At 64.2% G+C, this 56,304-nt stretch carries 59 protein-coding genes (1 of these 59 only partly in view); 39 read left to right on the top strand and 20 right to left on the bottom strand.

The window, feature by feature from the left end:
- On the bottom strand, positions 1–625 hold a 625-nt coding region (aqpZ, locus tag AWB80_RS00005; protein ID WP_061172606.1), incomplete at its 3' end, for an aquaporin Z.
- 266 nt (positions 626–891) lie between these two features.
- Positions 892–1,956 (bottom strand): glycosyltransferase family 4 protein, encoded by a 1,065-nt coding sequence (locus AWB80_RS00010; RefSeq protein WP_061172607.1) that lies wholly within the window; start codon positions 1,954–1,956, stop codon positions 892–894.
- Between the two features lie 646 nt (positions 1,957–2,602).
- Between AWB80_RS00010 and flhD the strand changes: the two genes are divergently transcribed.
- The 15 genes from flhD (at position 2,603) to AWB80_RS00085 (ending at position 17,145) form a co-directional block, all read left to right on the top strand.
- A complete protein-coding gene (gene flhD / locus AWB80_RS00015; RefSeq protein ID WP_061172608.1) occupies positions 2,603–2,926 on the top strand; it encodes a flagellar transcriptional regulator FlhD in 324 nt (107 codons plus the stop codon).
- 13 nt (positions 2,927–2,939) lie between these two features.
- Positions 2,940–3,506, top strand: a complete 567-nt coding sequence (flhC, locus tag AWB80_RS00020; protein ID WP_061172609.1) for a flagellar transcriptional regulator FlhC — start codon at positions 2,940–2,942, stop codon at positions 3,504–3,506.
- Between the two features lie 130 nt (positions 3,507–3,636).
- Entirely contained in the window at positions 3,637–4,497 is an 861-nt protein-coding gene (gene motA, locus AWB80_RS00025; RefSeq protein WP_061158787.1) for a flagellar motor stator protein MotA, read from the top strand.
- 310 nt (positions 4,498–4,807) lie between these two features.
- On the top strand, positions 4,808–5,806 hold the full coding sequence (gene motB, locus AWB80_RS00030) for a flagellar motor protein MotB (RefSeq protein WP_061172610.1): 999 nt from the start codon (positions 4,808–4,810) through the stop codon (positions 5,804–5,806).
- 67 nt (positions 5,807–5,873) lie between these two features.
- Positions 5,874–6,251, top strand: a complete 378-nt coding sequence (locus tag AWB80_RS00035; protein ID WP_061172611.1) for a response regulator — start codon at positions 5,874–5,876, stop codon at positions 6,249–6,251.
- 51 nt (positions 6,252–6,302) lie between these two features.
- Complete coding sequence (gene cheA, locus AWB80_RS00040; RefSeq protein ID WP_061172612.1) at positions 6,303–8,579, top strand: chemotaxis protein CheA; 2,277 nt, start codon at positions 6,303–6,305, stop codon at positions 8,577–8,579.
- A gap of 17 nt (positions 8,580–8,596) precedes the next feature.
- Positions 8,597–9,115, top strand: a complete 519-nt coding sequence (gene cheW, locus AWB80_RS00045; protein WP_061172613.1) for a chemotaxis protein CheW — start codon at positions 8,597–8,599, stop codon at positions 9,113–9,115.
- 22 nt (positions 9,116–9,137) lie between these two features.
- The gene (locus AWB80_RS00050; protein ID WP_061172614.1) at positions 9,138–10,967 is read left to right on the top strand and encodes a methyl-accepting chemotaxis protein; all 1,830 of its coding nucleotides are present in this window, start codon (positions 9,138–9,140) and stop codon (positions 10,965–10,967) included.
- Between the two features lie 157 nt (positions 10,968–11,124).
- Positions 11,125–12,048: a CheR family methyltransferase gene (locus tag AWB80_RS00055; protein WP_061173055.1), complete on the top strand. Its 924-nt coding sequence runs from the start codon at positions 11,125–11,127 to the stop codon at positions 12,046–12,048.
- Positions 12,045–12,779, top strand: coding sequence for a chemoreceptor glutamine deamidase CheD (cheD, locus tag AWB80_RS00060; RefSeq protein ID WP_061172615.1), 735 nt, complete (start codon positions 12,045–12,047; stop codon positions 12,777–12,779). The genes AWB80_RS00055 and cheD overlap by 4 nt, the downstream gene beginning before the upstream one ends.
- Positions 12,776–13,879: a protein-glutamate methylesterase/protein-glutamine glutaminase gene (locus AWB80_RS00065; RefSeq protein WP_061172616.1), complete on the top strand. Its 1,104-nt coding sequence runs from the start codon at positions 12,776–12,778 to the stop codon at positions 13,877–13,879. Before cheD ends, AWB80_RS00065 begins: the two co-directional genes overlap by 4 nt.
- A gap of 49 nt (positions 13,880–13,928) precedes the next feature.
- Entirely contained in the window at positions 13,929–14,324 is a 396-nt protein-coding gene (gene cheY, locus AWB80_RS00070) for a chemotaxis response regulator CheY (protein WP_035497920.1), read from the top strand.
- A 2-nt stretch (positions 14,325–14,326) separates the two neighbouring features.
- Positions 14,327–15,040: a protein phosphatase CheZ gene (cheZ, locus tag AWB80_RS00075; RefSeq protein WP_061172617.1), complete on the top strand. Its 714-nt coding sequence runs from the start codon at positions 14,327–14,329 to the stop codon at positions 15,038–15,040.
- A 251-nt stretch (positions 15,041–15,291) separates the two neighbouring features.
- Positions 15,292–15,816 (top strand): DUF2844 domain-containing protein, encoded by a 525-nt coding sequence (locus AWB80_RS00080; RefSeq protein WP_061172618.1) that lies wholly within the window; start codon positions 15,292–15,294, stop codon positions 15,814–15,816.
- An 18-nt stretch (positions 15,817–15,834) separates the two neighbouring features.
- Complete coding sequence (locus AWB80_RS00085; RefSeq protein WP_061172619.1) at positions 15,835–17,145, top strand: DUF3443 domain-containing protein; 1,311 nt, start codon at positions 15,835–15,837, stop codon at positions 17,143–17,145.
- A gap of 84 nt (positions 17,146–17,229) precedes the next feature.
- Here the strand turns inward: AWB80_RS00085 and AWB80_RS00090 are convergent, their stop codons facing one another.
- From AWB80_RS00090 to argS, 4 genes are all read right to left on the bottom strand, one after another.
- Positions 17,230–18,003: an SDR family oxidoreductase gene (locus AWB80_RS00090; protein ID WP_061172620.1), complete on the bottom strand. Its 774-nt coding sequence runs from the start codon at positions 18,001–18,003 to the stop codon at positions 17,230–17,232.
- Positions 18,004–18,020: 17 nt separating this feature from the next.
- The gene (locus AWB80_RS00095; protein ID WP_061172621.1) at positions 18,021–18,668 is read right to left on the bottom strand and encodes a thiol:disulfide interchange protein DsbA/DsbL; all 648 of its coding nucleotides are present in this window, start codon (positions 18,666–18,668) and stop codon (positions 18,021–18,023) included.
- A 115-nt stretch (positions 18,669–18,783) separates the two neighbouring features.
- Positions 18,784–19,536, bottom strand: a complete 753-nt coding sequence (locus AWB80_RS00100) for an SPOR domain-containing protein (RefSeq protein ID WP_061172622.1) — start codon at positions 19,534–19,536, stop codon at positions 18,784–18,786.
- A 140-nt stretch (positions 19,537–19,676) separates the two neighbouring features.
- The gene (gene argS, locus AWB80_RS00105) at positions 19,677–21,461 is read right to left on the bottom strand and encodes an arginine--tRNA ligase (RefSeq protein ID WP_061172623.1); all 1,785 of its coding nucleotides are present in this window, start codon (positions 21,459–21,461) and stop codon (positions 19,677–19,679) included.
- Between the two features lie 259 nt (positions 21,462–21,720).
- On the opposite strand from argS, the gene AWB80_RS00110 reads away from it, so the two are divergent.
- Positions 21,721–22,047 (top strand): DUF1840 domain-containing protein, encoded by a 327-nt coding sequence (locus AWB80_RS00110; RefSeq protein ID WP_061172624.1) that lies wholly within the window; start codon positions 21,721–21,723, stop codon positions 22,045–22,047.
- A gap of 85 nt (positions 22,048–22,132) precedes the next feature.
- Here AWB80_RS00110 and AWB80_RS00115 read toward each other — a convergent pair whose 3' ends face one another.
- From AWB80_RS00115 to AWB80_RS00145, 7 genes are all read right to left on the bottom strand, one after another.
- Positions 22,133–22,330, bottom strand: a complete 198-nt coding sequence (locus tag AWB80_RS00115; protein WP_143327941.1) for a hypothetical protein — start codon at positions 22,328–22,330, stop codon at positions 22,133–22,135.
- Between the two features lie 176 nt (positions 22,331–22,506).
- A complete protein-coding gene (gene metH, locus AWB80_RS00120) occupies positions 22,507–25,224 on the bottom strand; it encodes a methionine synthase (RefSeq protein WP_061172626.1) in 2,718 nt (905 codons plus the stop codon).
- A 35-nt stretch (positions 25,225–25,259) separates the two neighbouring features.
- Positions 25,260–26,321, bottom strand: a complete 1,062-nt coding sequence (locus AWB80_RS00125) for a homocysteine S-methyltransferase family protein (RefSeq protein WP_061172627.1) — start codon at positions 26,319–26,321, stop codon at positions 25,260–25,262.
- A 221-nt stretch (positions 26,322–26,542) separates the two neighbouring features.
- Positions 26,543–26,800 carry a BTH_I0359 family protein gene (locus AWB80_RS00130; protein ID WP_061172628.1) on the bottom strand — a complete coding sequence of 86 codons (258 nt, stop codon included), beginning with the start codon at positions 26,798–26,800 and terminating at the stop codon, positions 26,543–26,545.
- A 136-nt stretch (positions 26,801–26,936) separates the two neighbouring features.
- Positions 26,937–27,725: an alpha/beta fold hydrolase gene (locus AWB80_RS00135; RefSeq protein ID WP_061173056.1), complete on the bottom strand. Its 789-nt coding sequence runs from the start codon at positions 27,723–27,725 to the stop codon at positions 26,937–26,939.
- 100 nt (positions 27,726–27,825) lie between these two features.
- Positions 27,826–29,046 (bottom strand): DUF3108 domain-containing protein, encoded by a 1,221-nt coding sequence (locus tag AWB80_RS00140; RefSeq protein WP_061172629.1) that lies wholly within the window; start codon positions 29,044–29,046, stop codon positions 27,826–27,828.
- Positions 29,047–29,141: 95 nt separating this feature from the next.
- On the bottom strand, positions 29,142–29,969 hold the full coding sequence (locus AWB80_RS00145) for an IclR family transcriptional regulator (RefSeq protein WP_061172630.1): 828 nt from the start codon (positions 29,967–29,969) through the stop codon (positions 29,142–29,144).
- A 69-nt stretch (positions 29,970–30,038) separates the two neighbouring features.
- On the opposite strand from AWB80_RS00145, the gene AWB80_RS00150 reads away from it, so the two are divergent.
- The 7 genes from AWB80_RS00150 (at position 30,039) to rfaE2 (ending at position 37,121) form a co-directional block, all read left to right on the top strand.
- Positions 30,039–31,025 (top strand): fumarylacetoacetate hydrolase family protein, encoded by a 987-nt coding sequence (locus tag AWB80_RS00150; RefSeq protein WP_061172631.1) that lies wholly within the window; start codon positions 30,039–30,041, stop codon positions 31,023–31,025.
- 96 nt (positions 31,026–31,121) lie between these two features.
- Entirely contained in the window at positions 31,122–32,291 is a 1,170-nt protein-coding gene (locus AWB80_RS00155; protein WP_061172632.1) for an ABC transporter substrate-binding protein, read from the top strand.
- An 18-nt stretch (positions 32,292–32,309) separates the two neighbouring features.
- Complete coding sequence (locus AWB80_RS00160; protein WP_061172633.1) at positions 32,310–33,137, top strand: enoyl-CoA hydratase/isomerase family protein; 828 nt, start codon at positions 32,310–32,312, stop codon at positions 33,135–33,137.
- A gap of 40 nt (positions 33,138–33,177) precedes the next feature.
- Positions 33,178–33,951: a PhaM family polyhydroxyalkanoate granule multifunctional regulatory protein gene (locus AWB80_RS00165; RefSeq protein ID WP_061172634.1), complete on the top strand. Its 774-nt coding sequence runs from the start codon at positions 33,178–33,180 to the stop codon at positions 33,949–33,951.
- Between the two features lie 266 nt (positions 33,952–34,217).
- Positions 34,218–35,219 (top strand): MerR family transcriptional regulator, encoded by a 1,002-nt coding sequence (locus AWB80_RS00170; RefSeq protein ID WP_061172635.1) that lies wholly within the window; start codon positions 34,218–34,220, stop codon positions 35,217–35,219.
- A 403-nt stretch (positions 35,220–35,622) separates the two neighbouring features.
- Complete coding sequence (locus AWB80_RS00175) at positions 35,623–36,498, top strand: ferritin family protein (RefSeq protein ID WP_061172636.1); 876 nt, start codon at positions 35,623–35,625, stop codon at positions 36,496–36,498.
- A gap of 140 nt (positions 36,499–36,638) precedes the next feature.
- Positions 36,639–37,121, top strand: coding sequence for a D-glycero-beta-D-manno-heptose 1-phosphate adenylyltransferase (rfaE2, locus tag AWB80_RS00180; protein WP_061173057.1), 483 nt, complete (start codon positions 36,639–36,641; stop codon positions 37,119–37,121).
- A 15-nt stretch (positions 37,122–37,136) separates the two neighbouring features.
- Here rfaE2 and AWB80_RS00185 read toward each other — a convergent pair whose 3' ends face one another.
- From AWB80_RS00185 to relB, 5 genes are all read right to left on the bottom strand, one after another.
- Complete coding sequence (locus AWB80_RS00185) at positions 37,137–37,376, bottom strand: hypothetical protein (protein ID WP_061172637.1); 240 nt, start codon at positions 37,374–37,376, stop codon at positions 37,137–37,139.
- Between the two features lie 29 nt (positions 37,377–37,405).
- Complete coding sequence (locus AWB80_RS00190; RefSeq protein WP_061172638.1) at positions 37,406–38,227, bottom strand: type III pantothenate kinase; 822 nt, start codon at positions 38,225–38,227, stop codon at positions 37,406–37,408.
- Positions 38,224–39,111, bottom strand: coding sequence for a biotin--[acetyl-CoA-carboxylase] ligase (locus tag AWB80_RS00195; RefSeq protein WP_061172639.1), 888 nt, complete (start codon positions 39,109–39,111; stop codon positions 38,224–38,226). Before AWB80_RS00195 ends, AWB80_RS00190 begins: the two co-directional genes overlap by 4 nt.
- Positions 39,112–39,158: 47 nt before the next feature.
- Positions 39,159–39,425, bottom strand: coding sequence for a helix-turn-helix domain-containing protein (locus tag AWB80_RS00200; protein ID WP_061172640.1), 267 nt, complete (start codon positions 39,423–39,425; stop codon positions 39,159–39,161).
- 93 nt (positions 39,426–39,518) lie between these two features.
- Positions 39,519–39,710 (bottom strand): type II toxin-antitoxin system RelB family antitoxin, encoded by a 192-nt coding sequence (gene relB / locus AWB80_RS00205; protein ID WP_061172641.1) that lies wholly within the window; start codon positions 39,708–39,710, stop codon positions 39,519–39,521.
- Positions 39,711–39,890: 180 nt separating this feature from the next.
- Between relB and AWB80_RS00210 the strand changes: the two genes are divergently transcribed.
- From AWB80_RS00210 to AWB80_RS00240, 7 genes are read left to right on the top strand one after another with little or no spacing between them, the layout of a single operon-like run.
- Entirely contained in the window at positions 39,891–41,018 is a 1,128-nt protein-coding gene (locus tag AWB80_RS00210) for an MlaE family ABC transporter permease (RefSeq protein WP_061172642.1), read from the top strand.
- Positions 41,019–41,023: 5 nt separating this feature from the next.
- Positions 41,024–41,902 (top strand): ABC transporter ATP-binding protein, encoded by an 879-nt coding sequence (locus AWB80_RS00215; RefSeq protein WP_061172643.1) that lies wholly within the window; start codon positions 41,024–41,026, stop codon positions 41,900–41,902.
- 48 nt (positions 41,903–41,950) lie between these two features.
- Complete coding sequence (locus AWB80_RS00220) at positions 41,951–42,910, top strand: MlaD family protein (RefSeq protein WP_061172644.1); 960 nt, start codon at positions 41,951–41,953, stop codon at positions 42,908–42,910.
- An 18-nt stretch (positions 42,911–42,928) separates the two neighbouring features.
- Positions 42,929–43,555, top strand: a complete 627-nt coding sequence (locus AWB80_RS00225) for an ABC-type transport auxiliary lipoprotein family protein (protein WP_061172645.1) — start codon at positions 42,929–42,931, stop codon at positions 43,553–43,555.
- Positions 43,556–43,604: 49 nt separating this feature from the next.
- The gene (locus tag AWB80_RS00230) at positions 43,605–44,777 is read left to right on the top strand and encodes a VanZ family protein (protein ID WP_061172646.1); all 1,173 of its coding nucleotides are present in this window, start codon (positions 43,605–43,607) and stop codon (positions 44,775–44,777) included.
- Between the two features lie 57 nt (positions 44,778–44,834).
- Positions 44,835–45,164, top strand: a complete 330-nt coding sequence (locus AWB80_RS00235; RefSeq protein WP_061172647.1) for a (2Fe-2S) ferredoxin domain-containing protein — start codon at positions 44,835–44,837, stop codon at positions 45,162–45,164.
- Positions 45,161–45,787, top strand: a complete 627-nt coding sequence (locus tag AWB80_RS00240; protein WP_061172648.1) for an alpha/beta hydrolase — start codon at positions 45,161–45,163, stop codon at positions 45,785–45,787. Before AWB80_RS00235 ends, AWB80_RS00240 begins: the two co-directional genes overlap by 4 nt.
- 51 nt (positions 45,788–45,838) lie before the next feature.
- Here AWB80_RS00240 and AWB80_RS43040 read toward each other — a convergent pair whose 3' ends face one another.
- Positions 45,839–46,084, bottom strand: a complete 246-nt coding sequence (locus AWB80_RS43040) for a hypothetical protein (RefSeq protein ID WP_143327942.1) — start codon at positions 46,082–46,084, stop codon at positions 45,839–45,841.
- 70 nt (positions 46,085–46,154) lie between these two features.
- On the opposite strand from AWB80_RS43040, the gene AWB80_RS00245 reads away from it, so the two are divergent.
- From AWB80_RS00245 to AWB80_RS00255, 3 genes are read left to right on the top strand one after another with little or no spacing between them, the layout of a single operon-like run.
- Positions 46,155–47,357 carry a D-alanyl-D-alanine carboxypeptidase family protein gene (locus AWB80_RS00245; RefSeq protein WP_061172649.1) on the top strand — a complete coding sequence of 401 codons (1,203 nt, stop codon included), beginning with the start codon at positions 46,155–46,157 and terminating at the stop codon, positions 47,355–47,357.
- 27 nt (positions 47,358–47,384) lie between these two features.
- Positions 47,385–48,296 carry a D-amino acid aminotransferase gene (locus AWB80_RS00250; protein WP_061172650.1) on the top strand — a complete coding sequence of 304 codons (912 nt, stop codon included), beginning with the start codon at positions 47,385–47,387 and terminating at the stop codon, positions 48,294–48,296.
- A 23-nt stretch (positions 48,297–48,319) separates the two neighbouring features.
- Positions 48,320–48,628, top strand: a complete 309-nt coding sequence (locus AWB80_RS00255; protein ID WP_061173058.1) for a DUF493 family protein — start codon at positions 48,320–48,322, stop codon at positions 48,626–48,628.
- Here AWB80_RS00255 and AWB80_RS00260 read toward each other — a convergent pair.
- Positions 48,612–49,565, bottom strand: a complete 954-nt coding sequence (locus AWB80_RS00260) for a transcriptional regulator GcvA (RefSeq protein WP_061172651.1) — start codon at positions 49,563–49,565, stop codon at positions 48,612–48,614. The genes AWB80_RS00255 and AWB80_RS00260 overlap by 17 nt on opposite strands.
- Before the next feature lie 123 nt (positions 49,566–49,688).
- Between AWB80_RS00260 and AWB80_RS00265 the strand changes: the two genes are divergently transcribed.
- The 6 genes from AWB80_RS00265 to AWB80_RS00290 form a co-directional block, all read left to right on the top strand.
- Positions 49,689–50,015, top strand: a complete 327-nt coding sequence (locus AWB80_RS00265) for a DUF2917 domain-containing protein (protein WP_061173059.1) — start codon at positions 49,689–49,691, stop codon at positions 50,013–50,015.
- Between the two features lie 82 nt (positions 50,016–50,097).
- Positions 50,098–50,880, top strand: coding sequence for a lipoyl(octanoyl) transferase LipB (gene lipB, locus AWB80_RS00270; protein ID WP_061172652.1), 783 nt, complete (start codon positions 50,098–50,100; stop codon positions 50,878–50,880).
- Complete coding sequence (lipA, locus tag AWB80_RS00275; protein WP_061172653.1) at positions 50,877–51,878, top strand: lipoyl synthase; 1,002 nt, start codon at positions 50,877–50,879, stop codon at positions 51,876–51,878. Before lipB ends, lipA begins: the two co-directional genes overlap by 4 nt.
- Before the next feature lie 160 nt (positions 51,879–52,038).
- The gene (locus AWB80_RS00280) at positions 52,039–53,061 is read left to right on the top strand and encodes a virulence RhuM family protein (RefSeq protein ID WP_061172654.1); all 1,023 of its coding nucleotides are present in this window, start codon (positions 52,039–52,041) and stop codon (positions 53,059–53,061) included.
- A 376-nt stretch (positions 53,062–53,437) separates the two neighbouring features.
- Entirely contained in the window at positions 53,438–54,727 is a 1,290-nt protein-coding gene (locus AWB80_RS00285; protein WP_061172655.1) for a dicarboxylate/amino acid:cation symporter, read from the top strand.
- 27 nt (positions 54,728–54,754) lie between these two features.
- On the top strand, positions 54,755–56,304 hold the 5' portion of the coding sequence (locus AWB80_RS00290) for a sensor histidine kinase (RefSeq protein ID WP_425266827.1). The gene runs 451 nt beyond the window's last position; the window shows 1,550 of its 2,001 coding nt (coding positions 1–1,550); it begins with the start codon at positions 54,755–54,757; its stop codon lies beyond the right edge, outside the window.

Below are 56,304 nucleotides of genomic sequence, written 5' to 3' on the forward strand. Positions count from 1 at the left end.
GCCATAGCTGATCGAGCGCCCAGCCGCCGACGAAGAACGCCTGGCTCGACGAGCGCGCCGGATTCACCGACGTATTCGTGACCGGGATCGAGATCAGATGGATCAGCGTCAGGCACAGGCCGATGGCGAGCGGCGCGAAGCCCTTAGGCGCGCGGTCGTCGGTGGCGCCGAGGATCACGAACAGGAAGAAGAACGTCATCGCGACTTCAGAGACCAGCGCCGCCGTCATCGAGAAATGGCCGGGCGAGTGCTCGCCGAAGCCGTTCGCAGCGAACGCGCTGGACGCGAAGTCGAAGCTCGGGTTGCCCGTCGCGATGAGATAGATGACCCACGCGCCGAGCGTTGCACCGATCACTTGCGCGGCGATGTACGGCACGAGATCGCGCACCGGGAAGCGGCCAGCGGTCGCAAGACCGATGCTCACGGCCGGGTTCAGGTGGCAGCCGGACACGTGACCGATGGCATAGGCCATCGTCAGCACAGTGAGACCGAACGCCAGCGAAACGCCAGCGAAACCGATGCCGAGTTGAGGAAAGCCCGCCGCCAGCACGGCGCTTCCGCAGCCGCCCAGCACGAGCCAGAAAGTACCGAAAATTTCCGCGCCGAGACGCTTCGACAAATGCATGATTCTGCCTTCGTGAAAAGAATGAAAAACCGTTGATTTAAAACAAGAACGCGTAATGCGCTTGCGCAGCGGAGTTTAAGCGCGGCGTCTTTTGCGAACTGTCAAAAATGGTCGATCGGCTCTTAATTCACGGGCATTGCATCGAAACTTCGGATTGTTCCGTATTTAAAATGGAAAAGCGCCCGAATATTCGGCGCGCATAAAAAATGCCGCCCGAAAAACGGGCGGCATTCGATGTGGCTTGAATCAGGCGTTCGCGGGCGCTATCAGCCCACCGCGACTTGACGCAGCACCGGGCGCTTCGCGGCCTGAAGCATCGCCGTGTAGCTTTCGACGTAGTTCTGCGCCATCGTCTGCGCGCTGAAGCGGCGCTCGAACTGCGCGCGGATTTCCGTGCGCGACAATTCGTCGAGTCGTTGCAGCGCGCCAACGGCGCCTTGCACGTCCTCGCAGATGAAACCCGTCACGCCGTGGTCGATCACTTCCGGCACCGAGCCACGATTGAACGCGATCACCGGCGTGCCGCAGGCCATCGCTTCGATCATCACGAGGCCGAACGGCTCGTTCCAGTCGATTGGGAAGAGCAGCGCCTTGGCGCCCGACAGAAACTCCGGCTTCTGCGCCTCGGTGATCTCGCCGATGAATTCCACATGCGCCTGCGACAGCAGCGGCTCGATCGTCGACTTGAAGTATTCCTGGTCGACCTTGTCCACCTTGGCGGCGATCTTCAGCGGCAGACCGCTCTGCGCCGCGATCTTGATGGCGAGATCGGCGCGCTTTTCCGGACAGATTCGGCCGAGGAACGCCAGATATTCCGGCTTCTTGTGCGGCTGCGGCGTCAGCAGTTCGTGCGGCAGACCGTGATAAACCGTGTTTAGCCAGTTCGCCTGCGGCAGCGGCCCGCGCTGGTTATCCGAGATCGAGATGACGTTCGCCTTCGTGAAGGTGTCGAAGATCGGCTGCAGTTCGGGCAGATCGAGACGGCCGTGCAACGTCGTCACGAACGGCGTGTCCATCTGCGTGAACAGCGGAAACGGCATGTAGTCGAGGTGGAAGTGCAGCACGTCGAATTCGTGCGCGCGGCGGCGGACGTTTTCGAGCAGCAGCATGTGCGGCGCGAGCGCATCGCGGATGGTCGGATCGAGGCGCAACGCGCGCGGCCACGCCGGTTCCAGCGTCGCCTTGGTTTGCGAATCGCCGCTTGCGAACAAGGTTACATCGTGGCCGAGGTCGACGAGAGCGTCGGTCAGATATGACACGACGCGCTCAGTGCCGCCGTAAAACTTCGGAGGTACTGCTTCGTGCAACGGTGCAATTTGTGCGATTCGCATAACGTGACTCTCCATGTAGGTGAGGCATTGCAGTCACGCTCCGGTCGAGCGCTCAACATGCCATTCGGGCGGGCCGCGTGTCGATGTGACGCCGCCCGAGATCGGCCCGGAGATGAGAAAACATCGCGACCGGGTTATCCCTTACTGCCCATTATCGGGATCGAGAGCGGCATTTCACGTCATTTTTCAATCGCTTATCGTTGTTACAGCGCGAAACATGTGCTGTTACGAAGTCAGAAATTGCATCGAAGCGGACGATGTGGACGAATTTGAAGCGTTGAACAGCCGCGGGTGAGTCTTTAGCAATTCCCGGTCCCGCACTGCGCTGCAACATGTGCGGGCGTTGCGCGGGCCGCCCAGCATCGAGCGTTGCCATTAAGCCGTTAAGTCAGACGAATATTTGCCGATAACTTATCTGCCGTTCGTCAAGGTAAGAACGACGTCATGTAAGAAAATTTCCTACACGAATCTTCGCGAAACTCCGTCGTTGCGTCGGAAGGTTTGTCCGACAGGCGCGGCTGCGGGCATCGGCGACAATCGAATCGACACCAGACAACACGCGCGGGGCCGGATTCGTTGTCCTTTGCGAATCCGAGCAAACGTTCCCGCCGGGCCTGACCAGCCACTTATCGATTCGGGGAAACAGATGACGACCAGCACTACGAGTACGCTCGCGGAAATCCGCGAGGTGAATCTGTCGTACTTGCTCCTCGCGCAGCGGCTTCTTCAGGAAGACCGCGTTTCGGCGATGTACCGCCTCGGGCTGTCCGATCAGGTCGCGCAGGTGCTGACCTCGCTCACGCTCGCACAGGCGGTGAAAGTGGCGTCGTCGAGCCATTTGCTGTGCCGCTTCCGTTTCGACGATCACGCCATCCTCTCCTCGCTCGCCGACAAGGATCGAAGCGCGGCGCTCGCCCACGCGCACGCGGCGATCCTGCTCGCGGACGCGTCCGTCGAACAGATCGGCTAGCCGCGAAACGCCGATGGCGACGAAAAGCGTGGTCGCGGAAGTCCGCGAAATCACTCTGGCGATCGAGCTGATCGAGCTCGGCGCGCGCCTGCAGTTGCTCGAAGCGGAAACGAGCCTGTCGCGCGACCGTCTCATCAAGCTCTACAAGGAGCTGAAGGGCGCGTCGCCACCGAAAGGCATGCTGCCGTTCTCGACCGACTGGTTCATGACCTGGCAGCCGAACATTCATTCGTCGCTGTTTCACGGCATCTACCGCTTCATGGCGGACAACGACAGGAGCCAGCCGGCGATCCAGTCGATCGTCAAGAGCTACCGCCTTTATCTGGAACACGCGGCGCTGCACGGCGACGAACCCGTCCTCTCGCTCACGCGCGCCTGGACACTCGTGCGCTACTTCGAATCCGGCATGCTGCAGACCAACGCCTGCACGCGCTGCGGCGGGCGCTTCGTCGCGCACGCGTATGAGCTGCGCGCGGGCTACGTCTGCGGCCTGTGCCAGCCGCCGTCGCGCGCGGGCAAGACCCGCAAGGCGTCGATGCCGCCGGGCGTCACGGCGCACGCGCCGCGCATCGCGGCCTGATGCCGCAGCCCTTGCTGCGGCGCGGGGTTTACCGTTTGCCGCGCCTCTGGATTTGCCCCAAAGTTTTTCAGTCGAGTGCCGTAAACCACTTAACGGCGGTCTAACCGCACCCACAAGTGAGGACTCGACTGTGCTGATTTTCGTAGGATCGCTCGTGACATTGCTGTCCGTGTTCGGCGGTTACGCGCTCGAAGGCGGCCACCTTGGCGCGCTCATGCAACCTGTAGAGATCTTGATGATCGCGGGCGCGGGCGTCGGAGCGTTCATCCTCGGCAACAACGTCAAGACCATCAAGGCGACCATCCAGGTCCTCCCGACGCTCTTCAAGGGCGCGAAGTACGACAAGAGCATGTACATGGAGCTGATGGGGCTGCTCTACGTGCTGCTCGCGAAGGCGCGCAAGGAAGGCACGCTCGCGCTCGAAGCGGATATCGAAGACCCGTCGAAGAGCCCGGTCTTCAGCCAGTACCCCAAGATTCTCGCGGATCATCACATCGTCGAATTCCTGACGGATTATCTGCGCCTCATGGTCAGCGGCAACATGAACGCGTTCGAGATCGAAAGCCTGATGGACGAGGAGATCGAGACGCATCACGTCGAAGGCGAAGCGCCCGCGCACGCGCTCACCAAGGTCGGCGACGCGATGCCCGCGTTCGGCATCGTCGCGGCGGTGATGGGCGTCGTCCACACGATGGCTTCCGCCGATCAGCCGCCCGCGATTCTCGGCGAGATGATCGCGCAGGCGCTCGTCGGCACCTTCCTCGGCATTCTGCTTTCCTACGGCTTCATCGGCCCGCTCGCGAACGTCGCGGAACAGCGCGTCGCGGAGCAGACCAAGATGTTCCAGTGCATCAAGGTGACGATCCTCGCGAGCCTGAACGGCTACGCGCCCGCGATCGCGGTGGAGTTCGGCCGCAAGGTGCTGTTCTCGACGGAGCGCCCGTCGTTCTCCGAACTGGAAGAACACGTGCGCCGGGTCAAGTCGAAGTGACTTCCTCATCACAGGGTCTGTTCACATATAAAACGGCCATGCGAACGCCCGAAATCGGCTGCAGTGCAAGAAGCGCGTCGCGCCGTTTGGCCGCTCCAAACAAGCGGCGCGCGACGCCGCAATGCGGCCGATTTCGGGCGTTCCCCAAGATTAATTTTTCTAGTCAGGGGTTGCCCCGTAAAGGGCCGCTCGCGGCGTCATGCTCCTCGCGAATACTTCCGGTATTAGCTTCGTCGCATTCCTTGCGATCGGCCCTTTACGGGGCAACGCATGGCCGTTTTATATGTGAACAGACCCTAGAGACACAGCGATGAGCACCGAACGCGAACGTCCGATCTTCATCAAGCGCATCGTCGCCGGCAAGAAGGGCCATCACGGCGGCGCGTGGAAGCTCGCCTACGCGGACTTCATGACCGCGATGATGGCGTTCTTCCTGCTGATGTGGCTGCTTTCTTCGACCTCGCCGGTGCAGCGGCGCGGCATCGCCGAGTACTTCAACATGCCGCTCAAGGCGGCGATGGTCGGCGGCAAGAGCGTTGGCATGGACAACAGCATTCTGATCGGCGGCGGGCGCGACATCTCGAGCACCGAAGCGGGCGCGGCGCGCAAGACCAATGGCAGCACGCAGCTCGCGCAGCGCGCCTCGTCCGACGCCGACGAAGAATTGCTCAAGGCCGCGCAAGGCGAGCTGGAACGACGCGAACAGGTGCGCCTGCACGATCTCCAGGTGAAGCTCATGGCCGCGATCGAGGCCAATCCCACGTTGCGCCAGTTCAGGCAGCAAATCCGCATCGAATCGACGCAGCAGGGCTTGCGCATCGAGATCGTCGATACCCAGAAGCGCCCCATGTTCGCGCTCTCCAGCGACGCCGTGCAGCCCTACATGCGCGACATCCTGCGCGAGATCGGCAGGACCTTGAACGACGTGCCGAATCGCATCGTCGTGCAGGGACACACCGACGCCGTGAAATACGCCGGCGGCGACAAGGGCTACAGCAACTGGGAGCTGTCGGCGGACCGCGCGAACGCGTCGCGGCGCGAGCTGGTCGCGGGCGGCATGGACGAAGCCAAAGTGCTGCGTGTGCTCGGCCTTTCATCGACGCAGAACCTGAACAGGAAAGACCCGCTCGATCCGGAGAACCGGCGCATCAGCGTCATCGTGCTCAACCGGCGGGCGGAAATGTCGATGTTGCGCGACGACGGCTCGCCCGGCGCGACGCTCGACAACGGCACGGACACTGAAGGCGCGCCAACGACTGCGCTCGGCCAGCTTATTCCCGGTGTCGCGGCACGGCCCGCGGCGCATTGAGCAGATTGCTCGAAAAAGACGCTCAAGACTCGACACGTTTTGACCGTCATCCCGGCAAGAGACAAACATGATCAAACACATTCTGGCAATCGACGATTCCGCCGCGATGCGGCAAATCCTCTCGGCGACGCTGTCGACGGCGGGTTACGAAGTGACCGTCGCGTCGGACGGCGAAGAAGGCCTGGAGTGGGCGCTCGCGGAGCGCTTCGATCTCGTTCTGACCGACCAGCACATGCCGGGCAGAAGCGGGCTCGATCTGATCGTGGCGCTGCGCGGCAACCCCGCCTACAAGGCGACGCCGATTCTCGTGCTGACGACCGAAGGCGGCGAGCCGTTCAAGGACGCGGCGCGTTCGGCGGGCGCGACGGGCTGGATCGAGAAGCCGCTCGATCCGGACCTGCTGACCGAACTCGTCGCCGCGCTCTCGGAAGACACGCAGCACTGAAGCCGAAGCACAAGACAACCCGCGCACGCACGCGCCGATGGTGACTCAAGCATGACACTCGACATTACTCAGTTCTACCAGACCTTCTTCGACGAAGCGGACGAACTGCTCGCGCAGATGGAGCAACTGCTGCTCGTTCTGGATATCGCGAATCCGGACCCGGAAGACCTCGCGGCGATCTTTCGCGCGGCGCACTCGATCAAGGGCGGCGCGGCGACCTTCGGCTTCACCGCGCTCACCGAAACGACGCACATTCTCGAATCGCTGCTGGACCGCGCGCGCAACAACGAACTCGTCCTGCGCCGCGACATGATCGACACCTTCCTCGCGACCAAGGACGTGCTCTCGGACCAGCTCGCCGCGTACCGCGCGAGCGCGGAGCCCGATGCGGCCGCTGCCGCCGCGATTTGCGCGAAGCTCGAGCGCCTGAAGAACGAGACCGCCGAAGCCGGCGAGGCGCCGGCGAAGATCGAGCCGCCCGCGCTGCCGGGCACGCAGCACGCCGCGTCGAACGCGAACGTCGCGCCCGCCTACGACGGCCCGAACGCCGCGCCCGCGCACGTGATCGCGCAGGCGATGGACGCGATCGAGGACGACGGCAACTGGGACGGCGCGTTCGAGCTCACCGATGGAAATACGCATGCAGGAACCGCTGCCGATGCAACGCCGGGACACACCGGCGCACCGGTGGCGGAAGTTGGACCCCACCTGAAAATTACGCTACGGGGGGTGGGCGAGAAGGACCTGGCGACGCTGATCGGGGAGCTGGGGAATCTGGGAAGCATCGTCGGAGAAAAGAAGACGGACGCCGAGTACGTGGTATGGCTCGACTCGGACGTCCCGGCTGACGATATCGTCGCCGTGTGCTGCTTCGTGATCGATGAAGCGCAGATCACGATCGGCCGTGGCGACGCGGCGGCGCAAGCCGCCGAAGCAACGCAGGCAGTGGAAGAAGCAAAACGCACGCTACGGGAAGAGCCGAAGCAATCGCAGGCGCAGGCAGCGCCCGCATCCGCGGCCAGCAAGGAAGCAGCAAAAGAAGAAGCGGCGGCGGCGGGTGCACAACACCCGTCCGCCCAGCCGTCCAAAACCGCCGCGAGCGATGCCGACAAGAAGGCGCGCCCGCAGGCCGCCGCATCGGCGGAAGGCAGCTCGATTCGCGTCGGCGTGGAGAAGGTCGATCAGCTCATCAATCTGGTGGGCGAACTCGTCATCACGCAGGCGATGCTCGCGGAAACCACGAGCACGTTCGATCCCGCCCTGCACGACCGTCTTTTCAACGGCATGGCGCAGCTCGAGCGCAACGCGCGCGATCTGCAAGAGGCCGTCATGTCCATCCGCATGATGCCGATGGACTACGTATTCAGCCGCTTCCCGCGCCTCGTGCGCGATATCGCCGGCAAGCTCGGCAAGGAAGTGGAACTCGTCACCTTCGGTCAGGCGACCGAGCTCGACAAGAGCCTGATCGAGCGCATCATCGATCCGCTCACGCACCTCGTGCGCAACTCGCTCGATCACGGCATTGAAACCGTGGAAGCGCGCCGCGCGGCGGGCAAGTCGACCACCGGCCAGCTCGTGCTGTCGGCGGCGCATCACGGCGGCAACATCGTCATCGAAGTGAGCGACGATGGCGCCGGCCTGCGCCGCGACAAGATTCTCGCGAAGGCGCAAAAGCAGGGCATGCAGGTGTCCGACTCGATGAGCGATGAAGAAGTCTGGCAGCTCATCTTCATGCCGGGCTTCTCGACCGCCGAACAGGTGACCGATATCTCGGGCCGCGGTGTGGGCATGGACGTGGTGAAGCGCAACATCCAGTCGATGGGCGGCCACGTCGAAATCATGTCGCGCCAGGGCGCGGGCACGACGACGAAGATCGTGCTGCCGCTCACGCTCGCGATTCTCGACGGCATGTCGGTGAAGGTCGGCAACGAGATCTTCATCTTGCCGCTGAACTTCGTGATGGAGTCGCTGCAGCCGGTCGCCGAAGACATCTACACGGTCGCGAACGGCGAGCGCGTGGTGCGCGTGCGCGGTGAATATCTGCCGCTCGTCGCGCTGCATCGCGTGTTCGATGTCGAAGGCGCGCGCACCGAGCCGACGCAAGGCATCGTCACGATCATGCAGACCGAGGGACGGCGCTTCGCCATGCTGATCGACGAACTCGTCGGCCAGCAGCAGGTCGTCGTGAAGAACCTCGAAACGAATTACCGCAAGGTGCACGGCATCTCCGCCGCGACCATCCTGGGCGATGGCAGCGTCGCGCTGATCGTCGACGTGGCCGCGCTCAACCGCGAATCGCGCGCACAGCACGGCGCGCACTCTCATTGATACCGAAGGAGCCCTTTATGGCAGACGTTCAAACGATTCATACCGCTGCGCCTTCGCGACGTGATGCGGGTCACGCCGAAGCGGCCGGACAGGAATTTCTCGTGTTCACGCTCGGCGCCGAGGAATACGGCATCGACATTCTGAAGGTGCAGGAAATTCGCGGCTACGACAACGTTACGCGCATCGCGAATGCGCCCGCGTTCATCAAGGGCGTGATCAATCTGCGCGGCATCATCGTGCCGATCGTCGATATGCGCATCAAGTTCAATCTGGGCCGCGTCGAGTACGACAACCAGACGGTCGTGATCATCCTGAACGTCGCGCATCGCGTGGTCGGCATGGTGGTCGACGGCGTGTCGGACGTGCTCACGCTCACGCAGGAGCAAGTGATGCCCGCGCCCGAATTCGGCGGCACGCTTGCAACGGAATATCTCACGGGCCTCGGCACGGTCGATGGCCGCATGCTGATCCTGATGGACATCGAAAAGCTCATGACGAGCCGCGAGATGGAGTTGATCGACTCCGTCGCCGCATAACGAGCGAAGCGAGAAATAAGCCATGTTGAAGAAGTTGTCGATCCGCACGACGCTCACGCTCGTCGGCCTGCTGTTCACCGGATGCGCGGCGCTGATCGGCGCGCTCGCGCTCGTCGGACTCAATTCCGCCGGCGCATCGCTTGCGTCGCTCGCGCAGGAAGACATGGTCGCGATGCGCGCGCTGGCCGAAACATCGTCGTATCTGCTGCGTTCGCGCATCACGCTCGACCGCGTGCGCTCGCTCGCCGAAGCGGGCAGCACGGAAGAAGCGAAGAAGGCGATCGATCGCGGCCAGTATCTGCTCGACAAGAGCAACGAAAACTGGAAGCTCTATCTCGATACGCCGAAGCCGATGCTGCCGAAAGAGACGCTCGACGCACTCGTCACGCAACGCGACGCGCTCGTGAAAACCGGCGTGGAGCCGGAGTTCACCGCGATCCGCGCGAACGACATGGCCGCGTATCACGCAATCGCCGACACGAAGATCAGCCCGATGTTCGTCGCGTTCGATCAGGCCGTGACGGCCGCCGTCGCATCGCATCAGGAACACGCGGAACAATCGCGCGCCGGCACGGCATCGCATATCGCGGCGCTCAACCTGACGATCGGCGCGGTGCTGGTGCTCGCGGTGCTGATGCTCATCGGCACGCGCATGGCGCTCTCCAGCCTGATCGTGAAGCCGATCAACGACGCCGTCGATCACTTCGACCGCATTTCGCGCGGCGATCTCACGCAATCCGCGCACACCGACAGGACCAACGAAATCGGGCGGCTCTTCGCGGGTATCGAACGCATGCGCGGCAATCTGACCACGATGGTCGGCTCGGTGCGTCACGGCGCGGAATCGATCGATGTCGGCGCGCATGAAATCGCCAGCGGCAACACGGATTTGTCGCAGCGCACGGAAGAGCAGGCGGCGTCGCTGCAGGAAACCGCATCGAGCATGGAAGAACTGACGAGCACGGTGAAGCAGAACGCCGACAACGCGCGCCAGGCGAGCCAGCTTGCGGTGAACGCGTCGGATATCGCGTCGCGCGGCGGCGTGGTCGTCGAGCAGGTCGTCGAGACGATGCATGCGATCGCGTCGAGTTCGAACAAGGTCGTCGACATCATCGGCGTGATCGAAGGCATCGCGTTCCAGACCAATATTCTCGCGTTGAACGCGGCCGTCGAAGCGGCGCGCGCAGGCGAGGAAGGGCGCGGCTTCGCGGTGGTCGCGGGCGAAGTGCGCTCGCTCGCGCAACGCAGCGCGGCGGCGGCAAAGGAAATCAAGACGCTGATCGGCGATTCGGCCGCGAAGGTCGACAGCGGCACGGAACTCGTCGCGCGCGCCGGCCAGACGATGGGCGAGATCGTGCAGGCGGTGCGCCGCGTGACCGACATCATGGGCGAGATCAGCGCGGCGTCGGAGGAGCAGTCCGACGGCATCGAGCAGGTCAATCGCGCCGTCACGCAGATGGACAGCGTGACGCAACAGAACGCCGCGCTCGTCGAGCAGGCGGCGGCTGCTGCGGCGTCGCTCGAAGAGCAGACGCGCCAACTGAAGGATGTGGTCGCGCAATGGCGTCTGGAGAGCGGGGCGCCGGTGCGCGCGAGCGCATCGACGGCGGCCGCGCGCATCAAGGCGTCGGCGCCGGCTGCGCGTGTCGAGCCTTCATCGAAGAACCTCGTCAAGCACGCGAAGTCTGTCGAGAACGCAAAAGTTGCGCCGGAAGCAGCCGTTATCAAGGAAACAGGCAAGGAAGCGGACAAGGCAACGGCCAAGGCGGCGATCAAGCCGGCCAGCGTCGCGAAACCCGCACCGCGCGCCAAGGCAACCACCGCCGACGACGGCGACTGGGAAACCTTCTAACCGAAACCGAAACGACAACGACCATGCTGGCCTCGCGCGACACGACTGATTACCGGCGTTTCATCGAAACGCACGGACGACGCGAGTCCGCATGGTCACGCGCGACGAACACGCCACATCCGGCGCGGCTGAGCGCGCCAAGGAAGCACGAGACATCATGATGGCAACGCGCAACCCGCGCGTCGACCTGGCCCCGAGTGTGCGCGGCCCGGACGTCGAGCGCGATTTCGAATTCACGGTGGCGGATTTCGCCCGCATTCGCGAGCTGATTCATCGCCGCGCGGGCATCTCGCTGTCCGACCATAAACGCGACATGGCGTACAGCCGCCTCGCGCGCCGTCTGCGCGCATGCGGCATCGACACGTTCAAGCAGTATCTCGATCGCCTGGAAACGAACGAGGACAACGCCGAGTGGGAAGCGTTCGTCAACGCGCTGACCACGAACCTGACGGCGTTTTTCCGTGAGTCGCATCACTTCCCGATTCTCGCGGAGTTCGTGAAGCGCAGGCCGCAGCCGTTCTCGGTGTGGTGCTCGGCGGCGTCGACGGGAGAAGAACCGTATTCCATCGCGATGACGCTCGTCGAAGCGCTCGGCGAGCACGCCGCGCGCCAGTGCACGGTGTTCGCGAGCGACATCGACAGTCAGGTGCTCGCCAAGGCCGAAGCGGGCGTGTATTCGCTCGATCAGGTGAAGGCGTTGTCCGTCGAGCGTCTCAAGCGCTTCTTCCTGAAGGGCACGGGTTCGCACGCGGGCCTCGTGAAAGTGCGCCCCGAATTGCGCGCGATGGTGAACTTCGGCCGCGTGAATCTGACGGACGCACGCTACGACCTGAAAGGCCCGTTCGACGCGATCTTCTGCCGCAACGTGATGATCTACTTCGACAAGCCGACGCAAGGCCAGGTGCTCTCGCGCTTCGAGCCGCTGATGAAGCCGGGCGGCCTGCTGTTCGCGGGACATTCGGAGAATTTCACCTACGTGTCGCAGGCGTTCAGGTTGCGCGGCCAGACCGTGTATGAACTGTCGCGCGATCTCAAGCCGGCGGCGAAGCCGCAGCGCGCGCTCGCGGGAGAGACGGCATGAGCGGGCTGCCCATCGCGTCGAATCTTTACTTCGACAATCATTTCAAGAAGCCGGGCGTGAAGCTCCTGCCTAACGAGTTCTTCATGACGAGCGAAGACATGGTGCTCGTCACCGTGCTCGGCTCGTGCGTGGCGGCGTGCATCAACGATCGCACGGCGGGCATCGGCGGCATGAATCATTTCATGCTGCCCGACGACGGCTCCGACGCCTCGCACGCATCGTCCGATTCGATGCGCTACGGCGCGTACGCGATGGAAGTGCTCATCAACGAGCTCATCAAGCGCGGCGGGCGGCGCGAACGCTTCGAAGCGAAAGTGTTCGGCGGCGGCGCGGTGCTCGCGGGCATGACGACCATCAACATCGGCGATCGCAATTCGGAATTCGTGCGGCGCTATCTCGCGCTGGAGAAGATTCGCATCGTCGCCGAGGACTTGCAGGGCATGCATCCGCGCAAGGTCGCGTTCATGCCGCGCTCGGGCCAGGTGATGGTGAAGAAACTGAAGACCGCGCATGACCCGATCGTGGTCGAACGTGAGCAGGCGCTCGTGCAGCGTACGCCGGAAGAGCGCGCGGAACGGCTCGCGAAGGCGCGTGCGCGGGTCGAGCTGTTCCAGTCGAACGCGACGAGCGCGAAGCCGCGCGCGGAATTGTTCACGACGAATGCGTCGAGCGTGAAGCGCCCGCGCGCGGAACTGTTCACGTCGCGCATGAAGACCGTGGAGGAAGCATGACACTCAGCCACGCGCCGAAAATCAAGGTGCTGTGCGTCGACGACTCGGCGCTCGTGCGCAGCCTGATGACCGAAATCATCAACTCGCAGCCCGACATGCACGTGTGCGCGACCGCACCCGATCCGCTCGTCGCGCGCGAGCTGATCAAGCTGCACAACCCGGACGTGCTGACGCTCGACGTCGAAATGCCGCGCATGGACGGCCTCGACTTTCTGGAGAAGCTGATGCGCCTGCGGCCGATGCCGGTCGTGATGGTGTCCTCGCTGACCGAGCGCGGCAGCGAAATCACGCTGCGCGCGCTGGAACTCGGCGCGGTCGATTTCGTCACGAAGCCGAAAGTCGGCATTCGCGACGGCATGCTCGATTACGCGGAAAAGCTCGCCGACAAGATTCGCGCTGCGTCACGCGCGCGCGTCAAGCAGGCGGCGCACGCCCCGAGCGTTCCCGGCAACGCGAACGCGACCACGCACAAGCCCGCGCCGCATTTCAACAACCCGCTCGTATCGACGGAAAAGCTCGTGATCGTCGGCGCATCGACGGGCGGCACGGAAGCGATCCGCGAAGTGCTCGTGCCGCTGCCGCCCGATGCGCCCGCGGTGCTCATCGCGCAGCACATGCCGCCGGGCTTCACGAAGTCGTTCGCGCAACGTCTGAACGGGCTATGCCGCATCACCGTGAAGGAAGCGGAGCACGGCGAGCGCGTGCTGCCGGGCCACGCGTATATCGCGCCGGGCCACGCCCATCTGGTGCTCGCGAGAAGCGGCGCGAACTATGTCGCGCATCTGTCGGATGCGGCGCCGGTAAACCGGCATCGGCCTTCGGTCGACGTGCTGTTCCGCTCGGCGGCGCAGCACGCGGGCAAGAACGCGATCGGCGTGATCCTGACCGGCATGGGCCGCGACGGCGCCGCCGGTCTTCTGGAGATGCAGCAGGCGGGCGCGTACACGCTCGCGCAGGACGAAGCGAGTTGCGTGGTGTTCGGCATGCCGCGCGAAGCGATTGCAATGGGCGGCGCAAGCGAAATCGCGCCGCTCTCTGAAATGAGCCGGCGCGTGATGGCGCGGCTTGCCTCGATGGGCGAACGCGTGCAGCGCGTCTGAACTTTGGAATTAAGCGGCGCCGCCGCATTGAGAACTCAAGGGAGTAAAGATGGACAAGAACATGAAGATCCTCGTCGTCGACGATTTTCCGACGATGCGCCGTATCGTGCGCAACCTGCTCAAGGAACTGGGCTACGGCAACGTCGACGAAGCCGAAGACGGCGCGGCGGGCCTCGCGCGTCTGCGCGGCGGCGGCTTCGACTTCGTGATCACCGACTGGAACATGCCGAACCTCGACGGCCTCTCGATGCTGCAGCAGATCCGCGCGGACGCGGCGCTCGCGCATCTGCCGGTGCTGATGGTGACGGCGGAATCGAAGAAGGAAAACATCATCGCGGCGGCGCAGGCGGGCGCGAACGGTTACGTGGTGAAGCCCTTCACGGCCGCCACGCTCGACGAGAAGCTCACCAAGATTCTCGAGAAGATGGCCAAAGCCGGGAGCTGATCGTGAACGATCTGACCACTGAACTGGCAGCCGCGGTTGCCGAAGCGGAAGCCGATCCGTCGAGCGACCGCATCCTCGCGCGCATCGGACAGCTCACGCGCACGCTGCGCGACTCGATGCGCGAGCTCGGCCTCGACAAGCAGGTCGAAGCCGCCGCGCAAGCCGTGCCCGACGCGCGCGACCGCCTGAAGTATGTCGCGACCATGACCGAGCAGGCCGCCGAGCGCGCGCTCAACGCGATCGAGCTGGCGAAGCCGGTGCAGGAAGCGATGCAGACCGAAGCGCAGGCGCTCGACGCGCGCTGGGAAAAATGGTACGGCGCACCGCTCGCGCAGGGCGAGGCGGGCGAGTTGCTCGCGCAAACGCGCACGTTCCTGCAAAGCGTGCCGGAACGCACCCAGGCGACCAACGCGCAACTGCTGGAAATCATGCTCGCGCAGGACTTCCAGGATCTGACCGGCCAGGTGATCAAGAAGATCACGGACGTCGTGTATCTGATCGAACAGCAATTGCTGGGCGTGCTGCTCGAGAACATCGCGCCCGAGCGGCGCGAGCAGTTCGCGGCGTCGGCGGCGGCGCTGATGTCGTCGGCGGCGGCGGGGAGCGGCAGCCCGGAAAGCCTGCTCAACGGGCCGCAGATCAATCCCGAAGGCCGCAGCGACGTCGTGCAGGATCAGTCGCAGGTGGACGATCTGCTCGCCAGTCTCGGCTTCTGACGTCTATCGCAACAAAGCGTCATTTCGACGTACTCAGTGTGGCAGAACGACGCGAAGCGCATACCATTGCGCTTCGCGTTTTTTCTTGTGTGCGCTTGCGAACGTTAGGACTATTCCTCGTGGCTGGCATACTAGACGGTGTTCGCGCCGCACAAGCGGCGCAAGAAATGAGTGACGCATCGGTCATTCAATCGTCAGGAGCCGGCCGGGAGCGAGAGCGCGTGGGCGGCCGACAACCGATAGGAGGCCCAGTGAAGGCACCGAAGCAATCCCGTCATGGGCATCTGGTAAGCGCGCTGGCGATCGTCGCCGGCGCGTTGAGCGTGTGCGCCGCGGCGCCCGCCTACGCCGTGCTCGGCGGCGAGCCGATGAGCGCGCCGCAGGGCGCTACGTCCGCCAAGGCCGTCGTGCGCGCGGCCGTCGCGAGCGGTGCGTCGAACGCATCGGCGGCATCGTCATCGAACTTTACGGTTCGCTCGACGACACTCGCGAGCGGCACCGTCATCAACGAATATCTGTCTGCGGAAGGCGTCGTGTTCGGGATCGCGTGGCACGGGCCGCGCGTGCCGGATCTCGCGAGCCTGCTCGGCAGCTACTTCCCGCAATATCAGCAGGGCCTGAAGGCGCAGCGCGCCGCGCGCGGCGGGCGCGGGCCCGTGAGCGTGCAGGATTCGGGGCTCGTCGTCGAATCGGGCGGCCATATGGGCGCGTTCGCGGGCAGCGCGTATCTGCCGCAATCGTTGCCGGCCGGCGTGTCCGCCAGCGATATCCAGTAAGCGACGGGAGACTCCAGTATGCAGCGAACGACACTCGGCCTTCCCGCCTCCTCCATCCGACGCGGCGGCTTCGCCCGCTGGCTCGGCGTGCTCTGTCTGTCCGTCATGCTCGCGGCCTGCGGCGGCGGCGGCGATGACAGCTCCAGTTCCAGCAGCGGCGGCGGTTCGTCGGGCGGCGGCAGTGGTGGATCAGGCGGCGGCAGCTCGGGCACCAGCACGGCCAATTTGCAGCCGATCGCGGCCAACGGCACGAACGCTGTGCCGATCAACGTCAACACCGGCGTCGCGGGCTTCGTCAACATTCCGAACGTGTCCGTGACGGTGTGCGCGCCGGGTTCGTCGGTGTGTCAGACCATCGACAACATCCAGGTCGATACGGCGTCCTTCGGCCTGCGCATTCTCGGCTCGGCGGCGCAGTCGGTGCTCGGCAGCCTGCCCGTCACGCGCGCGTCCAACGGCGGCCAGCTCGCCGAGTGCGCGGGTTTCGCGGACGGCTACACGTGGGGCACCGTGCGCACAGCCGACGTGAAGATGGGCACGGAACTGGCGTCGGGCGTGCCGATCCAGATCATCGGCGATCTGGATGCATCGGCGGCGCCGACCGGCTCCAACGGATGCCCGTCCGGCAACGACGAAAACACCGTCGGCGATATCGGCGCGAACGGCATTCTCGGCATCGGCCCGCAGACCTACGATTGCGGCTCGGGCTGCGTGAGCACGTCGCTCAACGCGATGTACTTCGCGTGCACGAACGGCGCGAACTGCACGGGCGTCGCGGCGCCGCTCGCGCAGCAGGTCATCAATCCGGTCACGAAGTTCGCGGTCGACAACAACGGCGTGATCGTGCAATTGCCGCCGGTTCCCGATAACGGCGCGGCCACCGCGACCGGCGTGCTGATATTCGGTATCGGCACGCAGAGCAACAACGCGATCAGCGGCGTGACGAAGTACGGCACCGACCCCTACGGCGATCTGACCGGCACATACAAGGGGCAGACGTACAAGACGTTCTTCGATTCCGGATCGAACGGCAACTTCTTCCAGGATAGCTTCCCGCTGTGCTCGAGTTCGAGCGCGTTCTATTGCCCGAGCTCGGAGCAGTCGCTGTCGACGACGATCAAGGGCACCGAAGGCAACAGCGCAACCGTGCCGTTCCAGCTCGTCAGCGCCCGCACGCTGACGCAGGGCGGCGGCAAGTTCGCATTCAACAGCCTCGGCGGCCAGCTCGGCATGTCCAACTTCTTCGACTTCGGCCTGCCGTTCTTCTACGGACGACACGTCTATGTCGGATTCGAGTTGCCGAACAGCTCGGCGTATGTGGCCTTCTGACGCACTGTTCTGACCGGAGACGCTTCCGGTCGGGCGGTCTGCAAAGTGAAACCGGCTGCGTTTTTGGCGCAGCCGGTTTTTTTGTCACTCGCCCGCGCGCGGTTTGCGCGGTGCGCGCTCGGCGAGCGCGTCGTAGAGCCAGCGCGGCAGCGCGTGCATCAGCATGCCCGCCACGCGCATCTGCCACGGAAACGTCGCGTAGCGGACCTTGCGTGCGATGGCGTCGGCGGCTTTCGTGGCGAAGCGGTCGGCGTCCATCAGAAAGGGCATCCGATACGGATTGTGCGCGGTCATCTCCGAGCGCACGTAGCCCGGCGCGATCGTGACGACGGCGACGCCGAGCGGCCGCATCTCGACGCGCAACGCTTCCAGATACTTCGCCGCCGCCGCTTTCGACGCGCTGTATGCACCGCCGCCCGGCAAGCCGCGCACGCCCGCGACGCTCGCAATGCCGACGAGCGTGCCGCGCCGCGCCGCAGTCATCGACGCGACGAAGGGCTCGAACGTCGCGACCATGCCGAAGTAGTTCACGTCCATCACGGTGCGGAAGGTGTCGAGATCGCCGTGGCCCGTCAGCGCGCCGCGGCTCATGCCCGCGTTCGCGATGACGATGTCCGCCGGGCCATGCTCCGCGATGAAGCGGCGCCCGGCATCGGCGAGCGCGTCGGCGTCGCGGACATCGGCGGGATAGATCGAAATGACGCTTTGAGGATGGCGGGCCGCGAAGGCGGCGAGGGAATCGGCGCGGCGGGCGACGAGGCCGAGCACGGCCCCGCGCTTCACATATTCCTCGGCCAGTGCGAGGCCGATGCCGCTCGATGCGCCGGTGATGAAGACCTTCAGGCGAACTGCAGTCATGCCGGCGCGGGAGAGTTTTAAAGCTTCTTGTCGCGGACTTGCTGGACGAGGAAGTCCATCACCTGCGTCGTGCCCGGCAGGCTGTTGGTCATCGCCGGGCCGGTTTCGTACTTGCCCTGCACGACGATCGTCGGGACGCCGTCGATCTTGTAGTCCTGCAGGAGCTTGGCGTCGCGCTGGACGGCGCTTTGCGTGGAGAACGAGTTATAGGCGTCCATGTACTTCTTCGGATCGACGCCCTGCGTCTTGAGGAAATCCGCCTGCGCCTGCGGCGTCAGCAGATAGTTCTTCTTCACGTGGATCTCGTTGAACACGGCCGGCGTGACCTTGTCGGCGATGCCGAGCGCGTCGAGCGCGTGATACATCTTCGAATGGGGAATGAAGTCGTCCCGGAACGCCACCGGCACGCGCTTGAACACGACGTCCGGCCCTTGCTTCTTCGCCCATGCCTCGAGGTACGGCTCGAACTCGTTGCAGTGCGGGCAGCCATACCAGAAGAACTCGATGACTTCGACCTTGCCCGCGGGCGCGGCGATCGGCTGAGCCGCCTGCAGCACGGTGTAGTCCTTGCCGGCGGCGGGCGCGGCCATCGCCGAACTCGCGACGCTCATCGAAGCGGCTGCGATGCCGAGGGAAAGAGCCAACGCGCTAAACAGTTTTTTCATGATTGGAAAGAGAAGCAATGGATACGCGACGGAACAAAAGCAGGTCCGTAAGTGGGACACACGACGCTTAAGCCACGCTTAAACGCCGTGCCGGCATGTCGACTTCGTTGCTGCGTTATTGCTTGGAGAAACGGATCACGGCCGTATCGACACCCGCATCGGACAGACGCTGGCGCGCCGTGTTCATGTCCTCGAACTTCGCGAACGGCCCGATGCGCACACGATAGTACGTCACGCCGCCCGCATCGCGCTGCGTGACCTTCGATTCGAAGCCCTGGAAGCCGAGACGCGCGCGCTGCTGTTCGGCATCCGCTTGCGTCTTGTACGCGCCCACTTGCAGGAAGTAGCCGGTATTGGGCTCGCCGGGCGCGGGCGGCGTGGTCTTCGCCGTCGTGGGCGCCGAGCCGCCCTTCGGCGGCGTGGCGTTGGCGTTGCTGGTGGCGTTCGGCGCGGTCTCGGGCTTCTTAGCGGGCGTCGTGCTCGCGGTCTTCGGCGCGGATGCCGTCCCGCCCGACGGCGGCACTTCGACGATCTGCGGCTCGTCGAGCACGCCCGACGACTGCGTCTGATTGTTGGTCTGACCCGGCGCGGTGTTCGGCGGCGTGGGCTGCGCGGCTTGCGGCACGGCCTGACCCGGCGTCTTGCCCTGCAGCGGACGGTTTGGATCGTACGGCTGCGCGGCGGCGGGCGCGGAGTTGGCCTCCGACGGCGGCGGCGCGACCTTCGCCACGAACGGCGTGGGCGCGCGCGTGATGTACAGCGCGACGATCACGGCGATCGCGAGGCCGACGATCAGGCCCAGCACGATGCCGATAAACGTTCCCCCGGTTTGCTTCGACTGCTTCGATGTGCGGCGTGGTTTTGCCATCGTATGAATCACCTGCGAGAAAGTCTTCTGGTTGGGCGACGATTATAGCCGTGGGGCAAGGCACACCCGCGCCATGCTCCCGTCCGCGCACGCCGGAATAATCCGATTTGCGTGCGCGTCCGGCGAGAGGCAACGGGCGATTACATCTTTTGAGGAGCGGATACGCCGATGGTCGCGAGACCGTTTTCGAGAACCTGGCGCGTCGCCGCGAGCAGCGCGATGCGGGCCGTGCGCTCTTTCTCATCGTCCACGAGCACGCGCTCCGCATTGTAGAACGAGTGAAATTCGCCAGCGAGATCGCGCAGATAGAACGCGACCGCGTGCGGCGCGAGTTCGTGGGCCGCGTGCGAAAGCATCTCGGGGTATTCGGCGAGCTTGTTGAGCAGCGCCATCGCGCGGTCGCTCGACAACGGCGAGAGATCGGCCTGCGCTGCCTTCGACAGATCGCCGCCGTAACGTTCCTTCCAGTCGTTGAGAATCGTGCAGATGCGCGCGTGCGCGTACTGCACGTAGTAGACCGGATTCTCGTCGTTCTGCTTGAGCGCGAGGTCGATGTCGAATACGAATTCGGTATCCGCCTTGCGCGAGATGAGGAAGAAGCGCACCGCGTCGCGGCCGCGGCGGATGGTGTCTTCGTCGATCTGATCGGGCGCGGTTTCGTGACCCGGCGCGAGGCCGCCCGACCATTCGATCAGATCGCGCACCGTGACGTAACTGCCCGCGCGCTTCGAGATTTTCACTTCCTGGCCGTCGCGCATGACGGTGACCATCTTGTGCAGCACGTAGTCGGGATAGCCTTTCGGAATGCCGACGCCGAGACCTTGCAGGCCGGCGCGCACGCGCGCGATCGTGCCGTGATGGTCCGAGCCCTGGATGTTGATGACCTTCGTGTAGCCGCGCTCCCACTTGGTCACGTGATACGCGACGTCGGGCACGAAGTACGTGTAGGCGCCGTCGGACTTCTTCATGACGCGGTCCTTGTCGTCGCCGTCGTCGGTGGTGCGCAGCCACAGCGCGCCGTCCTGCTCGTAGGTCTTGCCGGCATCGACGAGCGCCGCGACCGTCTTCTCGACGCGACCTTCCTTGTACAGCGCAGACTCCAGATAGAACTGGTCGAACTTCACGCCGAACGCGGTCAGATCCATGTCCTGTTCGTGACGCAGATACGTGACCGCGAAATGACGGATGGCTTCGAGATCTTCAACGTCGCCCGTGCCCTTGACCGGCTCGCCGTCCTTCGCCGCGACGGTTTCGCCCGCCATGTAATCGCGCGCGATATCCGCGATGTACTCGCCGTTGTACGCGGCATCCGGCCAGCCCGGCTCGTTCGGCCTGAGGCCGCGCGCGCGGGCCTGCGTCGAAATTGCGAGGTTGTTGATCTGCACGCCGGCGTCGTTGTAGTAGAACTCGCGGTGCACGTCGTAGCCCTGCGTTTCGAGCAGGTTCGAGAGCGCATCGCCGAGCGCGGCCTGACGGCCGTGGCCGACGTGCAGCGGACCCGTCGGATTCGCCGACACGAACTCGACGAGCACGTGTCTGCCTGCCTCACGCGTCGAGCGGCCGAAGGCGGCGCCTTCGCTCAGCACGGCCGGGATCGCTGCTTGCTTCGCGGTCGCGGCAAGACGCAGATTGATGAAGCCGGGACCCGCCACTTCGGCGCCCTCGACGAGACCCTGCGCCGCCGGAAGGCCGAGCACCGCATCGACGATCTGCTGCGCAAGCTGGCGCGGATTCGCGCGCAGCGGCTTGGCGAGCTGCATCGCGACATTCGATGCGACATCGCCGTGCGCCGCGACTTTCGGCCGTTCGAGGACGATCGCGGGCGCGACGAAAGCGGCTTCGCCTGCCGCCAGAGTGGCTTGCGCGACCTGCTTGACCGCGTCGGTGAGGAGCGTTTCGAGAGTGTGTTTATGTGCGGGCAGCATGCTGAATGTGATCCAGTGGAGCGAGGGCTGACGGGGCGCTGATCGGCGTCTGCCCCGACTCGGACGGCGGCTTCGCGAAGCGTCGGCCCCGGTATGCGGTGTTGGCAGCCGAACAGAATCGACTACCACATGAAGTGGGGATTTTAGCAGGTGCTAATATGTCGAATCAGGGTGTCGTCATGTTGTCAGGGAGACCGGCTCGTCTGCGTGTTTCGTTAGCAAACCGCCTAAGACCTAACTCAAACAAAAGGACCATGCCATGCTCATCACATTCAAAAGCCCGGCCTCACCGGATGTCATCATGCTGGAGAACCTTGCGGAATACTTGCTCGGCATCATCGGCAAGCAGTTGACCGAACGGGGCGTCATCACGCACGAAGATATTCCGGCGGCCATCCAGAAACTCGAAGCGGCCGTTGCCACCGACAAGAAAGAGCGCGCGGAGCACGAGGGCCATTTTCACGAAGGCGAGGAAGGTCATGTGCCGCACGAGCATCCGGTCGGACTCGCGCAGCGCGCGTTTCCGTTCATCGACATGCTGCGGCTCGCGCAGAAGGACAACAAGGATATTCTCTGGGGCGTCTGAGCGTCGCGTGCATCAAACGCTGCCATGAATGAAAAAAAACCCGCATCGGCGACGATGCGGGTTTTTTTCTTCCGATGAAACCGTCTTACTGCGATTGACCGCCCATCGAAGATTTCGGCGCGGGCGCCTTCTTGGGCTTCTTGGGCTTCTTCTTGTGCTCGGTCTGCGGCGGCGAGTACGACGACGCAGTGGTGCTGCTGGCCGGCTGCGCGATCGCTGCCGAGCTTGCGGCGAGAACGGCGGCTGCGATCGCAACGCTTACGGCGGACGTCAGCTTCTTCATGCGACTTATCTCCGTGACGAAAAATGCGTGTCCGTCGTCGTGACGGCGCATCGCAGGAGCAAGTCTACGAAAACTAAAAAATTCCCGCCGATTACGCGGCGCTTTTTTTCGCCATCACGCGCCGCGTATGTTTTTTTCCAACGCTCTCGCGAAAGCCCTACTACCGCCGCATTTTTTTAGCGCTGCGGCGCGAGCGCGCGTTCGGCATCCTTGACGGACATCGCCATGCGTTCGGCGTAGCTCGCGAGCTGATCGTCGCCGATCTTGCCGACCGAGAAGTACGTGCTGTCCGGATGCGCGAGATAGAAGCCCGAGACGCTCGCGGCCGGCAGCATCGCGAGGGATTCGGTGACGCTCATGCCGAGCTCGTCTGCCTGAAGCACTTCGAACATATCGCGCTTCACGAGGTGATCCGGGCATGCCGGATAACCGGGCGCGGGACGAATGCCGGCGTACTTTTCCGCGATCAGCGCGTCGTTGTCGAGTGTTTCGTTCTGCGCATAGCCCCACAGTTCGCGGCGCACGCGCGCGTGCAGCGCTTCGGCGAACGCTTCCGCGAAACGGTCGGCCAGTGCCTTGAGCATGATCGCGCTGTAGTCGTCGTGATCGGCCTCGAACTGTCGTTCCTTTTTGTCGACGCCGAGGCCCGCCGTCACCGCGAAGATGCCGATATAGTCCTTCACGCCCGAATCCTTCGGCGCGATGAAATCGGCGAGCGAGCGGTTCGGGCGCATCACGCCATCGACCACCGGACGCACGCTCTGCTGACGCAGATTGCGCCATGACATTGCGACCTGCGAGCGCGATTCATCCGTGTAGATCTCGATGTCGTCGTCGTTCACGGTGTTCGCGGGCAGCAGCATGACGACGCCATTGGCCGTCAGCCAGCGGCCCTGAATCAGTCGCGCGAGCATCGACTTGCCGTCCGAGAACACGCGCCGCGCCGATTCGCCGACGATCTCGTCGTTGAGAATCGCGGGATAGGGGCCCGCGAGATCCCACGTCTGGAAGAACGGAGCCCAGTCGATGTAGTTGGCCAGATCGGCGAGGTCATAGTTCTTGAACACGCGCCGCCCGATGAAGGTCGGCTTCTTCGGCGTGTACGCGCTCCAGTCGATCTTCGTCTTGTTGGCGCGCGCTTGGTCGTAGGTGACCATCGGCTGCGCCTTGCGGTTCGCGTGCTGCGTGCGGATGCGGTCGTAGTCGCTTTTGAGTTCGTCGAGATACTTCGCGGCGCCTTCGTCCGACAGGAGGCTCGAAGCCACCGACACCGACCGCGACGCATCCGGCACGTAGACCACCGGCCCTTCATAGTGCGGCGCGATCTTGACGGCCGTATGCACGCGCGATGTCGTCGCGCCGCCGATGAGCAAGGGCGTCTGCTTGCCGCGGAAGTATTCGTCGCGCTGCATTTCGGAGGCGACGTAAGCCATTTCTTCGAGACTCGGCGTGATGAGCCCCGACAGCCCGATGATGTCCGCGCCTTCTTCCTTCGCTTTCTGAAGGATGGTCGCGCAGGGCACCATCACGCCCATGTTGACCACTTCGAAGTTGTTGCACTGGAGCACGACCGACACGATGTTCTTGCCGATGTCGTGCACATCGCCCTTCACGGTCGCGATGACGATCTTGCCCTTCGGACGCACGTCCGCGCCTGCATCGGCGAGGCGCTTTTTCTCTTCTTCGATGAACGGAATCAGATGCGCGACCGCTTGCTTCATCACGCGCGCCGACTTCACCACTTGCGGCAGGAACATCTTGCCCGCGCCGAACAGGTCGCCGACGATGTTCATGCCGTCCATCAGCGGCCCTTCGATCACGTTGATCGGACGGCCGCCTGCCTTCTCGATCTTCGCGCGCACTTCCTCGGTATCTTCGACGATGAAGTTCGTGATGCCGTGCACGAGCGCATGCGACAGACGCGCCTCGACCGGCTGATTGCGCCATTCGAGGTTCTCTTCCTTTTTCGCCGCGCCGGTCTTGAACTTGTCGGCGACTTCCAGCAGGCGGTCCGTGCCGTCTTCGCGGCGGTTGAGCACGACGTCTTCCACGCGCTCGCGCAGCTCGGCGTCGAGATCGGCGTACACGCCGAGCATGCCCGCGTTGACGATGCCCATGTCCATGCCAGCCTGGATCGCGTGATACAGGAACACCGTATGAATGGCCTCGCGCACGGGATCATTGCCGCGAAACGAGAACGACACGTTCGACACGCCGCCGCTTACCTTCGCGTGGGGCAGGTTCTGCTTGATCCAGCGCGTCGCGTTGATGAAATCGACCGCGTAGTTGTTGTGTTCTTCGATGCCCGTTGCGATCGCGAAGATGTTCGGGTCGAAGATGATGTCTTCCGGCTCGAAGCCGACTTCGTTCACGAGGATGTCGTAGGAGCGCTTGCAGATTTCGGTCTTGCGCTGGAACGTGTCTGCCTGACCCTTTTCGTCGAACGCCATCACGACCGACGCCGCGCCGTATCGGCGGATCAGCTTCGCGTGATGTTTGAACGCGTCAACGCCCTCCTTCAGCGAGATGGAGTTGACGATCGCCTTGCCTTGCACGCACTTCAGGCCCGCTTCGATCACGTCCCACTTCGACGAGTCGATCATGATCGGCACGCGCGCGATATCCGGCTCCGACGCGATCAGATTCAGAAAGCGCACCATCGCTGCTTTCGAATCGAGCATGGCTTCGTCCATGTTGATATCGATGACCTGCGCGCCGTTTTCGACCTGCTGCCGCGCGACGGCGAGCGCTTCGTCGAACTGGCCGTTCAGGATCATGCGCGCGAACGCCTTCGAGCCGGTCACGTTCGTGCGCTCGCCGACGTTGATGAAAAGCGAGCCGTCGTTGACGTTGAACGGCTCGAGGCCGGAGAGGCGCATGGTGTGATCGGTCATGTCTGTTATCTCTTGTTCGATGTCAGGCGCGCTTGTTACGCAACCTCGCGATATTGCGACGGAAAGGCGCGCGGCTTCACTTCCGCGAGCGCCTTCGCGATTTCGGCGATATGCTCCGGCGTCGTGCCGCAGCAGCCGCCCGCGATATTCACGAGGCCCGCCGTCGCAAATTCCTTCAGCAATCCCGAAGTCACGTCGGGCGTTTCGTCGAAGCCGGTGTCGCTCATCGGATTCGGCAGACCGGCGTTCGGATAGCAGGACACGTAGGTGTCGCACAGCTTCGACAGCTCTGCGATGTACGGCCGCATCAGCGCCGCGCCCAGTGCGCAGTTCAGGCCAAAGGTCAGCGGCTTCGCGTGACGCAGCGAGTTCCAGAACGCTTCCACCGTCTGGCCCGACAGAATGCGGCCGGAGGCATCGGTGACCGTGCCCGAGATCATGATCGGCACCAGTTCGCCCGTGTCGTCGAACAGTTGGTCGAGCGCGAACAGCGCCGCTTTCGCATTTAACGTATCGAAGATCGTCTCGACGAGAAACAGATCGCAGCCCGCATCGAGCAGCGCCTTGGCCTGTTCGTAGTACGTGTCGCGCAGTTCGTCGAAGGTCACGTTGCGTGCGCCCGGATCGTTGACGTCGGGCGAGATGCTCGCGGTCTTCGGCGTCGGTCCGATCGCGCCCGCGACGAAACGCGGTTTGTCCGGCGTCGAATACTTTTCGCACGCTTCGCGCGCGACCTTTGCGGACTCGATGTTCATCTCGGCGGCGAGGTCTTCCATGCCGTAATCGGACTGGGCTACGCGCGTGGCGCCGAACGTGTTCGTCTCGATGATGTCCGCGCCCGCCGCGAGGTATTGCTCGTGAATCTCGCGGATGATCTGCGGCTGCGTGATCGACAGCAACTCGTTGTTGCCCTTGATGTCGCGGCCATAGTCCTTGAAGCGCTCGCCGCGATACGCGGCTTCGTCGAGCTTGTAGCGCTGGATCATCGTGCCCATCGCGCCGTCGAGAATCAGGATGCGCTTTTGCAGCAGCGCGGGCAGCGCGGCGCCGCGCGTGTAGGCCCGCGCGGGGGCTTTCGGAAGGGCGTTCTGGGTCATGACGGACGAGGCCTGCACCAAATGTGAAATAGCCTGACATTGTAGCCGCAGCGCGGAGCCGTCGCTTTCAGGACGGGCCTGGCGGACAGGAACTTGTCGCGTAAAAAAACCCCGCCGGTTGCGGGGCGGGGTCTTTGGGAAACGGCGAGTGTCGCCTTCAGCCGCGAGTCCGGGCGGCGGCGGGCGCGGACGGCGGCGAGCCGGCCGCGCGCGTGCATGCATCAGTGGAGCACGACGGGTTGGGTCATCAGAATATCGAACTGACCGAGGAATTCATCGACATCTTCGAGCGACGGCTCGTCTGCGATCAGTTGCTGCACGTGCTCGCGAAACTTCGCGGCGAGCGCGCCGTCGATGAAAATTTCCCGTTGCGTGTTCTTGTCGACGATCTCGTAGCCGCCCGCCTTCATGGCGAGATGGTTGTCCTGCGGCGGAAATTCGACGACGCAATAGTTGGGGCTGTTGTAGATCATTTGCATGGCGACACTCCTTATTCCTTGTTTGCTCCGTGGCAATCCTGACGCTTAGTTGGAGCGATTGGGTTGGAATTCAAGGGGTGGCCTCGACGTAATGCCAGTGGTATCGAGGCTTTCTCTGCAACAAAAACAGGCTAAATCAGGTGGAACCGCGTAAGAAATCTCCCAAAAGCGCGGAAAAGCGCTGCGATTCCTCCACCGGTGACAAATGAGCGGCATTGAGTAATTCGAATCGCGCGCCCGGCACTACGTCTGCAACAACCTTTGAGGCAGCATGCGGCGTGCCAACATCGTGCTGACCCGCGACGACGAGTGTGCGCTTCGTCACAGTGGGCAGTTTGTCGCGCGCATCGAAACGGCTGACCGCTTCCGCGGCGCGCGCAAAGCCCTCTGCGGGCGTGTTCGAGATGGTATCGGCGATCTGCTCGACCACTTCGGGATGCGCCTTACGGAAGTCCGGCGTGAGCCATCGCTCGAGCGTTGTGTCCACGATACTCGCAGTCCCGTTTTCGCGCACGGAAGCTGCCCGTTGCGCGAAGGTCGGGCGCGCGTCCTCAGGAATAAAGGCCGGCGCGCCGACGACCGTCAGAGTCTCCACTTTGTCCGCATGGTTGATCGCGAGCTTCTGCGCGACCATGCCGCCGATCGACAGCCCGACCACATGCGCCGACGGCGCGCCGAGCTTGTCGAGCAGCGTCGCGAGATCGTCGGCGAGATCGTCGATCGTGAAGGCGTCGGGCGAGACGGCCGTTTCGCCGTGGCCGCGCAGGTCGTAGCGCAGCACGTTGAAGCCGTGCCGGAAGTAGCCGGCCATCTGGTCCCACACCGAGAGATCGCCGGCCAGTTGATGGATGAAGACGAGCCAGGGACCGCCGCCTTCGTTGTCTAGAACATAGCGTGTATCGATGCGATTGATCGTCAACTGCATGTCGGCTCCGTAAAGAATGCGGTTTGCGATGCTGTTTCCGATTGACTGCACGCGATGCCGCGCGTCGCTGTCCCGAGTGTCACGAAGTGTGACGGTGGCGTTACGGTTTGTCCGCATCGGGCGTTGCGGGCGCGGCTGGCGCGGATTCCTCAGACGCAGCTTGCGTGCCCGGTGTGACATCCTGTGTCGCCGACGGCGGCGGTGCGGTGGTGAGCTTGCCGGCCCAGAGCAGTTCGACCTGCATTCCGTTCGGCTCGGTTTGCAGAATCCGCACGGGCAGCCAGCCGATGGACGGCGCGAGCCAGATGTCGAGCCTGCGGCGATCGCCCTCCTTGCGCGGCAGGCGCGTGAAATGGCGCGCCGACGTGAAGCCGCCGCGCGCCTGCACGGTTTCGTCGCCGACGGTTTCGATCGGCCAGATTTCGTTGCTGTCGTTGTCCGCGACGCTGAATTGACGCGTGACGCCCGGCTTGTACTTGTCCGGCGCGCCGCGCACGAGGCTCGCGAGCTGCATGACGACGCTGAAGCGGTCCTGCGCGCCGTCGGCGAGCGGCTGGCTTTGCGGCGTCTTCGTGTAGACGATCTGCTTCGTGTCGCGGTTGAAGACGGCGACATCGGCGGCGCGGCGGCCGCGCTGCTCGGAATACTGCTCCGGCGCGATGCCGAATCCGTCGATATGGCCCTTGCTCGAATACACGAACGGACCGACGAAAGGGATGGGAATCGAGACGACCATCTCGTAGCGCTGACCGTCGTTGATCCAGTGGATCGTGCCGGTCTGGTTCATCATGCCGTTGACGAGCGTGTCGTAACGTAACTCGCCCGTGGGCGGAACACTGAACTTGTCGCCCGATGCGACGGCGGCTTGCGACGCGGGCGCTGGCGCAGCGGCAGGGCTCGACGCGGGCGCTGCCGCCGGCGCGGAGGCCGCCACGCCCGACGCAGCGGCGGGCGCATCCGGCTGTGACGTCGCGGCGCTCAGCACCGGCGCGGGCGCGGCGGGTTTTGGCGGCGCGGGTGCGGGCACGGGCATCGGTGCGGCCGGTGTCGGCGGCGCGGGTGCGGGCGCGGGCGGCTGCGGCGCGGGCGGGGCGATCGGCTTCGGCGTCAGCAATTCCACCTGCACGGGCGGCGTCTCCGGCGGCGCGTTGGTCGGCTGGCGATTGTGTTCGAGCCACCGCATGGCGCTCAAGTGCAGGCACGTGACGATCAGCACGGCCAGCGCCCAGCGCGCCCAACGGCGCGGCGTGGCGGATTCGGAGGCGGCGTCGGGCGGCTCGCCCGACGCGGGGTGAGATCGGCGGAATTGAAACAGTGACATCGTGCTGGGGGAGAAAGAAGCGCGTGGCGGGGAGGCGAAACGCGTAAGACACGCGCGATGGAAACGATGTTCCTCGCCCACGTCGACGAACGCGCTCAGCGCTCGCCCGCTTTATACCCCAATTCATACGACAGCTCGCGCGCGCACTCGCGCAACGCGGAATCGATTTCGCCGCCCCAGCGCGTATCGAACGTGCCTTCGTGCCCGAGCGCGATGAGGCCGAGCGCGAGTTCGCCGGTCGAATCGAACACCGGCGTGCAGAATGCATGGATCGTCGGCAGCAGCATGCCTTCGACGCGCGCCGCGCCGTGCTCGCGCACTTCGGCGAAGTGCGGCTCGACATCGGCCAGGGTTCGCTTCATCGCGACGAGTTCGCGCTCCAGCATCGGCTGCGTCTTGCTGCGCGGCAGATACGCGGCGAACAGCAGGCCGGTCGCGGACGTGAGCAGCGGCATCACGTCGCCCAGTTTGAGCGACGCCTTCGCCGGATGGCTCGACTCCATCCAGTGCACGACGGTCGGCCCCTGATTGCCCCAAACCGCGATGCCGACCGTCTGATCCAGCCGGTCGCGCATCTGCGCGAGCGCGATGCGCGCGAGCCTCACGCCATCGACGCGCGCAAGCCGCGCGAGACCCATCTGCAACGCGAAGCCGCCGAGTTCATAGCGCCCGGAAACCGGGTCCTGCGATGCAACCCCGAGCCGCAGGAAACTCACGAGATAACGATGCGCCTTCGCCGGACTCATGCCCGCGCGCTGCGCGAGGTCGCGCAGCATCATCGCGCGCGGCTCATTGGTGAGCACGTCGAGCAGCCGGAAGCCGACTTCGATCGATTGAATGCCGGAGCGGGTTTTTTCCTCGGCGGCGTCGTTGGCGTCGAGGTTGTCTTCGTCGTCGGAAGCAGCGGATGGGATCGATTGCATGAAGCGCGAAAAGCACAGCCAAGGGATTCACCATCGTAAAATAGATTTCCCTTAACGTCATCTCAAGCTATGAAACTTGCCACGCTGAAGGACGGCACGCGCGACGGCCAGCTCGTCGTCGTATCGCGCGATCTGCGCACGGCGGCCATCGCCGATGGAATCGTCTCGACGCTGCAACGCGCGCTCGACGACTGGATCTTCTACGCGCCGCAACTCATGGAAGTCTACGAGGCGCTGAATGCCGGCCGCGCGCGCAATACCTTCCCGTTCGATCCGAAATCCTGCATGGCGCCGCTGCCGCGCGCGTTTCAGTGGGCCGACGGCTCGTCGTATGTGAATCACGTCGAACTCGTGCGAAAGGCGCGCAAAGCGGAAATGCCGCCCGAATTCTGGACCGACCCGCTGATGTACCAGGGCGGCAGCGACGACTTCATCGGTCCGACGGACGACATCGTGTGCGCGACGGAATCGTATGGCATCGACTTCGAAGCGGAAGTCGCGGTGATCACATCCGATGTCCACATGGCCGCGATGCCCGACGAAGCGCTGCGCAGCGTGCGTCTCCTGATGCTCGTGAACGACGTGTCGCTGCGCAATCTCATTCCCGCCGAGCTCGCGAAGGGCTTCGGCTTCTTCCAGAGCAAGCCCGCGACGGCGTTCTCGCCTGTCGCCGTCACGCCCGATGAACTCGGCGACGCGTGGCGCGAAGGGCGCGTGCATCGCCCGATGATCGTGCACTGGAACGGCAAGAAGGTCGGCCAGCCGGATTGCGGCACGGACATGGTGTTCCACTTCGGGCAACTGATCGCGCACGCGGCGAAGACGCGCAATCTGCGCGCGGGCTCGATCGTCGGTTCGGGCACGATCTCCAATAAGGACGCGAAGCGCGGCTACTGCTGCATCGCTGAGAAGCGCTGTCTGGAAACCATCGAGCACGGCGCGCCGCAGACGGAGTTCATGAAGTTCGGCGACGGCGTGAAGATCGAGATGTTCGACGAAGACGGCAAGTCGATCTTCGGCGCGATCGATCAGGCGGTCGTTCAACCGGAGCATTGAACGGGTTTAGCCCGATGCGGCGTGCGCAAGCCTCGCCTTACACTTTGCCGGGCTGCGTTCGCGCAGCAATAAAACGATCAAAAAAAGGAGACTTCGATGGCGGCAGGCAAGTGGACATTCCTGGCGGGCGCGGCGTTCGCGCTCGCCGCGACGACGGCGGCATTCGCGCAGACGGCGCAGCACGTGAAGATCGGCCTCGTGCTCTCGCTGACGGGACCGGCCGCGTCGCTCGGCATTCCCGCGCGCGACACCGTCGCGCTCCTGCCGAAGGAAATGGGCGGCAAGCCGGTCGATTACATCGTGCTCGACGATGCATCCGACACCACGCAGGCCGTGCAAACCACGAAGAAGCTCATCAGCGAAGATCAGGTCGATGCGATCATCGGCTCGTCGATCACGCCGAACTCGCTCGCGATGATCGATGTCGTAGCGCAAGGGCAAACGCCGATGATCTCGCTCGCGTCGTCGTCGAAGATCATCGAGCCGGTCGACGACAAGCGCCGCTGGGTCTTCAAGACGCCGCAAACCGATGCGATGATGGCCTCCGCCATCGCCGAGCACGCCAGCAATCACGGGGTGAAGACGCTCGCGTATATCGGTCAGGCGGACGCGCTCGGCGAGACCTTCTACGCCGAAGTCGCGAAATTCGCGCAGTTGCACAAGATCGAAGTGGTCGCGAACGAGCGCTTCAATCGCACCGATCCGAGCGTGACCGGGCAGATTCTCAAGATTCTCGCGGCGAAGCCGGATGCGGTCGTCGTCGGCGCGGCCGGCACGCCTGCGGCGTTGCCGCCGAAGACGCTCGCGCAGCGCGGCTTCAAGGGCAAGGTGTATCACAATCACGGCGTGGGCAATCGCGACTTCCTGCGCGTGTGCGGCGCGGATTGCAACGGCACGTTCCTGCCCGCGAGCCCGGTGCTGGTCGCCGCGCAGTTGCCCGACGATCATCCGGCCAAACGTCTCGCGCTCGAATACATCAAACTGTATGAGGCGAAGCAGGGCGCGGGCACCGTATCCGCGTTCGGCTCGTATGCGTGGGACGCGGGCATGCTGCTCAATCGCGCGGTGCCCATCGCGCTGAAGGCGGGCGCGCCCGGCACGCCGGCGTTCCGCAGTGCGCTGCGCGACGCGCTCGAAGGCACGAAGAATTTTTCCGACACCAACGGGCAGGTCAACATGACGCCCAACGATCACATCGGCCTCGACCAGCGCGCGCGCGTGATGGTCGAGATCCGCGACGGCAAGTGGATTTACCAGCCGCGCTAACCTTTAGTGAACTGAACCATGAGCGATCTCTCTCTCTACGCGAGCTACAAGTCGCTGGAGTTGCGCCGCCATCCGCACGGCGTGCTCGAAGTGGTGATGCCCGGCGCGGGCGCGAACAAGAGCGGCCTGTCCACCGCCGACGCCAACATGCATCGCGAGCTCGCGGATATCTGGCGCGACATCGATCGCGATCCCGATACGCGCGTCGCGCTGATCCGCGGCGAAGGCAAGGGCTTTTCGGCGGGCGGCGATCTCGGCCTCGTCGAGGAGATGGCGAACGACTTCGACGTGCGCGCGCGGGTGTGGCGCGAGGCACGCGATCTCGTCTATAACGTGATCAACTGCGGCAAGCCGATCGTCTCCGCGATGCACGGTCCCGCAGTCGGCGCGGGTCTGGTCGCGGGCCTCCTCGCGGATATCTCGATCGCGTCGAAGTCGGCGCGCATCATCGACGGGCACACGCGGCTCGGCGTCGCGGCGGGCGATCACGCGGCGATCGTATGGCCGCTGCTGTGCGGCATGGCGAAGGCCAAGTACTATCTGCTGCTGTGCGAGCCAGTGAGCGGCGAGGAGGCGGAGCGCATCGGACTGGTGTCGCTCGCCGTCGAAGAGAACGAACTGATGCCGAAGGCGATCGAAGTGGCGAACCGTCTCGCACAAGGCTCGCAGACCGCGATCCGCTGGACCAAGTACGCGCTCAACAACTGGCTGCGCTCGGCGGGACCGACCTTCGATACGTCGCTCGCGCTGGAATTCATGGGCTTCGCGGGCCCGGACGTGCACGAAGGCATGCGCTCGTTGCGCGAGCGGCGCGCGCCGGATTTCCCGGGCGGCGCGCCGTTCTGAGCCGCGCGAATCTCACACGCAAGAAAACAAGGAGAGTCGAATGACCGATAACACTGGCGGTACGCCGCCCTACACGATTCCCGGTTTTCCCGGATTCGGCCAGGCCGACATGATGGGCAAGATGTGGGAACTGATGCGTCTGAATCCGTTCGCCGCCGCGATGCCGGGCGGCGGGCAGGGCATGGGTCCCTCACTCTCGATGATGTCCGACATGCTCGCTCCGCTCACCAACATCGAAGAACTCGACAAGCGCGTGACGGACATGCGCGCCGTCGAGCACTGGCTGAAGCTCAATCTCAACATGCTGCAATCGGCGATTCAGGCGCTCGAAGTGCAGCGCGCGACGCTCGCGACGCTGCGCGCGTTCGGCGCGTTTGCGCAGACGTCGGTCGAAAGCGCGCACAACGCCGCGACGGAGAACGCGAAAGTGGCGAGCGCGGGCTGGCCGATGAGCGGTGCGGCGAAGCCGGAAGCGCCGAAGCCGGCGGCGGCAGGCGTTGCGCCTGCGAGCGAGACATCGGCTGAAGGCGAGGAAGCCAGCGAGACGGCGTCCGCGCCGCCCGGTTTCGATCCGACCGGCTGGTGGAACGTGCTGCAATCGCAGTTCAATCAGCTTGCGCATCTCGCGATGCTTCAGCCTGGCATGACCGGCCAGTTCGACCCGACGGGCGCGGCAGGTCAGCCGGGTGCCGCCGCCGGTGAAAACAGCGCCGGACAGCCGGCGGACGGCGCGGAGGATAAACCCGACGCCGCCTCCGCGGCTGCGAAGAAAGCGCCGGCACGCAAGGCCGCGCCGCGCAAGAAACCCGTCTGACTTTCCTTCTTCAGGCGTTTTCGCCCTGAAACTGCGCTCGGCGGCGCGTCACGTTCCGCCGAGCCTGCCGACTTCCTTCGATGCGCCAAGCGTCATCGAACCGCGTCATTGTGCGTCCGCCAGTTCGACGAAACGCATCTCAGCACCGACGAACGTTGCAATTTTGTCTATGATGAAACATCGACGGCGCCCGAATTTGTCCACCTTCGGCGTCGGGCATGCAATCTGCATCAAGCGTGGTGTCTACGATTCAAATCAATCTGTCCATGACAAACTCATCAGAACAAGACTTCGATTCCGGGCCGCTTGCCGATGACCCGGAGACGCCTGAGCCCGCGCAGCGGGGCGCTGCGGCCTCGGGCGGGGCGGGAATCGGCATTGGCGCGATCGCTCAGGAAATTGGTCTGACGAAGGACACATTGCGCGTCTGGGAGCGTCGCTACGGTTTTCCTCAGCCCATGCGCACTGCGGGCGGCGAGCGGCTGTATCCGCAGGAACAGGTGACGAAGCTGCGGCTCGTCAAGCGTTTGCTCGACGCGGGGCATCGCCCGAGCAAGGTGCTCGCGCAACCGATCGACCTGTTGCAGCAACTGGCCGAAAGCTCCGGCGTCGGCCAGGATGCGCCGGACGCCGAACTCGATCACCTGATCTCGCTGTTGCGCAGGAGCGCGTACGAAGAGTTTCGCTTCGGCCTGCTGAAGCGCGCCACGCGCGACGGGCTCGAACGGTTCGTGCTCGATATCGCGGCGCCGCTGTCGGCGCGCGTCGGCAACGCGTGGGCGGCGGGCACCTTGCAGGTGTATCACGAACATTTGTTCAGCGAGGCGATCCAGGCGTCGATGCGCACGCTGATGCGGCCGCTTTCCGATGCCGTGCGCGGGCGCGGCGGCCGGCCGCGCGTGCTCCTCACGACGCTTTCCGGCGAAGGCCATGGCCTCGGTATCCTGATGGCCGAAGCGATGTTCACGCTCTCCGAATGCGAGTGCGTCCAGCTCGGGCTGCAGACGCCGCTGCACGATATCGTCGATGCCGTGGCTGCCCATGAGGTCGATGTCGTCGCGCTGTCGTTCACGGCGGTGCTGCCCGCGCAGGCCATCGCGAACGGGCTGACCGATCTGCGCAATCTGTTGCCGCCGCACGTGCGCATCTGGGTGGGCGGGAGCAGCCCGGCGCTGCGCCGCAAATTCAGCGACGGCATACAACTCGTCGGCGGTCTCACGCCGATCGACGAAACTGTCGCGGATTGGCGTCAATCGGCCGTGCTATGATCGATTGCGCTCGCTGCGGCGAGTATTGGCGCGCAAGTTCGCGGCGCATGCATATCGTGCATATCGCATGGCTGTCACGCGAGCAGGGCATACTGCGCGGCCGGCGCCGTATCGGCGGCGGTCACGGCGCCACTTGAACATACCTCAGGCACAGGTTTCGCTCCTCACCCACGGTAGAACAAGACGCAACACGCAACATTTGCACGGGGAGTGCAGTGTTTCAGCGGGACGCGAGGCCTTGTCGCCGCGCCCTATTTGCGCGCTCGTTGTCGCTTTTCGTCTTTGGCCGACCGAATCCCGCGTAAAATTGAAAGCTTGGCTGCTTGCATGCAAGCATTTGCGTACGCGTCGGCCGAAAGTCAACACAGATATAACGTCGCATAAGTGGCATCAGGGGTGGACTATGAACACCATGCTTTATCCGGAACTTTATAAATCGCTGGAATCCGTCCGCTGGGATATGGAGAAGGATATCCCGTGGGACAAATTCGATGTTTCCCTGCTCACCGACGAGCAGGCCAAGACCATCAAGATGAACGCGATCACCGAATGGTCCGCTCTTCCCGCAACCGAAATGTTCCTGCGTGACAACCACCATGACAGCGATTTCTCCGCTTTCATGAGCGTGTGGTTCTTCGAGGAACAGAAGCATTCGCTCGTGCTGATGGAGTATCTGCGGCGCTTCAAGCCCGACATGGTGCCCACCGAAGAGGAACTGCACGCGGTGCGCTTCGAATTCGATCCCGCGCCGCCGCTGGAAACGCTGATGCTGCACTTCTGCGGCGAGATCCGTCTGAACCACTGGTATCGACGCGCGGCCGAGTGGCACACCGAACCGGTGATCAAGCACATCTACGAAACCATTTCGCGCGACGAAGCCCGCCACGGCGGCGCGTATCTGCGCTACATGAAGAAAGCGCTCACGAATGCAGGCGACACCGCGCGCGCGGCGTTCGCGAAGATCGGCGTGCTGATGGCGTCCGCGCGCCGCACGGAAAAACCGCTGCATCCGACCAACCTGCACGTGAATCAGGCGCTGTTTCCGCGCGACACCGTGCAGTCGCGCCTGCCCGATCCGGAATGGCTCGAGCGCTGGCTGGACGACCAGATCCGCTTCGACGACAGCTGGGAAAAGAAGGTCGTCGAGCGCATTCTGCACAACCTGTCGATTCTGTTCGAGCGTTCGTTTGCGACCGCGCAGGAATTGAACCGTTATCGCAAGGAAGTGACGCAACGTCTGCAAGCGGCGCCGGGCGGCGCGGCCGAGCAGCCGGCCTGAGGTTTCAGGACTCAGGCTTGCGACGATGAAGCGGCCCGCCGGGTAGAACCGGCGGGCCGCTTGCATTTCATCGCTGCCGATTCGCGTGCGAGGTGTCGTGGCACAATGCGCGCTTTCAGCACATCGCCACGAGCGCCGTCATGCCCGCTATTTTCGAACGCAAGATCATCACGCGCGAAGCGCTCGCCGCGCGCCGTCCCACGCTCGCTGGCCCGGTCGTCTTCACGAACGGCGTCTTCGACATTCTTCATCGCGGCCACGTGAGCTATCTCGCCGATGCGAAAGCGCTGGGCGCGACGCTCATCATCGGGGTGAACAGCGATGCGTCGGTGCGAACGCTCGGCAAGGGCGACGACCGGCCGATCAATCGCGAGGACGATCGCATGGCGCTGCTGGCGGCGCTGGAAAGCGTCGACTGGGTCGTGAAGTTCGAGGAATCGACACCGCTGCAACTGATCGAGGCCGTGCATCCCGATGTGCTGGTGAAGGGCGGCGACTACGACATGGACAAGCTCGCCGAATCGGCGCTCGTGCGCAGCTGGGGCGGCAAGGCGCTCGCCATCGCGTTCGAGCACGACCGGTCGACGACCGCGCTGCTCAGAAAGGTTCGCGCGCAGTCCTGACTGTTCTGCGCTGGCTTACTGCCCGAGCGGTGCAGTCTGCACGTTGGCGGCCGGCGCCGGTCCGCCGACGCGCGGCTGGTCGAATGATTCTTCGGGACGGAGCGGACGCGTTGCGAGCGCTTCCGGATGCACCTGCTGCAAGAGATGGTACGGCTCGCGTGCGCCCGCCGCGGGCAGCGGACCGAACATGCCGCGCATGACCGCGAACATCAGCAAGTTGGCGAGAATCAGGAGGGCGATCAGCCAGCGCAGCATTCCTGGGCTCCGTCGATCAGATAAGGGAATCAGGATGAATGGCGCGCTGTCGCGTCACGCGCGATGAGCGCGAGGCCGGACAGCACGAGGGAATCGTGTCGCGTATGCGGCACGTCGAGCGCGCCTGCGATTTCATGCGCGGCGCCGCCGCCGAGCACGAGCCGGACGTCGGCATGCAAGTCCGCTTTCAGATCGTGCCACGCGCGCTCGATCAGACTCGCCTGTGCGAGCAGGCATCCGGACGACAGCGCGGCGGCCGTGTCGGTGGCGAAGAGGCTGCGCGTCTGACTCAGCGCTTCGCGTGCGGATGCGGCGTCGAGCGTCGGCAGTTGCGCGGTGTGGCTGCCAAGCGATTCCATCATCAGCGACCAGCCCGGCGCGATTAAACCGCCGATGAAGACGCCGTCGGCGCGCAGCGCTTCGAGCGTCGTCGCGGTGCCGAAGGTTGCGACCAGCAGATGCTCGCCCGGATACGCCGCGCGCGCCGCGATCATGCCGGCCCAGCGATCGCTGCCGAGGCGCGTCGGATCGGCGTAGCTGTTGACCACGCCGCATTGTTCGGCGCGCGCGCGCACGACGGTGCGCGGCAACGATGGCCAGCGCGCGTCGATCAGCCGCTGGATACGGTTCTGCACCGGCATGCCCGCGACGTTCGAAATCCACGCGCTCGCCGGCACGGGCAAAGTGGACCAGTCGCCGAGCGCGGCGTCGTCGGCGGCGGTCGAGTGATGCGCGTGCTCGAATGCGCCGTTCGTCAGCGACGCGCCGTGAGCATCGACGAGCGACCACTTGATGCGGCTGTTGCCCGCGTCGATGAGCAGATACGGCGCTTCATCGCCGGACGTTTTCACGGGCGCTCCCTCGCGAGACGCAGCGTGAGTTCGCCTGTGGCGACGGCGCGCGGACCTTCGGGTGCGTCGATCAGCAACTGGCCGCTGTCATCGACGCCCGCAGCGATGCCGCGCGTTACTTCCATGCCTTGATCGATCAGCGCGACTTCGCGTCCCGCCCAGGCGTGTGCGTCGAGCCAGCGCTGGCGAAACGGCTTGAAGCCCTCTGCTTCGAAACGCGGCAGCGCGGCGTCGAGCGCGTTGAGGAGCGCGGCGAGCGCATCGGTGAGATTGGCGTCGGGCCACGCGCGCGCGAGCGCCGCCGGTGCGGCGCCGGGAGCGGACGACGCGGCCATCCGATTCGCGTCGTCGACCTGCGCGGCGAGTTGCTCAGCACCGTGCAGGTTTACGCCGATGCCGATCACGACCGCCGTCGCGTCCGGCGTGTTCCACGCGGTTTCGATGAGAATGCCGGCGAGCTTGCCGTCGTCGAGCAGGACATCGTTCGGCCATTTCAACGCCGGGCGCGCGGATGGCGCGAGCGGCAGACGCGCGAGCGCATCGAGCACGGCGGTGCCGATGGCGAGACTCAGACCCGACAGTCCTTCGATCGGCCGCTTCAGCACGCAGCCGACCGACATCAGCAGCGCATTGCCCGGTTCGGCGAGCCACGCGCGGCCGCGCCTTCCGCGCCCGGCGGTTTGCGAATACGCGATGCGGGCGACCGGCGCGGGCGTACCATCGCGCCGTGACGTGCGCAATTGCGCCATCAGATCAGCGTTCGTGGAACCCGTTTCATCGACGATGTCGATGGTCCAGTCGCGAACTGGACGCTCGGCGAGTGCCGCGAGCCGGGTGCGATCGATGCGCCAGGGCGCGTCGGGGGCGAAGGGGGAAGAGGTCATGGCGGGTATTGTAGCCGTGGGTCGGGCGTGCTACACCTGCCGGCGAGTCACACGATCGAGATCCGCAGCGTCTTGCCGCAGGCTGCTGCGTATCTGCGCAAGGCGTCGAGCGTCGGCGAGTGCCTCTTGCTGACGATCGACGCTTCGAGCCGGACAACGGCGGAAGGGGTCGTGCCCATGCGTTCGGCAATTTGCGCATACGTCAGTCCGGCGTCCGCGCGCGCCCGACGGAACGCGTTTTGCAGCTGGGCGAGGCCGTCGCTGTTCGGCAGCGAGCGATGCCCTAGTTCAAATTCGGATTGTGCTTGGGTCATTCAGTGATTTTTATTCGTTGGATACCGTAGGCGCGCGTGCAGTACATTCAGAACGGTGATGCGATCCGAAGCCTACGGGCGCGTGGCCGCCAGTCAACGAGCATTCCGCGCCTTCCGTTTCGTCGCTATCAGGGCGTCCATTTCCGCGAACACCTGATCATGCGGGATCGATGGAGCCGGCTCCGACAGCGAGGCTTCGACCTCGGCGCGGAACCATTTGTCGTAAAGTTCGGCGTCTTCAAGCGTTTCGAACTCGGAAATGAGCGGGTCCAGTCTTCCATCCATTTGGTTTGCTCCGGAACTGTTCAAACCATGATAGCGCAATGACTCAAGCGCACCGCAACCCGGAAATTCCGATCTTGCCGCGCTCAAACCCATCGCGCCGCGCCACCATCCCCGCCCCCGCGACACACTTCGCTACAATGTCCTCTCCCCATTAACCGCGTCTCATCGCGCCATCGATCCTTGGACTTCGACACGCCGCCGCGCCTACGGGTGGAAGCTGGTCAGCAGGGCAAGGTGGTCCGGCTCTCGGGCCAGTGGACCGCGCTCGCGCTCGCCCGCGACCGCGCGAAGAGCGGCGTCACGCGGCGGCTGCGCGCCATCGGGCGCGAAGCGATCAGCCAGTGGGATCTGTTGTCCGTCGAGCGGCTCGATCACGTCGGCGGGCAGGCGCTCTGGCGGGTCTGGGGCCGAAAGATGCCCGCGACCATCGCGCTGTCCGACACTCAACGCGAAATCTTCGAGCGCGTCGCGCTGCTCGATGCCGAGCGCGAGGAACCCGAGCCCATCGACCGCGTCGATCCGGTCACGCGTCTCGGTCAGCTGATCTTCACGTTCTTCGATCATCTCTACGGCGGCCTCGCACTGTTCGGCGGCTTCATGCTCGATCTCTTCGGGCTCGTTCGGCGTCCGCAGCGAATCCCGTGGACGGAAATCTCCGCGAACATCTATAGCGCGGGCGCGCAAGCGCTCGCGATCACCGCGCTCGTCGCGTTCCTGATCGGCATCGTGCTGAGTTATCTGTCCGCGCAACAGTTGCAGGCGTTCGGCGCGAACCAGTACATCGTGAACATTCTCGGGCTGTCGGTGATCCGCGAGCTCGGCCCGGTGCTCTCGGCGATTCTCGTCGCTGGGCGCTCCGGCTCCGCGATCACCGCGCAGATCGGCGTGATGCGCGTCACCGAGGAACTCGACGCGATGCAGGTGATGGGCATTCCGCACGGCCTGCGACTCGTGCTGCCGCGCGTGATCGCGCTCGGCATCGCGATGCCGCTGCTCGTCATGTGGACCAACATCATCGCGTTGACGGGCGGCGCGCTCGCGGCGAAGCTCGTGCTGTCGATCGACATGAACTTCTTCATTCGCTCGCTGCCGTCGGTCGTGCCGATCGCGAATCTGTGGATCGGGCTCGGCAAGGGCGTCGTGTTCGGCATGCTGATCGCGCTCGCGGCGTGTCATTTCGGCTTTCGTATCAAGGCGAATTCGCAGAGTCTCGGCGAAGGCACCACGACCTCCGTCGTCACGTCGATCACCATCGTCATTCTCGCGGACGCCGTGTTCGCGATCCTGTTTCAGAACGTCGGACTCTGACCGCCATGTCGACCACGCTCGCCACCGCCGTTCGCCATCAGCCGCCGCCCGTCATCGCGGAACCGGTGATCGAAGTGCGCGATCTCACCAAGCGCTACGGGCGCACGGTGATCCACGAGCATCTGAATCTGGACGTGCGGCGCGGCGAGATCGTCGCACTGCTGGGCGGTTCGGGCTCGGGCAAGACCACGCTCGTGCGGCAGATGCTCGGGCTGGAATCGCCGACCTCGGGCACCATTCACGTGCTCGGCGAGGAATGGGCGCAAATGGACGAGGAAACCGCGAAGATGCTGCGCACGCGCTCCGGCATGATGTTCCAGCAGGGCGCGCTGTTCTCGTCGCTGACCGTGTACGACAACATCGCGCAGCCGTTTCGCGAACTCGGCAAGATTCCCGAGGATCTGATCCGCGAGTTCGTGATGTTGAAGCTGGAGATGGTCGGGCTGTCGTGCAAACACGCGAGCAAGATGCCCTCGGCGCTGTCGGGCGGGATGGTCAAGCGCGTGGGCATCGCGCGGGCGATCGCGCTCGAGCCCGAACTGCTGTTTCTCGACGAACCCACCGCCGGTCTCGATCCGAAGGCGTCGGACGAATTCGTCGATCTGATCGCGACGCTGCATCGCGCGCTCGGGCTGACCGTCGTCCTGGTCACGCACGATCTGGATACGATGGTCGCGCTCTCCACGCGCGTCGCCGTGCTGGCGGAGCGGCGCGTGCTGGTCGCTGCGCCCGTGGAGGAAGCGTGCGCGGTGGACCATCCGTTCATCCGCGAGTATTTTCTCGGACGGCGTGGGCGGCGCGCGTTGCAGGCCCTGCCGCCCGAGCGTCGCGCGAAGCTGCCGCCGGCCGCGCTGGAGGACGCGCGGATCACCGTCAGCAAATAGCCGCACGACCCGCCGCCGACGCCGCCAGGAAGTCAAAGGAACCCGCCGATGGAAAACAAATCACATGCGTTCTGGACTGGGCTTTTCACGATCGCCCTCGTGCTGGCCATCGCGTTCGCCGTGTTCTTCTTCAACGTGGATCGCACCGTGCGCGTGCCGTACGATCTGATCGCCCGCACCAATGTCACCGGGCTGTTCACGGACGCGGCCGTGCGTTATCGCGGCCTGGGCGTCGGCAAGGTGCAGTCGATCAGCTTCGACAAGTCGCATCCGGGGCAGATCCGCATCCGCATTCTGGTCGATAAAAACGCGCCGATGACGCACTCCACCTACGCGACACTCGGCTTTCAGGGCGTGACGGGCATCGCGTTCGTGCAGCTCGACGACACCGGCAAGGACACGGAAGCGCTGGCGTCGTCGCCGCAGCACATCGCCGAAGTGCCGATGCGCCCGGGCCTGTTCGAGCAGTTGCAGCAGCGCGGCGACGTGATCCTGCGCAAGTTCGAGCGCCTCGCGGACGACGCCGACAAGTTCCTCTCCGACGACGTGCGCGATCAGCTCATGGCGACCACGAAGAGCTTGCAGGGCGCCGCTGACGGCATCGCGACGCTCGCGAGCCAGGTTCAGCCCACGACGGCGCAGTTGCCGCAGACGCTCAAGCAGATCAACACCACGCTCGCCTCGACCAATCAGCTCGTGCAGAACCTGAATCGTCCGGATGGCCCGTTGTTCACCAATCTGAACAAGGCGGGCAAGGCCGCGGAAGACGCAGGCGCGGCGCTCGCCGACATGAACGAGTCGCTGCGCTTCGTGACGGCGCGCGTCGGCTTCGAGGCGCTGCCGCGCTTCTACTCGTTCGGCGACGACGTGAGCGCGGCCGCCCGCTCGGTCGATCGGGCCGCCGACGCGTTCAGCACCAATCCGCGCAGCGTGCTCTTCGGCGCGCCGCAGAAGGAGCCGGGGCCGGGCGAGCCGGGCTTCACGTGGCCCGCGAAAGCCGCGCATTGATCGAATCGAGAGAACGACATGGCAAAGATCGACATGAAAGTAGCGGCCGCGGCGTTCGCGCTAACCTGCGTCACGATGCTCGCGGGCTGCGGATCGACCTCGACCGTGATGCCCAACGCGCGCTACGACCTCGGTGCGGCGCCTGTGACGGACGGAACGGCCAACGTCGCGCCGACGCCGCCTGTGAAGGTGCTCGCCGTGGCCGCGCCGCGCAGCCTGGAAACCGACGCGTTCGCGTTTCGCCTCAGTTATGTCGATGCGCAGCGCACCGGCAGCTATTCGAACAGCCACTGGACGATGCCGCCCGCGCAACTCCTGACGCAGCGTCTGCGCGAAGCGCTCGCGGCGCGCGGCCCGATTCTCTCGGGCGCCGATCCGGTGCGCGCCGTGCCGCTGCTCGAAGTCGAGCTGACGGGCTTCGAACAGGTCTTCGACGCGCCCGAGCAAAGCCACGGCCTCGTGTCCGTGCGCGCGACGCTCACGCAGCAAGGCCGCGTGGTCGGCCAGCGCAGCTTTGCCGCGAGCGCGCCCGCGCCGAGCGCCGACGCAGCCGGTGGCGCGCGGGCGCTCGCCGCCGCATCGGACGATGTGATCGCGCAACTTTCCGCGTGGCTCGCCGCACAACCGCTGACCGCATCGCGATGACCTTCGGCAGTTTCATCAACCGCCCAGCAAGGAGGCGCCCGGGCGGCTCATGACGATCAAGCAATGGCAGCGCCGCCCGTCGGCGTTTTCCCGGCAGGCGCTCGCCGCGTACGCGGCGCTCGTCGTGTATGGCTCGCTCTATCCGTTTTCCGGCTGGCGTTCGCTGGGCCTGAGCCCGTTCGCGTATCTCCTCGATCCGCTGCCGCAATACCTGACCGCCTTCGATGTCGTCACTAACGTGCTCGGCTACATGCCGCTCGGCGTGTTGATCGTGCTCGCGCTGTATCCGCGCTTTCGCGGCACGCTCGCCGTGTGCGCGGCGCTCTTCGGCGGCGCGTTGCTCTCCGGCACGATGGAGGCGATTCAGACGTATTTGCCTACACGCGTCGCCTCCAACCTCGATCTCGCCGCCAATGCGTTCGGCGCGCTCCTTGGCGGCGTGCTGGTCGCGCCCGCGACGAGCGCGCTGCTCGACCGGGGCGTGCTGCGGCGCATCCGCTTCACGTGGTTCGAGCGCGATGCGGCATATGTCATCGGACTATCGGCGCTGTGGCCGTTCGCGGCGATGTTCCCCGCGCCGTATCTGTTCGGCGGCGGCGACTTGCCGCGCGTGTTGTGGGACGAACTCGACCCGTCGATGCAGGACGCGATTCTCGCGTGGACGCCCGTTTCGTGGGATGTCGAAAGCTGGCCGGACCGGCTCGGCGCGCTCTTGCCCGACGACGCGTGGGAAGCGCTCATCACCTCCACGGCTCTATTCGCGGCGCTCGTGCTTTTGACGCTGCTCACGCGCAAGCGCGCGCCGCGCATCCGGCTGATGCTCGGTCTCATCGCGATCACGCTGTTCGCGAAAGCGGGCGCGACCTTCCTGCAATCGCGCGCGGGCCTGACCTTCGACTGGGCGACCGACGGCGCGCTCGAAGGCATCGCGCTCGCGACGCTCGCGGGCGTGCTGTCGGTGTCGCTGCCGCGCGGCTTGCGGGCGGCGCTCGCGGGCGCGGCGCTGGTCGTCTCGCTTGCGCTCGTCAATCTGCTGCCGGTGAACCCTTATTTCGACATCGTGCTCGCCGACTGGCGGCAGGGACGCTATCTGCATTTCAACGGGCTTGCGCACTGGCTCGCGTGGGTGTGGCCGTACGCGGCGCTCGGCTGGCTCGCATCGGCGGCGGAGCGCGCGTGGCTCGCGCGGCGGCGCGCGAGGCGAGTCGACGGCGGCGGGTGAGGGCGGGCACGAACATCGCTCGCTATAATCGACCGACACTTCTCATTGCACCCGCTCATGGATTCCTTCTACAAGTACCACGTGTTTTTCTGCCTGAATCAGCGCGACGCCGATGCGCCGCGCCCGAGTTGCGCGAACTGCAACGCGCAGGCCATGCAGGAGTACGCGAAGAAGCGCGTGAAGCAACTGGGCCTCGCGGGCGACGGCAAGGTGCGCATCAACAAGGCGGGCTGTCTCGACCGCTGCGAGCTGGGGCCGGTCGTCGTCGTGTATCCGGAAGGCACGTGGTACACGTATATCGATGAAACCGACATCGACGAAATCGTCGATTCGCATCTGGCCAACGGCAAAATCGTCGAACGTCTTCTGATCGATCAACCGGCATGAACGCGCAAACCGAAAAATTCCTGATCGACGGGCCGGTCGGCAAGATCGAATGCGCGCTCGACCGCCCCGATGCAACGCCGCGCGGTATCGCGCTCGTCGCGCATCCGCATCCGCTGTTCGGCGGCACGATGGACAACAAGGTCGCGCAGACGCTCGCGCGCACCATGGTCCAGCTCGGCTACGTGACGTATCGCTCGAATTTTCGCGGCGTCGGCGAAACGGGCGGCGAGCATGACAACGGCATCGGCGAACAGGAGGACCTGCTCGCGCTGATCGACCACATGCGCGCGCAGCCCGGCCAGGCCGACGTGCCGATCGTGCTCGCGGGCTTTTCGTTCGGCACCTTCGTGCTGTCGCATGTCGCCAAGCGCATGCTCGATGCGGGCAAGGACATCGAGCGCATGGTGTTCGTCGGCACGGCGGCGAGCCGCTGGGAAGTCGCGCCCGTGCCCGACACCACGCTCGTGATTCACGGCGAAGTGGACGAGACCGTGCCGATTCAATCCGTCTACGACTGGGCGCGGCCGCAGGAATTGCCGGTGGTCGTGATTCCGGGCGGCGAGCACTTCTTCCATCGCAAGCTGCATATTCTCAAGCGCGTGATCGTCGACGCGTGGCGCTGAGCCGTTTCCCCGATCGATCGGTAAAGCCGGCTAAGCGTCGCCTGAAAAACGTTAAAACGGGCGTGAACCGCGCAGATTCAAAGGAAACCGGACGCGCCCGACGCGTATAATGGCGCAGAATTTTTTCGCTGTTTCAGGCCGCGCGAAGCTGTAGTCGAGCATCTCGCGGTCTTCGAAACCCGGCTTCCGAGAACCGTTTTCGCATCCGTCTGTCGAACGAGCGCTTTTTGCCGCGGTGCCGCGCGCGCCGCTGTCATGGCGAAAAGCCCGACCAGCAGCGACGGTCTGCCTGTTCAACCCGTGCTCCGCCGATCTTCCGATCCCAGATCGCCGTCGTCGCAGCCTGCTTTTTCCGCCGATCGATCCTATGCGCTTTGTCCCTTCCGGCCTGTCTCTTCCTTCCATTTCTGTTTCCGCCAAAGCCGCTTTCGTTCTGCCCGCCTTGCTGGCGGCAGCGAGCGCTTTCGCTCAGGTTCCGCCGCCCGACGTAACCGCACGCTCGTGGGTGCTAGTCGACGCCACCAGCAATCAGGTGCTCGCGTCCGGCAATCCCGATGAGCGCGTCGAACCGGCGTCGCTCACCAAGCTGATGACCGCGTATCTCGTCTTCGACGCGCTGAAGTCGAAGAAGATCAACATGGATCAGACTGTCATGCCGAGCGAGGCCGTGCGCCGCGTGCGCACGGACGAGTCGCGCATGTTCATCGAGGCGAACAAGCCGGTGACCGTGCACGATCTCGTCTACGGCATGATCGTGCAGTCGGGCAACGACGCGGCTATCGCGCTCGCGGAGCTCGTCGGCGGCAGCGAAGGCAACTTCGTGACGCTGATGAACGCGGCCGCGAAGCGCATCGGCATGAAGCACACGAATTTCGCCGATGTGAACGGCATGCCCGATCCGCAGCATTACACGACCGCCGGCGATCTCGCCGTGCTGTCCACGCGGCTGATCCGCGACTTCCCCGAGTACTACAGCATCTTCTCGGTGAAGGATTTCACGTACAACAAGATCAAGCAGCCGAACCGCAACCGCCTGCTGTGGCTCGATCCGACCGTCGACGGTCTCAAGACCGGCCACACCAAGGCCGCGGGCTACTGCCTGATCGCCACCGCGCAGCGTCCGCTCGCCGGCATGCCTGACGCGAAACGCCGTCTCGTCGCCGTGATGATGGGCGAGCCGAAAGAGCACAACCGCGTGCAGGACAGCCTGAAAATGCTGAACTACGGCTATACCGCGTACGACGCGTTGCGCCTGTACAAGGCGGACCAGGTGGTCGACTCGCCGCGCGTGTACAAGGGCACGGCCGACAGCGTGCAGGCGGGCGTCACGACCGACCAGTACATCACCGTGCCGAAGGGCCTGGGCGAGAAGGTCAAGCCGACCGTCACGCACAGCGACCTGCTCGTCGCGCCGATCAAGAAGGGCCAGCAGATCGGCACCGTCAAGATGATGGCGGACGGCAAGGAAGTCGCGCAGTTCCCGCTCGTCGCGCTGCAGGACGTGCCGGAAGCCGGTATCTTCGGCCGCCTGTGGGATTCGGCGCTGTTGTGGTGGCAAAAGCGCAAGTAATCGATTGTCTGAAAGGGAGCGGTTCCGATGAGTCAAGCCGAAGTTTTCGATCCGACGGTCTACCTGAACGGCGAGTGGGGACCGCTTTCCGAAGCGCGCATTCCCGTGCTCGACCGCGGGTTCATCTTCGGCGACGGCGTGTATGAAGTCGTGCCGCTCTACGCGCAAGCCGATGGCGCGCGCCTGCCGTTCCGCCTCAAGCAGCATCTCGCGCGGCTCAATCGCAGTCTCGGCAAGATCTGCATCGACAATCCGTTCGACGAAGCCGGCTGGCGCGCGCTGATCGATCGCGTGATTCAGGAAAACGCCGGCAACGGCGACGCGCTCGTCTACATTCAGGTCACGCGCGGCGTCGCGAAGCGGCGCGGGCATGCGTTTCCGGCGGGCATCACGCCGACCGTGTTCCTCATGCTCGGCCAGCTCGTGTTTCCGAGCGTGGCGGATCGCGCGCGCGGCGCGGTGGCCGTGACCGCCGAAGACAAGCGCTGGCTGCATTGCGACATCAAATCGGTGTCGCTGCTCGGCAACGTGCTGATGGCGCAGCACGCCGCCGAAAACGACGCGCTCGAAACCATCCAGTTGCGTGACGGTTTGCTGACGGAAGGTTCGTCGTCGAACGTGTGGGTCGTGAAGGGCGGCACGCTGCTCGGCGCGCCGCGCGGACCGCGCATTCTGGAAGGCATCCGCTACGGGCTCATCGAGGAACTGGCGCGCGAAGCGGGCATTGCGTTCGAGGAACGCGACATCACCGAGGCCGAACTGCGTTCGGCCGACGAAATCATGATCAGCTCCGCGACCAAGGAAGTCATGCCGATCACGACGCTCGACGGAAAAAGCGTCGGCGACGGCGCCCCCGGTCCGGTCTATGCTGCACTGTACGAAGCCTACCAGCGGGCCAAGGCGCGTGAATTCGCGCAAGAGGCCGCGCGCGCCAGATGACGCGCGAAGTGAAGGAGAAAGCCATGTCCGACAAGCCACAACCCACCGATCCGACCGATTCCGCCGCCCACAGCGCCGACGAACTGTTCGACTTTCCCTGCGATTTCCCGATCAAGGTGATGGGCAAGTCGCATCCGGAATTCCAGGAGACGATCGTCGACGTGCTCAAGGCCTTCGACAAGGATTTCGACGCATCGCGTGTCGAAACCCGGCCGTCGTCCGGAGGCAATTACACGGGCCTCACCTGTACCGTGCGCGCGCAGAATCGCGCGCATCTCGACGATATCTATCGCGCGCTCACCGGCCATCCGATGGTCAAGGTAGTGCTCTGATCTTGCCCGCGGGCGCATCGCACACCGCCGGCGTGCGCTCGTAGAGCAGCCTGAACTGCTCGGCTTCCTCGAAGACCCATTCCCTGAAAGCCTGCACGCGCTTCGTCTGGAGAAGCGCCGTCGGACACACGAAGTAGTACCTCCACGGACTCGGGCCGTCGATATTGAACAGCCGCACGAGCCGTCCCGCGATGATTTCCTGCATCGCGAGCGAGCGCCGCACGAGCGCGATGCCCTGTCCGTCGATGGCCGCCTGCAGCAGATTCGACGAATCCTCATAGAGAACGCCGCGTTTCGGCTCCGGAAGCTCCGTGAGCCCGGCCGCGTCGAACCACGGGCGCCACAATTCTTCGTCCGAACGCAGCAGAGGCGTGTTCGCCAGATCCTGCGGCACGCGCGGTAACTCGCCGCCGCGAAAATTCGGCGAGCAGGCCGGAAAGAACACTTCGTCGAGCAATTCTTCCGCATGCAGCCCGGCGTACTTGCCGTAGCCGAAGCGGATCGCGACATCCACGTCGTCGCGATTGAAGTCGGTGAGCGCATTCGTCGACAGCAATTCGAGATCGACTTCCGGATGCTTTTCGATGAACCTGCCGACGCGCGGCGTCAGCCACCGCGCCGAAAACGACGACAGCATCGACACGATCAGCCGCCGGTCGCGATCGCCGGAACGGATGCGGCGTGTCGATTCCGCCAGTGCGACGAGCGCCGCCCGCACTTCCGCCGCGTACTGCCTGCCGCGATCGGTGAGACGCACGCGTTTGCCGTCGCGCGCGAACAGCGACACGCCGAGTTCGGCCTCCAGCGCGCGAATCTGATGACTGACCGCGCCGTGCGTGACGAAAAGCTCGTCGGCGGCGCGGGAAAAGCTCTCGTGACGGGCGGCGGCCTCGAAGGCGCGCAACGCGTTCAAGGCGGGAAGCTGGCGGAGGTCCATGTGGATTGTCGGCGTTGTCGTTGTCAATACAGCTCACATAGCGATGAAAATTGATCGTTTTGCCTGATGCCTTGCCACGCCTAGGATTGTAGTCATCGAAACGTTCCTTTGGCGGAGTGGATCATGCGAGAAATATCAACAAGCGTCACGTTCGAAATCAAGCCCGGCGAAACCGTGCCGATGCGCATCGCGCGCGGCACGCGCCTGATGGTTCACGGCAACCCGGTCTGGGCGACGCGCAGCAACGACATCGAGGACTACTGGCTCGTTCCCGGCGACAATCTCAAGCTGCGCGAGCGTGAGCGGCTTTGGCTGTCGGTCGAGGGTGATCGTCCCGCTTACGTCGTCTTCACGATCCTGCCGCGTTGCGACGAACGCGCGATGCACTGGCTTTCGACGGGCATCGAGCGCCTGGCTCAGCGTTTTCGCTCCGGATGGCGCACCGTCTGACGCAAGTATTCGAATTTGCCATCGAAGGCATGCAAATTCACCATCGGCGGGCATGGGTCGATTTCGGTAAACTACCGGCACCATGTCCGCCACACCGCTCGCCGTCCCACAGGCATTCCACTACGCGCCCGACACCGTGCTCAGTTCCGGCGAGTTTCCGGTCGCGCTGCGCTGGCGCGGCCGCGAGCCGTACGGCCAGAGCTTCGACGCAATGCGCGCTTTCACCGACGCGCGCACGCCCGAGACGCAGGACGAAATCTGGCTCGTCGAGCATCCTCCCGTTTTCACGCTGGGCCTCGCGGGCGATCCCGCCCATTTGCTGCTCGCCGGAAGCGGCATTCCGCTCGTCAAGGTGGATCGCGGCGGACAGATCACGTATCACGGGCCTGGGCAGATCGTCGCGTATCTTCTGATCGATTTACGTCGCCGAAAACTGATGGTGCGCGAGCTGGTGCGCCGCATCGAAGAGGCCGTGATCGAAACCCTTGCGACGTATAATCTCGCGACCGACCGCAAGCCCGGAGCGCCCGGCATCTACGTTGCCGAACCGTCCGTGCGGCAGGCAAATCACGGCGCGAACGTTCGTTTGCACGAATTGCATCAGGGCGCGAAGATCGCCGCGCTTGGACTCAAGATTCGCAACGGCTGCAGCTATCACGGCGTGAGCCTGAATGTGACCATGGACCTGCAGCCGTTCCTCGCCATCAACCCGTGCGGCTACGCGGGGCTCGAAACAGTCGACATGGCGACGCTCGGCGTCGCAGCCGACTGGCGCGACGTAGCTCTCGTGCTGGCCGAACGGCTGGCACTTCAAATCGGCGGCCTCCCCGCAATTGCCGCTGCAACAACCGGATCGACCGAATGACTGACGCAACCGCAAACCTGGCTGGCGATACCGCCGCTTCTGCTCCGTCGCCCACCGCTTACGACGCCACTGCCAAGCAGAAGGCGCAAGCGAAGACGTCGCGCATTCCGATCAAGGTCATCCCGATCGAGAAGCTGAAGAAGCCGGAGTGGATCCGCGTTCGCACGGCGACGGGCAATTCGCGCTTCAACGAGATCAAGCAGATCCTGCGCGAGCACAACCTGCATACCGTCTGCGAAGAGGCGAGCTGTCCGAACATCGGCGAATGTTTCGGCAAGGGCACCGCGACGTTCATGATCATGGGCGACAAGTGCACGCGCCGTTGCCCGTTCTGCGACGTCGGCCACGGCCGCCCCGATCCGCTCGATGCGGAAGAGCCGCTGAATCTCGCGCGCACGATCGGCGCGCTGAAACTGAAGTACGTGGTGATCACGTCGGTGGATCGCGACGATCTGCGCGATGGCGGCGCGGCGCACTTCGTCGAGTGCATCCGTCACGTTCGCGAGCATTCGCCGGAAACGCGCATCGAGATTCTGACGCCGGACTTCCGCGGCCGGCTGGATCGCGCGATCGGCATCCTGACCGCCGCTCCGCCCGATGTGATGAACCACAATCTGGAAACGGTGCCGCGTCTCTACAAGGAAGCGCGCCCGGGTTCGGATTACCACCATTCGCTGAAGCTGCTGAAGGACTTCAAGGCGCTGCATCCGGAAGTCGCGACGAAATCGGGCCTGATGGTCGGTCTCGGCGAGACGGAAGAGGAAATCCTGCAGGTGATGCGCGATCTGCGCGCGCACGACGTGGACATGCTGACGATCGGGCAGTATCTGCAGCCGTCGGAGCACCATCTGCCGGTGCGCGCTTACGTGCATCCGGATACGTTCAAGATGTACGAGGAAGAGGCGTACAAGATGGGCTTCACGCATGCGGCGGTCGGCGCGATGGTGCGCTCGAGCTATCACGCAGATCTGCAGGCGCATGGGGCGGGCGTGGTTTGAGCGGTTTTGCGCTGGCTCTGCTTTTCGGAAAAACCCACGGGATACCGTGGGTTTTTTGTTGGGCTTTCGATTTTGACGGATGGCTATCTCGTCCAATTCGTGTTGATTTCAACGTGGTCTTGCAGAGATGATGAGATGCTGTTTTTCATAGGGCCATACGATGAGCGCGCAAGAAATGCACTCTGAACTCGTGCTGTACGCAACCGAGGACGGAAGCGCGAAATTTTCCTTGAGAGCGAAAGATGGAAGTGTCTGGCTGACGCAAGGCGAGTTGGCAGAACTGTTCCAGACCACCAAGCAAAACATAAGCTTGCATGTTCGCAATGTGCTGGAGGAAGCCGAGCTTCGTGCTGATTCAGTTGTCAAGAAAGACTTGACAACTGCCACCGATGGCAAAAGCTACCGTACGTTGCTGTACAGCCTCGAAATGATTCTGGCGGTCGGTTACCGAGTGAAATCTCCCCGCGGCACCCAGTTTCGTCAGTGGGCGACGACGAACCTGCGCGAGTACCTCGTAAAAGGCTTCGTAATCGACGACGAGCGCCTGAAAGGTTCCGGGCAGTGGGACTACTTTGACGAACTGCTTGAGCGTATTCGCGACATTCGGTCGTCGGAGAAGCGGTTCTATCAGAAGGTGCGTGACCTGTTCGCGCTGTCCATCGACTACAGTGACGATGCCCAAGCTACCAGCCTTTTCTTCGCCGAAGTCCAGAACAAGATGTTCTTCGCGGTCACCGGTCATACGGCAGCCGAGTTGATCGTAGAGCGTGCCGACCTCGCTCAACCAAACATGGGGCTGACTTCATGGAATGGGGGGCGAGTACGTAAGGGCGATGTGACGGTTGCAAAAAACTACTTGAAGGGCGACGAGTTGCGCGACCTCAATCGCATTGTCACTCTGTTTCTCGACTTCGCTGAGCTTCGCGCGCAGCAGCGACAGAATCTCCGCATGCATGATTGGCGAGCCTATGTGGATAGCTTCATGACGTTCAATGAGCAGCCACTTCTTCGCGACAACGGCCGGATGAGTCAGGCCTCGATGAGCACCATCATCGCGGAATTGTATGAGAAATTCGATGCGTCCCGACGCGCGGCGGAAGCGAAAGACGCAGACGAAGCGGATCTGCGCGAGATTGAAGATGTCGAGAGACAACTGGGCAATCGCGCCAAGACCGCACATTGATGTGTTTGCGAGTTCAGGTTTTCGTCCAGATCGCCAGACACCCCCATTCCGGATTTCCGGAAACTCAGATTCCGCCTACCTGCGCGTCAAAAAATAGCTAGAAAAATCATAAACTTAAAAAGAACCCAAGCTGGCATCGCCCTTGCAATATAGACGCCACGGCCCGCGAGCCGCCCATAAAATTCAAGGAGACAAATCGATGACCCCTCTCGCATCCAAACGTCCCTGAATCCGTCGACGAAGCGGCTAACGCTTTCGCGGCGCGATTCGACGTGCGCATCCCACAGACTCACCGTGCACGACAGAAAAGCTCCGCGCGTCAACGCTCGCCGCTGGCTGACCTTCCGCCAACTGCTTGTTAACGTCTGGAACCATCGTGAAAAAACCCCTTTATAAAGTCCTGTACGTGCAGGTGATCGTGGCCATCATCATCGGCATCGCGCTCGGTCACTTCTATCCCACTCTCGCCGCGGACATGAAGCCGCTCGGCGACGGGTTCATCAAACTCATCAAGATGGTGATCGGTCCGATCATCTTCTGTACCGTCGTGACCGGCATCGCCGGGATGGAGGACATGAAGAAGGTCGGGCGCGTCGGCGGCAAGGCGCTGCTTTACTTCGAAGTCGTATCGACGTTCGCGCTGATCCTCGGCCTCGCCGCTACGCACATCCTGCGGCCCGGCGTCGGCTTCAACGTCGACCCGTCCACGCTCGATCACAAGGCGGTCGATTCGTTCGCGACCAAGGCGCACGGCCAGAGCACGGTCGACTTCTTCCTGCACCTGATCCCGGACACGCTGGTTTCGGCGTTCGCGCAAGGTGAAATCCTGCAGATCCTGCTGATCGCGCTGCTGTTCGGCTCGGTGCTCGCACATATCGGCGAGCGCGGCAAGGTGGTGACGACGTTCATCGAAGGTCTGTCGAGCATCCTGTTCGGCATGGTCGGCATCATCACGAAGCTCGCCCCGATCGGCGCGTTCGGCGCGATGGCGTTCACCATCGGCAAGTACGGCATCGGCTCGCTGCTGCCGATGCTCAAGCTCATCGGCACGTTCTATCTGACCTCGATCATCTTCGTCGTCTTCGTGCTCGGCGCGATCGCGCGCATGGTCGGCTTCTCGATCCTGAAATTCGTCGCGTACATCAAGGAAGAGATGCTGATCGTGCTCGGCACGAGCTCGTCGGAAGCCGCGCTGCCGCAACTGATGCTCAAGCTTGAAAAGCTCGGCTGCTCGCGCTCGGTCGTGGGTCTCGTCGTGCCGACCGGCTACTCGTTCAATCTCGACGGCACCAACATCTACATGACGATGGCCGTGCTGTTCATCGCGCAGGCGACCAACACGGATCTCACGTGGGGCCAGCAGCTGACGCTGCTCGCGGTGACCATGCTCACGTCGAAGGGCGCGAGCGGGGTGACGGGCGCGGGCTTCATCACGCTGGCGGCGACGCTGGCCGTCGTGCCGACGATTCCGCTCGCGGGCATGGTGCTGATTCTCGGCATCGACCGCTTCATGTCGGAATGCCGCGCGCTGACGAACATCGTCGGCAACGGCGTGGCGACGGTCGTCGTATCGGCGTGGGAAAAGGAGCTGGATCGCAGCAAGCTGAAAGCGGCGTTGTCGCGCGATGTCGACGTGACCGACACCGAAGAAGCGAAGTCGGTCTAAACGCGTTCGGCATCCGGACACGCGATCATGCAAGCGGCGAAGCCTCAGTCTGCGAGTGCTTCGCCGCAGTCGTTTGCGGCGTCCGGCGGGCCGTATCCCGAAGGCGCGTATGCCACAATGACAGATCCTCAACCGCGGGAATCTGCTCACGTGACGCGCCGTATCCTCGTGTTCTTCGCGCTCTTCGCCGCGCTCGTGGCGTGCTGCGCGCTCACGTGGCATGTCGCGTGGCGAAGCGGCATCGACGAACTCCGGCTCAACGCCGCCGCGCGCGTCGATCGCACGACCAGCACGCTCAAGAGCACGCTCGACCGCTACGAATATCTGCCGTATCTGCTGTCGCGGCATCCTGTCGTGCAGAACGCGCTCGATCATCCCGACCCGGCCAACGTCGAACGCGCGAATCGCTATCTCGAAGACCTCAACGCGCGCGCCCACGCGACCGTCACCTATCTGATCCGCGCGAACGGAATCAGCGTCGCCGCGAGCAACTGGAACGCCACGGACAGCTTCGTCGGCGTGGACTATAACTTCCGGCCGTATTTCATCGATGCGATGAAAGGCGGTGTCGGCCGGTTCTTCGGCATCGGCACGATCTCGACGGAACCCGGCTACTACATTTCGCAGCCGGTCTTTCGCGAGGGCACGCGCGAGATCATCGGCGTGGCGGTGGTCAAGCTCAATCTCGAATGGCTGCAAGGCGCCGATGCGTCCGAGCCGCTCATCGTCACCGACGACCACGGCGTGATCTTTCTGTCGTCACTGCCGGCGTGGAAATATCACACGGTGCGGCCGCTGCCGCAGAACATCGAGGCGTCCGTCTACGCGACACGTCAGTACGCGCAGCAAGCGATCACGCCGCTGCCGATGACCATCGTGAAGACGCTCGAAGGCGGCGCGCAGATCGTGCGCGTCGGCGGCGGGGGAAACGGACGTCACGCGCCGGCGTATCTCGCGACACACCGTTCGATCGGCGAACCCGACTGGCAACTCATCACGATGGCGGCGCTCGATCCCGTCGAGAGCGCCGCGCAGAATGCGGTCATCGTCACGGCGCTCGTGTTCGTGTCGCTGTGTCTGCTCGCGTTCTACTGGCGCATGCGCCGCGCGCGCGTGCGCGAGATGATCAAGAGCCGCGAGTTGCTGCAGACCGCGTATGCCGAACTGAATCAGCGGGTTGCGGAGCGCACGGCGGATCTGTCGGAAGCCAACGCGCAGCTCACCAAGGAAGTGAACGAGCGCACGCGCGCGGAGCAGGATCTGCGCGCCGCGCACGATGAACTCGTCCAGGCAAGCAAACTCGCCGCGCTCGGTCAGATGGCGGCGGGCATCACGCACGAACTGAATCAGCCGCTGGCCGCGCTGCGCAGCTTCTCCGACAACACGCGCGTCCTGATCGACCGCGGCGATCAGGCGGCGGCGCGCGAGAATCTCGAAGCGATCGCGTCGCTGACCGAGCGCATGGGCAACATCACGAACCAGTTGAAGCTGTTCGTCACGAAAGCGCGGCCGAAGAACGCGCGCGCGGACGTCGCGCGCGCGCTGCGCCAGGTGTTCTCGATGCTGCGTCCGCGCAT

Origin of the sequence: Caballeronia pedi (assembly GCF_001544915.2) — a bacterium.
In the GTDB taxonomy this organism is placed as follows: Bacteria; Pseudomonadota; Gammaproteobacteria; order Burkholderiales; family Burkholderiaceae; genus Caballeronia; species Caballeronia pedi.

Bases quoted from the DNA above. Each gene is read 5' to 3' on its own strand.
- AWB80_RS00150 (WP_061172631.1), top strand. From the start codon at position 30,039: ATGAAACTTGCCACGCTGAAGGACGGCACGCGCGACGGCCAGCTCGTC.
- AWB80_RS00140 (WP_061172629.1), bottom strand. From the start codon at position 29,046: ATGTCACTGTTTCAATTCCGCCGATCTCACCCCGCGTCGGGCGAGCCG.
- AWB80_RS00225 (WP_061172645.1), top strand. From the start codon at position 42,929: ATGGCAAAGATCGACATGAAAGTAGCGGCCGCGGCGTTCGCGCTAACC.
- lipB (WP_061172652.1), top strand. From the start codon at position 50,098: ATGTCCGCCACACCGCTCGCCGTCCCACAGGCATTCCACTACGCGCCC.
- AWB80_RS00195 (WP_061172639.1), bottom strand. From the start codon at position 39,111: ATGACCTCTTCCCCCTTCGCCCCCGACGCGCCCTGGCGCATCGATCGC.
- AWB80_RS00065 (WP_061172616.1), top strand. From the start codon at position 12,776: ATGACACTCAGCCACGCGCCGAAAATCAAGGTGCTGTGCGTCGACGAC.
- AWB80_RS00255 (WP_061173058.1), top strand. From the start codon at position 48,320: ATGTCCGACAAGCCACAACCCACCGATCCGACCGATTCCGCCGCCCAC.
- AWB80_RS00265 (WP_061173059.1), top strand. From the start codon at position 49,689: ATGCGAGAAATATCAACAAGCGTCACGTTCGAAATCAAGCCCGGCGAA.
- AWB80_RS00090 (WP_061172620.1), bottom strand. From the start codon at position 18,003: ATGACTGCAGTTCGCCTGAAGGTCTTCATCACCGGCGCATCGAGCGGC.
- AWB80_RS00175 (WP_061172636.1), top strand. From the start codon at position 35,623: ATGAACACCATGCTTTATCCGGAACTTTATAAATCGCTGGAATCCGTC.
- rfaE2 (WP_061173057.1), top strand. From the start codon at position 36,639: ATGCCCGCTATTTTCGAACGCAAGATCATCACGCGCGAAGCGCTCGCC.
- cheW (WP_061172613.1), top strand. From the start codon at position 8,597: ATGGCAGACGTTCAAACGATTCATACCGCTGCGCCTTCGCGACGTGAT.
- AWB80_RS00100 (WP_061172622.1), bottom strand. From the start codon at position 19,536: ATGGCAAAACCACGCCGCACATCGAAGCAGTCGAAGCAAACCGGGGGA.
- AWB80_RS00250 (WP_061172650.1), top strand. From the start codon at position 47,385: ATGAGTCAAGCCGAAGTTTTCGATCCGACGGTCTACCTGAACGGCGAG.
- AWB80_RS00085 (WP_061172619.1), top strand. From the start codon at position 15,835: ATGCAGCGAACGACACTCGGCCTTCCCGCCTCCTCCATCCGACGCGGC.
- AWB80_RS00280 (WP_061172654.1), top strand. From the start codon at position 52,039: ATGAGCGCGCAAGAAATGCACTCTGAACTCGTGCTGTACGCAACCGAG.
- AWB80_RS00230 (WP_061172646.1), top strand. From the start codon at position 43,605: ATGACGATCAAGCAATGGCAGCGCCGCCCGTCGGCGTTTTCCCGGCAG.
- AWB80_RS00010 (WP_061172607.1), bottom strand. From the start codon at position 1,956: ATGCGAATCGCACAAATTGCACCGTTGCACGAAGCAGTACCTCCGAAG.
- AWB80_RS00115 (WP_143327941.1), bottom strand. From the start codon at position 22,330: ATGAAGAAGCTGACGTCCGCCGTAAGCGTTGCGATCGCAGCCGCCGTT.
- AWB80_RS00035 (WP_061172611.1), top strand. From the start codon at position 5,874: ATGATCAAACACATTCTGGCAATCGACGATTCCGCCGCGATGCGGCAA.
- AWB80_RS00125 (WP_061172627.1), bottom strand. From the start codon at position 26,321: ATGACCCAGAACGCCCTTCCGAAAGCCCCCGCGCGGGCCTACACGCGC.
- cheD (WP_061172615.1), top strand. From the start codon at position 12,045: ATGAGCGGGCTGCCCATCGCGTCGAATCTTTACTTCGACAATCATTTC.
- AWB80_RS00240 (WP_061172648.1), top strand. From the start codon at position 45,161: ATGAACGCGCAAACCGAAAAATTCCTGATCGACGGGCCGGTCGGCAAG.
- AWB80_RS00145 (WP_061172630.1), bottom strand. From the start codon at position 29,969: ATGCAATCGATCCCATCCGCTGCTTCCGACGACGAAGACAACCTCGAC.
- AWB80_RS00110 (WP_061172624.1), top strand. From the start codon at position 21,721: ATGCTCATCACATTCAAAAGCCCGGCCTCACCGGATGTCATCATGCTG.
- AWB80_RS00050 (WP_061172614.1), top strand. From the start codon at position 9,138: ATGTTGAAGAAGTTGTCGATCCGCACGACGCTCACGCTCGTCGGCCTG.
- AWB80_RS00160 (WP_061172633.1), top strand. From the start codon at position 32,310: ATGAGCGATCTCTCTCTCTACGCGAGCTACAAGTCGCTGGAGTTGCGC.
- AWB80_RS00245 (WP_061172649.1), top strand. From the start codon at position 46,155: ATGCGCTTTGTCCCTTCCGGCCTGTCTCTTCCTTCCATTTCTGTTTCC.
- AWB80_RS00220 (WP_061172644.1), top strand. From the start codon at position 41,951: ATGGAAAACAAATCACATGCGTTCTGGACTGGGCTTTTCACGATCGCC.
- AWB80_RS00200 (WP_061172640.1), bottom strand. From the start codon at position 39,425: ATGACCCAAGCACAATCCGAATTTGAACTAGGGCATCGCTCGCTGCCG.
- metH (WP_061172626.1), bottom strand. From the start codon at position 25,224: ATGACCGATCACACCATGCGCCTCTCCGGCCTCGAGCCGTTCAACGTC.
- AWB80_RS00130 (WP_061172628.1), bottom strand. From the start codon at position 26,800: ATGCAAATGATCTACAACAGCCCCAACTATTGCGTCGTCGAATTTCCG.
- AWB80_RS00165 (WP_061172634.1), top strand. From the start codon at position 33,178: ATGACCGATAACACTGGCGGTACGCCGCCCTACACGATTCCCGGTTTT.
- AWB80_RS00260 (WP_061172651.1), bottom strand. From the start codon at position 49,565: ATGGACCTCCGCCAGCTTCCCGCCTTGAACGCGTTGCGCGCCTTCGAG.
- AWB80_RS00235 (WP_061172647.1), top strand. From the start codon at position 44,835: ATGGATTCCTTCTACAAGTACCACGTGTTTTTCTGCCTGAATCAGCGC.
- AWB80_RS00155 (WP_061172632.1), top strand. From the start codon at position 31,122: ATGGCGGCAGGCAAGTGGACATTCCTGGCGGGCGCGGCGTTCGCGCTC.
- lipA (WP_061172653.1), top strand. From the start codon at position 50,877: ATGACTGACGCAACCGCAAACCTGGCTGGCGATACCGCCGCTTCTGCT.
- flhD (WP_061172608.1), top strand. From the start codon at position 2,603: ATGACGACCAGCACTACGAGTACGCTCGCGGAAATCCGCGAGGTGAAT.
- cheA (WP_061172612.1), top strand. From the start codon at position 6,303: ATGACACTCGACATTACTCAGTTCTACCAGACCTTCTTCGACGAAGCG.
- flhC (WP_061172609.1), top strand. From the start codon at position 2,940: ATGGCGACGAAAAGCGTGGTCGCGGAAGTCCGCGAAATCACTCTGGCG.
- AWB80_RS00095 (WP_061172621.1), bottom strand. From the start codon at position 18,668: ATGAAAAAACTGTTTAGCGCGTTGGCTCTTTCCCTCGGCATCGCAGCC.
- argS (WP_061172623.1), bottom strand. From the start codon at position 21,461: ATGCTGCCCGCACATAAACACACTCTCGAAACGCTCCTCACCGACGCG.
- AWB80_RS00135 (WP_061173056.1), bottom strand. From the start codon at position 27,725: ATGCAGTTGACGATCAATCGCATCGATACACGCTATGTTCTAGACAAC.
- AWB80_RS00215 (WP_061172643.1), top strand. From the start codon at position 41,024: ATGTCGACCACGCTCGCCACCGCCGTTCGCCATCAGCCGCCGCCCGTC.
- motB (WP_061172610.1), top strand. From the start codon at position 4,808: ATGAGCACCGAACGCGAACGTCCGATCTTCATCAAGCGCATCGTCGCC.
- AWB80_RS00170 (WP_061172635.1), top strand. From the start codon at position 34,218: ATGACAAACTCATCAGAACAAGACTTCGATTCCGGGCCGCTTGCCGAT.
- AWB80_RS00055 (WP_061173055.1), top strand. From the start codon at position 11,125: ATGATGGCAACGCGCAACCCGCGCGTCGACCTGGCCCCGAGTGTGCGC.
- AWB80_RS00185 (WP_061172637.1), bottom strand. From the start codon at position 37,376: ATGCTGCGCTGGCTGATCGCCCTCCTGATTCTCGCCAACTTGCTGATG.
- relB (WP_061172641.1), bottom strand. From the start codon at position 39,710: ATGGATGGAAGACTGGACCCGCTCATTTCCGAGTTCGAAACGCTTGAA.
- cheY (WP_035497920.1), top strand. From the start codon at position 13,929: ATGGACAAGAACATGAAGATCCTCGTCGTCGACGATTTTCCGACGATG.